Origin of the sequence: Arthrobacter stackebrandtii (assembly GCF_017876675.1) — a bacterium.
GTDB classification, from domain to species: Bacteria; Actinomycetota; Actinomycetes; order Actinomycetales; family Micrococcaceae; genus Specibacter; species Specibacter stackebrandtii.
Map to the genome: position 1 here is coordinate 114,492 of NZ_JAGIOI010000001.1, position 55,890 is coordinate 170,381.

Annotated in this window: 53 protein-coding genes and 2 tRNA genes; 16 read left to right on the forward strand and 39 right to left on the reverse strand. The window is 66.5% G+C overall.

Translation table 11 applies throughout. The features are described 5' to 3' along the window. Positions 1–77: 77 nt before the first annotated feature. The 3 genes from JOF48_RS19940 (at position 78) to JOF48_RS00540 (ending at position 5,407) form a co-directional block, all read left to right on the forward strand. Entirely contained in the window at positions 78–3,500 is a 3,423-nt protein-coding gene (locus JOF48_RS19940) for a DUF4439 domain-containing protein (RefSeq protein ID WP_209676298.1), read from the forward strand. A gap of 174 nt (positions 3,501–3,674) precedes the next feature. Continuing rightward, complete coding sequence (locus tag JOF48_RS00535; protein ID WP_209676301.1) at positions 3,675–4,406, forward strand: VIT1/CCC1 transporter family protein; 732 nt, start codon at positions 3,675–3,677, stop codon at positions 4,404–4,406. An 8-nt stretch (positions 4,407–4,414) separates the two neighbouring features. Then, positions 4,415–5,407: an aminoglycoside phosphotransferase family protein gene (locus tag JOF48_RS00540; RefSeq protein ID WP_209676304.1), complete on the forward strand. Its 993-nt coding sequence runs from the start codon at positions 4,415–4,417 to the stop codon at positions 5,405–5,407. On the opposite strand, the gene JOF48_RS00545 is transcribed toward JOF48_RS00540, so the two are convergent. Both JOF48_RS00545 and JOF48_RS00550 read right to left on the reverse strand, forming a co-directional pair. Next, positions 5,404–6,204, reverse strand: a complete 801-nt coding sequence (locus JOF48_RS00545; RefSeq protein WP_209676307.1) for a sulfite exporter TauE/SafE family protein — start codon at positions 6,202–6,204, stop codon at positions 5,404–5,406. The genes JOF48_RS00540 and JOF48_RS00545 overlap by 4 nt on opposite strands. 115 nt (positions 6,205–6,319) lie before the next feature. Continuing rightward, positions 6,320–8,113, reverse strand: a complete 1,794-nt coding sequence (locus tag JOF48_RS00550; RefSeq protein WP_209676310.1) for a proline--tRNA ligase — start codon at positions 8,111–8,113, stop codon at positions 6,320–6,322. A 425-nt stretch (positions 8,114–8,538) separates the two neighbouring features. Between JOF48_RS00550 and JOF48_RS00555 the strand changes: the two genes are divergently transcribed. Together JOF48_RS00555 and JOF48_RS00560 are read left to right on the forward strand one after the other, a co-directional pair. Further along, positions 8,539–9,369, forward strand: coding sequence for an ABC transporter ATP-binding protein (locus tag JOF48_RS00555; protein WP_209676314.1), 831 nt, complete (start codon positions 8,539–8,541; stop codon positions 9,367–9,369). Beyond that, positions 9,366–10,121: an ABC transporter permease gene (locus JOF48_RS00560; protein ID WP_245346343.1), complete on the forward strand. Its 756-nt coding sequence runs from the start codon at positions 9,366–9,368 to the stop codon at positions 10,119–10,121. The genes JOF48_RS00555 and JOF48_RS00560 overlap by 4 nt, the downstream gene beginning before the upstream one ends. A gap of 70 nt (positions 10,122–10,191) precedes the next feature. On the opposite strand, the gene JOF48_RS00565 is transcribed toward JOF48_RS00560, so the two are convergent. From JOF48_RS00565 to JOF48_RS00600, 8 genes are all read right to left on the reverse strand, one after another. After that, positions 10,192–10,743, reverse strand: coding sequence for a PadR family transcriptional regulator (locus JOF48_RS00565; RefSeq protein ID WP_209676317.1), 552 nt, complete (start codon positions 10,741–10,743; stop codon positions 10,192–10,194). Continuing rightward, positions 10,744–12,771 carry an NADPH-dependent 2,4-dienoyl-CoA reductase gene (locus tag JOF48_RS00570; RefSeq protein ID WP_209676320.1) on the reverse strand — a complete coding sequence of 676 codons (2,028 nt, stop codon included), beginning with the start codon at positions 12,769–12,771 and terminating at the stop codon, positions 10,744–10,746. A 99-nt stretch (positions 12,772–12,870) separates the two neighbouring features. After that, complete coding sequence (locus tag JOF48_RS00575; protein WP_209676323.1) at positions 12,871–13,764, reverse strand: GNAT family N-acetyltransferase; 894 nt, start codon at positions 13,762–13,764, stop codon at positions 12,871–12,873. Beyond that, complete coding sequence (ispG, locus tag JOF48_RS00580) at positions 13,721–14,887, reverse strand: flavodoxin-dependent (E)-4-hydroxy-3-methylbut-2-enyl-diphosphate synthase (RefSeq protein WP_209676325.1); 1,167 nt, start codon at positions 14,885–14,887, stop codon at positions 13,721–13,723. Before ispG ends, JOF48_RS00575 begins: the two co-directional genes overlap by 44 nt. Before the next feature lie 131 nt (positions 14,888–15,018). Next, positions 15,019–15,312: a YciI family protein gene (locus JOF48_RS00585; RefSeq protein ID WP_209676328.1), complete on the reverse strand. Its 294-nt coding sequence runs from the start codon at positions 15,310–15,312 to the stop codon at positions 15,019–15,021. A 9-nt stretch (positions 15,313–15,321) separates the two neighbouring features. Further along, a complete protein-coding gene (locus JOF48_RS00590) occupies positions 15,322–15,864 on the reverse strand; it encodes a hypothetical protein (RefSeq protein WP_209676331.1) in 543 nt (180 codons plus the stop codon). A gap of 104 nt (positions 15,865–15,968) precedes the next feature. Further along, positions 15,969–16,622: a MarR family transcriptional regulator gene (locus tag JOF48_RS00595; protein WP_209676334.1), complete on the reverse strand. Its 654-nt coding sequence runs from the start codon at positions 16,620–16,622 to the stop codon at positions 15,969–15,971. Between the two features lie 72 nt (positions 16,623–16,694). Then, positions 16,695–17,621 carry a S1C family serine protease gene (locus JOF48_RS00600; RefSeq protein WP_209676337.1) on the reverse strand — a complete coding sequence of 309 codons (927 nt, stop codon included), beginning with the start codon at positions 17,619–17,621 and terminating at the stop codon, positions 16,695–16,697. A gap of 283 nt (positions 17,622–17,904) precedes the next feature. Between JOF48_RS00600 and JOF48_RS00605 the strand changes: the two genes are divergently transcribed. After that, on the forward strand, positions 17,905–18,123 hold the full coding sequence (locus JOF48_RS00605; RefSeq protein WP_209676340.1) for a hypothetical protein: 219 nt from the start codon (positions 17,905–17,907) through the stop codon (positions 18,121–18,123). Then, on the forward strand, positions 18,123–18,356 hold the full coding sequence (locus tag JOF48_RS00610; protein WP_209676343.1) for an NAD(P)-binding domain-containing protein: 234 nt from the start codon (positions 18,123–18,125) through the stop codon (positions 18,354–18,356). Before JOF48_RS00605 ends, JOF48_RS00610 begins: the two co-directional genes overlap by 1 nt. Before the next feature lie 30 nt (positions 18,357–18,386). On the opposite strand, the gene JOF48_RS00615 is transcribed toward JOF48_RS00610, so the two are convergent. The 3 genes from JOF48_RS00615 to JOF48_RS00625 are packed head-to-tail and all read right to left on the reverse strand — an operon-like array spanning position 18,387 to position 21,575. Then, positions 18,387–19,718, reverse strand: a complete 1,332-nt coding sequence (locus JOF48_RS00615; RefSeq protein WP_209683962.1) for a M50 family metallopeptidase — start codon at positions 19,716–19,718, stop codon at positions 18,387–18,389. 54 nt (positions 19,719–19,772) lie between these two features. Next, entirely contained in the window at positions 19,773–20,987 is a 1,215-nt protein-coding gene (dxr, locus tag JOF48_RS00620) for a 1-deoxy-D-xylulose-5-phosphate reductoisomerase (RefSeq protein WP_209676345.1), read from the reverse strand. A 33-nt stretch (positions 20,988–21,020) separates the two neighbouring features. Continuing rightward, positions 21,021–21,575: a MarR family winged helix-turn-helix transcriptional regulator gene (locus JOF48_RS00625; RefSeq protein WP_245346344.1), complete on the reverse strand. Its 555-nt coding sequence runs from the start codon at positions 21,573–21,575 to the stop codon at positions 21,021–21,023. 128 nt (positions 21,576–21,703) lie between these two features. On the opposite strand from JOF48_RS00625, the gene JOF48_RS00630 reads away from it, so the two are divergent. Further along, positions 21,704–22,279 (forward strand): NADPH-dependent FMN reductase, encoded by a 576-nt coding sequence (locus tag JOF48_RS00630; protein WP_209676348.1) that lies wholly within the window; start codon positions 21,704–21,706, stop codon positions 22,277–22,279. Between the two features lie 374 nt (positions 22,280–22,653). On the opposite strand, the gene JOF48_RS00635 is transcribed toward JOF48_RS00630, so the two are convergent. From JOF48_RS00635 to JOF48_RS00665, 7 genes are read right to left on the reverse strand one after another with little or no spacing between them, the layout of a single operon-like run. Further along, positions 22,654–23,460 (reverse strand): HpcH/HpaI aldolase/citrate lyase family protein, encoded by an 807-nt coding sequence (locus tag JOF48_RS00635; protein WP_209676351.1) that lies wholly within the window; start codon positions 23,458–23,460, stop codon positions 22,654–22,656. Positions 23,461–23,511: 51 nt separating this feature from the next. Beyond that, the gene (locus JOF48_RS00640; protein ID WP_209676353.1) at positions 23,512–24,006 is read right to left on the reverse strand and encodes a MaoC family dehydratase; all 495 of its coding nucleotides are present in this window, start codon (positions 24,004–24,006) and stop codon (positions 23,512–23,514) included. Then, entirely contained in the window at positions 24,003–24,656 is a 654-nt protein-coding gene (locus JOF48_RS00645; protein WP_209676356.1) for a CoA transferase subunit B, read from the reverse strand. Before JOF48_RS00645 ends, JOF48_RS00640 begins: the two co-directional genes overlap by 4 nt. A 3-nt stretch (positions 24,657–24,659) precedes the next feature. Next, positions 24,660–25,457 (reverse strand): CoA transferase subunit A, encoded by a 798-nt coding sequence (locus tag JOF48_RS00650; RefSeq protein WP_209676359.1) that lies wholly within the window; start codon positions 25,455–25,457, stop codon positions 24,660–24,662. A gap of 19 nt (positions 25,458–25,476) precedes the next feature. Continuing rightward, the gene (locus JOF48_RS00655; protein ID WP_209683966.1) at positions 25,477–26,640 is read right to left on the reverse strand and encodes an acyl-CoA dehydrogenase family protein; all 1,164 of its coding nucleotides are present in this window, start codon (positions 26,638–26,640) and stop codon (positions 25,477–25,479) included. Positions 26,641–26,642: 2 nt separating this feature from the next. Further along, the gene (locus tag JOF48_RS00660; RefSeq protein ID WP_209676362.1) at positions 26,643–28,775 is read right to left on the reverse strand and encodes an acetyl/propionyl/methylcrotonyl-CoA carboxylase subunit alpha; all 2,133 of its coding nucleotides are present in this window, start codon (positions 28,773–28,775) and stop codon (positions 26,643–26,645) included. 7 nt (positions 28,776–28,782) lie between these two features. After that, positions 28,783–30,390, reverse strand: coding sequence for a carboxyl transferase domain-containing protein (locus tag JOF48_RS00665; RefSeq protein ID WP_209676364.1), 1,608 nt, complete (start codon positions 30,388–30,390; stop codon positions 28,783–28,785). Between the two features lie 124 nt (positions 30,391–30,514). Here JOF48_RS00665 and JOF48_RS00670 point away from each other — a divergent pair, with 124 nt between their 5' ends. After that, a complete protein-coding gene (locus tag JOF48_RS00670) occupies positions 30,515–31,216 on the forward strand; it encodes a TetR/AcrR family transcriptional regulator (protein ID WP_245346346.1) in 702 nt (233 codons plus the stop codon). A gap of 81 nt (positions 31,217–31,297) precedes the next feature. On the opposite strand, the gene JOF48_RS00675 is transcribed toward JOF48_RS00670, so the two are convergent. The 4 genes from JOF48_RS00675 to pdhA form a co-directional block, all read right to left on the reverse strand. Further along, a complete protein-coding gene (locus JOF48_RS00675) occupies positions 31,298–31,666 on the reverse strand; it encodes an SPW repeat protein (RefSeq protein WP_209676369.1) in 369 nt (122 codons plus the stop codon). A 117-nt stretch (positions 31,667–31,783) separates the two neighbouring features. Continuing rightward, positions 31,784–33,142 (reverse strand): dihydrolipoamide acetyltransferase family protein, encoded by a 1,359-nt coding sequence (locus tag JOF48_RS00680; RefSeq protein ID WP_209676381.1) that lies wholly within the window; start codon positions 33,140–33,142, stop codon positions 31,784–31,786. A gap of 1 nt (position 33,143) precedes the next feature. After that, complete coding sequence (locus JOF48_RS00685; RefSeq protein ID WP_209676384.1) at positions 33,144–34,154, reverse strand: alpha-ketoacid dehydrogenase subunit beta; 1,011 nt, start codon at positions 34,152–34,154, stop codon at positions 33,144–33,146. Further along, positions 34,151–35,293 carry a pyruvate dehydrogenase (acetyl-transferring) E1 component subunit alpha gene (gene pdhA, locus JOF48_RS00690; protein ID WP_209676387.1) on the reverse strand — a complete coding sequence of 381 codons (1,143 nt, stop codon included), beginning with the start codon at positions 35,291–35,293 and terminating at the stop codon, positions 34,151–34,153. The genes JOF48_RS00685 and pdhA overlap by 4 nt, the downstream gene beginning before the upstream one ends. A gap of 143 nt (positions 35,294–35,436) precedes the next feature. On the opposite strand from pdhA, the gene JOF48_RS00695 reads away from it, so the two are divergent. Further along, positions 35,437–35,907 carry an Lrp/AsnC family transcriptional regulator gene (locus JOF48_RS00695; RefSeq protein ID WP_209676389.1) on the forward strand — a complete coding sequence of 157 codons (471 nt, stop codon included), beginning with the start codon at positions 35,437–35,439 and terminating at the stop codon, positions 35,905–35,907. A 176-nt stretch (positions 35,908–36,083) separates the two neighbouring features. Here JOF48_RS00695 and JOF48_RS00700 read toward each other — a convergent pair whose 3' ends face one another. After that, complete coding sequence (locus tag JOF48_RS00700; RefSeq protein WP_209676392.1) at positions 36,084–37,736, reverse strand: solute symporter family protein; 1,653 nt, start codon at positions 37,734–37,736, stop codon at positions 36,084–36,086. 3 nt (positions 37,737–37,739) lie between these two features. Continuing rightward, a complete protein-coding gene (locus tag JOF48_RS00705) occupies positions 37,740–38,108 on the reverse strand; it encodes a DUF485 domain-containing protein (protein WP_209683968.1) in 369 nt (122 codons plus the stop codon). 203 nt (positions 38,109–38,311) lie between these two features. Here JOF48_RS00705 and JOF48_RS00710 point away from each other — a divergent pair, with 203 nt between their 5' ends. Genes JOF48_RS00710 through JOF48_RS00725 form a run of 4 tightly spaced genes read left to right on the forward strand, consistent with a single transcriptional unit; the run spans position 38,312 to position 42,181 of the window. After that, positions 38,312–39,529, forward strand: a complete 1,218-nt coding sequence (locus JOF48_RS00710) for a sensor histidine kinase (RefSeq protein WP_425353730.1) — start codon at positions 38,312–38,314, stop codon at positions 39,527–39,529. 47 nt (positions 39,530–39,576) lie between these two features. Continuing rightward, entirely contained in the window at positions 39,577–40,302 is a 726-nt protein-coding gene (locus JOF48_RS00715; protein ID WP_209676399.1) for a LytR/AlgR family response regulator transcription factor, read from the forward strand. Next, positions 40,299–40,691: a hypothetical protein gene (locus JOF48_RS00720; RefSeq protein WP_245346347.1), complete on the forward strand. Its 393-nt coding sequence runs from the start codon at positions 40,299–40,301 to the stop codon at positions 40,689–40,691. The genes JOF48_RS00715 and JOF48_RS00720 overlap by 4 nt, the downstream gene beginning before the upstream one ends. Next, positions 40,688–42,181, forward strand: a complete 1,494-nt coding sequence (locus JOF48_RS00725) for a sodium/solute symporter (RefSeq protein ID WP_209676402.1) — start codon at positions 40,688–40,690, stop codon at positions 42,179–42,181. The genes JOF48_RS00720 and JOF48_RS00725 overlap by 4 nt, the downstream gene beginning before the upstream one ends. Before the next feature lie 40 nt (positions 42,182–42,221). Here JOF48_RS00725 and JOF48_RS00730 read toward each other — a convergent pair whose 3' ends face one another. The 6 genes from JOF48_RS00730 to rpsB form a co-directional block, all read right to left on the reverse strand. Next, on the reverse strand, positions 42,222–42,815 hold the full coding sequence (locus JOF48_RS00730) for a DivIVA domain-containing protein (RefSeq protein WP_209676404.1): 594 nt from the start codon (positions 42,813–42,815) through the stop codon (positions 42,222–42,224). A gap of 64 nt (positions 42,816–42,879) precedes the next feature. Beyond that, a complete protein-coding gene (locus tag JOF48_RS20095) occupies positions 42,880–43,767 on the reverse strand; it encodes a phosphatidate cytidylyltransferase (protein WP_245346644.1) in 888 nt (295 codons plus the stop codon). Positions 43,768–44,414: 647 nt separating this feature from the next. Then, positions 44,415–44,972 (reverse strand): ribosome recycling factor, encoded by a 558-nt coding sequence (gene frr / locus JOF48_RS00740; RefSeq protein WP_209676407.1) that lies wholly within the window; start codon positions 44,970–44,972, stop codon positions 44,415–44,417. Between the two features lie 115 nt (positions 44,973–45,087). After that, positions 45,088–45,867 (reverse strand): UMP kinase, encoded by a 780-nt coding sequence (pyrH, locus tag JOF48_RS00745; protein ID WP_209676409.1) that lies wholly within the window; start codon positions 45,865–45,867, stop codon positions 45,088–45,090. A 189-nt stretch (positions 45,868–46,056) separates the two neighbouring features. Beyond that, complete coding sequence (gene tsf, locus JOF48_RS00750) at positions 46,057–46,884, reverse strand: translation elongation factor Ts (protein WP_209676411.1); 828 nt, start codon at positions 46,882–46,884, stop codon at positions 46,057–46,059. Positions 46,885–47,034: 150 nt separating this feature from the next. Next, positions 47,035–47,910: a 30S ribosomal protein S2 gene (gene rpsB / locus JOF48_RS00755; RefSeq protein WP_209676413.1), complete on the reverse strand. Its 876-nt coding sequence runs from the start codon at positions 47,908–47,910 to the stop codon at positions 47,035–47,037. A gap of 348 nt (positions 47,911–48,258) precedes the next feature. Between rpsB and JOF48_RS00760 the strand changes: the two genes are divergently transcribed. After that, positions 48,259–48,783, forward strand: a complete 525-nt coding sequence (locus JOF48_RS00760) for a M23 family metallopeptidase (protein WP_245346348.1) — start codon at positions 48,259–48,261, stop codon at positions 48,781–48,783. 38 nt (positions 48,784–48,821) lie between these two features. Here JOF48_RS00760 and JOF48_RS00765 read toward each other — a convergent pair whose 3' ends face one another. From JOF48_RS00765 to JOF48_RS00790, 6 genes are all read right to left on the reverse strand, one after another. Further along, positions 48,822–50,012: an acyl-CoA dehydrogenase family protein gene (locus JOF48_RS00765; protein WP_209676415.1), complete on the reverse strand. Its 1,191-nt coding sequence runs from the start codon at positions 50,010–50,012 to the stop codon at positions 48,822–48,824. A 232-nt stretch (positions 50,013–50,244) separates the two neighbouring features. Then, positions 50,245–50,318, reverse strand: a tRNA-Ile gene (locus JOF48_RS00770). Positions 50,319–50,389: 71 nt separating this feature from the next. After that, positions 50,390–51,595: a glycosyltransferase gene (locus JOF48_RS00775; RefSeq protein ID WP_342591116.1), complete on the reverse strand. Its 1,206-nt coding sequence runs from the start codon at positions 51,593–51,595 to the stop codon at positions 50,390–50,392. Between the two features lie 41 nt (positions 51,596–51,636). Then, on the reverse strand, positions 51,637–52,539 hold the full coding sequence (locus JOF48_RS00780) for a DMT family transporter (protein ID WP_209676419.1): 903 nt from the start codon (positions 52,537–52,539) through the stop codon (positions 51,637–51,639). Continuing rightward, entirely contained in the window at positions 52,536–53,147 is a 612-nt protein-coding gene (locus JOF48_RS00785) for a CDP-alcohol phosphatidyltransferase family protein (protein WP_245346350.1), read from the reverse strand. Before JOF48_RS00785 ends, JOF48_RS00780 begins: the two co-directional genes overlap by 4 nt. Before the next feature lie 87 nt (positions 53,148–53,234). Then, positions 53,235–54,086, reverse strand: coding sequence for a phage holin family protein (locus JOF48_RS00790; RefSeq protein ID WP_245346647.1), 852 nt, complete (start codon positions 54,084–54,086; stop codon positions 53,235–53,237). A 320-nt stretch (positions 54,087–54,406) separates the two neighbouring features. On the opposite strand from JOF48_RS00790, the gene JOF48_RS00795 reads away from it, so the two are divergent. Next, on the forward strand, positions 54,407–55,627 hold the full coding sequence (locus tag JOF48_RS00795; protein ID WP_209676425.1) for a multidrug effflux MFS transporter: 1,221 nt from the start codon (positions 54,407–54,409) through the stop codon (positions 55,625–55,627). A gap of 132 nt (positions 55,628–55,759) precedes the next feature. On the opposite strand, the gene JOF48_RS00800 is transcribed toward JOF48_RS00795, so the two are convergent. Further along, positions 55,760–55,832, reverse strand: a tRNA-Asn gene (locus JOF48_RS00800). Positions 55,833–55,890 lie beyond the last annotated feature (58 nt).

Below are 55,890 nucleotides of genomic sequence, written 5' to 3' on the forward strand. Positions count from 1 at the left end.
TGAGTATTACCGCATCTTGGGCCTATGCTAAGCCGCAGTGTGCGCTGGCAAGGGCACTCGTGAGAGTATCAACCCTTGTGACCAAACCACTGCCCGTGTCCGGGACCGACGATTCCCTCCCCGCCAAATCAACTGCCAGCACGCAGGAACCCTCCGCGCCGCCGCGCCGCAAGGCACCCCGCCGGGCAACCTCGCCTGCCGGCACACCTGTCAAGAAGGCTCCCCAGCCCCTGATTATGGTTGGTTCCACCCCCGCCGCCCCTGACACGGACGACGCCGGCTCCGCGCCGACGCTGGCACCTGCACCTTCCGCCGGGAATGGGACGGGCGAGACCCTCCCGCCGGCCAACTCTGCAGACGATGCCGCAACCGGGCCAGTAGATGCCGAAGCCGCTGCTGAGCCCGGTATTTTGCCCACTGACGCCGAAGCCGCACCTGGGGTGGAGGCGTCTTCGCCGGCCATGGATCCACAAGCTGATGAATCAGTGCCGGACAACCGGGAGGACACCGGCTCCAGCATTGCAGAAGAGACTACCGCCACGGGCGGGTCTGACACAATTTCAGTCCAGGAGGCTGCAACCGGCGTCCCCAGCTCCGCAGAAAATGACGGCACCCCGGACAACCACCCGGGGAGCGAAGCGCTGGCGGCGGAAGAACAGCCTGCCCTGATCGACAGCGCCGACGTACCCATGGCCAAGAGCGCACACGCTGCGGGAACCGCGCCGCAGAAGACCGGGCCCGTCGCGGACCCGGAAACCGCAGACGAAGCACCGGCGGCCGGGGAAATTTTCGCCGCGGCGGCTTCGGACAACGCCGAAGAAATCGTGTCCGCGTCCGTGGAAACTCCTGACACAATTTCAGCTCAGCCCTCCCCGCTTGCACGAGCCGAAGAAGAGACAGATTCCGCCGCGGCAGATTCTGAAGCCGAAGTGCCCGAGGAAGGCGAAGGGCCCACCGAGACGGAAGCCGCACCCGATGCCCCCGAGCCTGTGGACGTCCCTGAGGAAGTCCTGGCAGCCGTCGAACCTGACGCTGCGGACGTCCCCGAGCCCGTCGAACCGGCCCCTGTGGCAGAGGCTGCACAGCCCGCCGAGTCTGAAGTGCCCACCGACTCACCGGCGCCTGCTGAAGCGGCCCTGGATTCCGAGTCCGCCGAGACCGCCCAGCCTTTCGACACGGACAACGCCCCCGAAGCACTCGAGGCGGACAACGTCCCAGAAGATGACACGACTGCAGTCGAAGCTGAGCCGGCCGAGGATGCAAAGGCCGCCCAGCCCGACGACGACTTCGAAGGTGCCTCCTCATCCGACGATTCCGGCCCGGCCGAGCCCGCCGTTGTCATCGAAGCTGCCGAGCCGGCCGAAACAGACAACGTCCCCGACGCTCCCGAACCCGAAGACGCCCCGGCGGACGCCACATCGGCTATCGAACCCGAGCTTGCCAGCACCGCCGAGGCTGCCGACTCACTGGAGTCTGCCGGCGGACCACAGGAATTCGAATCGGCCGTTGCGGTACAGCCCTCAGACACGGGCAACGTCGCCGAAGCGTTCGAGCTTGAAGGTGTCTCCGAGGATGCCACGGCCGTTGTCGAAGCTGGGCTTGGCGACACCGCCGGGACGGTCGAGCTGGCCGACGCCGTCGAGGCTGCCGAGCCCGTCGCTGCCGCAGCTCTCCAGCCCGCGGACGTCCCTGGGCATGCCGCCCCGGCCGTCGACGCCGTGCGGGCCGATGACGCTGAAGCAGGGTACGGCGACGCTGCAGGTGACCACGAAGGCTTTGACCTGTCCGGCGACGCCTTTGACGATGAGCCTCCGTTTAACTTTGACCTGTTGACCAGGCCGGAACCGGAAGCGCCGGCCCCGGCACCCAACGACGCGGATGAAGCAGTCACAGGGGCAGCGGCTGCAAAGTTCGATGTTTCCGCTTTCCTGAAGCCGGATGCCGCCGATGCCGCCAGCCCGGACACCACCGCGGACGGTGTGGCTGGTGCCGTACGTGAATCTGACACCTTCGTCTGGCCCTCGCCTGACCTGGACACGGCCACCAACGCCCTCCCCATCTCCCCCGCCAAGGAGCCAGGTGACTGGGAAGATCCGGAGGCAGCAGCGCCAGCTCCAAAGACCGCCCAGTCAAACGTGGCCCGGGCCCTCGCCGCGTGGACGGCGGAGTCCGAGGCGGAATCTGCCGCGGAGCACACGGTAGATCCCGTGGAATCCGGCGGCGAGGCAGCCAAGTCCTCACGCCGCAGCCGGCGCAGGGCCCAGGGCAAGGAAAGCGCCGTCGCTGCTCCCGAAGAGGTCGACGCTGACATGCAGGACGTGGAACCGGAGGCAGTGGCAGACGAAGAGCCTGCCCCCGCCAAGAAGCAAAAGAAGGACAAAAAGGAAAAGCAGGAACGCGAGCCCCGCAAGAAGAAGCGGACACTGCTGATTCTTGCCGCAATCGTGGTTGTGGTCCTTGCCTTGGGCGCCGTCCTTTACACGATCAGCAACGACAACGCGGCGACCGAGCAAACCGAGAAGGACCGGCAGGCGGCATGGGCTGCTACCAACGCCCTGCTGGACCAGGTCAACGAGTTGAGTGCGGTCAGCCAGGATCCGGCAGTCATGGACCAGCTGTCGCAGACAGCCATTGACCTGTCAGCCCAGAGCAAGGCACTGGACGACGGCATGCCGAAGGGAACCTTCTCCGCCATATCGTCGGGGGCAACCTCTGCGGCACCAACCCTGTCACCGGCCACGCTTCCGGGTGTTGTGGCCGCCTTGCAAAAGAATGGTGATGCAATGCTCGGGGACGCCTACTACGCCAGCAAGGCCATGGGCCGCGTCTTTGCCTCCGCCGGGACGAGCCAGTTGATGCGCAGCCAGTCGCTGGCCGCGGCTGCCAACATCCAGCTGCCTGCCTCCGACATGCTGGCCGAAACCGCCGGTTTCCAGCTTGCGACCGGCCCCGAATGCAAGTCCACCAAGACCCCGCGCGAGGGCGTCACCCTGGACGGGGCACTGCGGGCTGCCGCAGAAGGCGAACAGAAAGCCATCTACGCCTACCAGGTGGCATCCGCCCACCTTGGCGGCGACGAGGGGCTGCGCGGACGGACGCTGACCGCCAAGCACCAGGACAAGCTGGTCGCGCTCAACGCCGAATTGGCCGCGCGCTGCCTGCCAACTGTGACGCTTATCCCGGCCTATGCGCTCAGTCCTGAATTCACCTCCGCGCCGGGCGCTGCCTTGGCCGGTCTGGAAAACGAGCTTGCAGCCACCTATGCCGACCTGGCAGCCCTGAGCGAGGCCATGCCTGCACCGGTTGTCGCAACCACGGCACCGGCCGAACCTGGCGCCACCTCCAATGGGGAGACCACCAGCCCGACACCCACCTCGAAGGCCGGCGTCACCTCAGAGCTGCGCGAAATCTCGGTGGCCTGGCTGCTGGACACCACCCGCACCCACGCCAGCTGGGGCGGGACCGTCGCAGCCCTGCCCGGCATCACGGCCGCGCAGTAGCCTTCCCGGTTGCCCGGCGAAAGCACCGCAGGGCAACCCGGAAGGGCAGCAGGACAAGGCAGTCCGCAACGGCATTCCGGCAGCCTGGCAGGGCCGGATTGAGGATAGCCAAACCTTCGCGAGGGCATCCTTTCCTTGCTGGCGGCACGCCGGGCGAGGTGGTCAGATGGAATCATGAAGCAATCACAAGATGTGGCACGGCCGCGCGAGCTGTCCCACACGGGAGAAATTGCACAGCGCCTGAACTGGCTGCGGGCAGGGGTCCTGGGCGCCAACGACGGCATTGTCTCCGTGGCCGCCGTCGTGGTTGGTGTTGCCGGGGCAACAAGCGGCACCGGCCCCCTCCTCACCGCCGGCATGTCTGCCCTGGTTGGCGGGGCCATTTCCATGGCCCTGGGCGAATACGTCTCCGTCAGCAGCCAAAGCGACAGCCAAAAGCACATGATCGCGGCCAAGCAGGCAGAACTTGAGAGTGCACCGCAGGAGAGCCTGGCGCGGCTGACACGGGTGTACGAAGAGAAGGGCCTCTCCCCCGCAACGGCGGCACAGGTTGCCTCCGAGCTGACAGGGCATGACGCGCTTGGCGCCCACCTCCAGGCCGAACTAAACCTTGACGAGGACGAGGTTGTCAGCCCCTGGCACGCCGCATTTGCCTCGGCCATCGCCTTCACGACCGGTGCCATACTTCCCCTGCTTGCCATTCTGCTGCCGCCGGACAGCATCCGCGTCCCCGTCACTTTCGTTGCGGTTCTGCTGGCACTGGCGGTGACCGGCTGGATCGGGGCAACCATTGGCGGAGGCTCGCGGCTGAAGGCTGCGGCCCGGGTGGTTGCGGGCGGCGCACTTGCACTCGTGGCCACGTTCCTGGTGGGCAGCCTGCTGGGCTCCAGCGGACTGATCGGCTGACCCGTCCCGTGACCCCACGCATTGAAGTTCCTGAAGCCCTGCGGCGCCGGCACCGCCAGAGCGCGGAGGGCCGGCACTGGCTCGGCAAGGTACCCGGCTATATTGACCAGGCCCTGGACCAGTGGGCGCTTCGCCTGGACCTGCCGCCCGGTGGCGGGCCGTGGCACGGGCATACGGGCGTTGTGGTGCCGGTGCTCACCGCCGACGGCCTGCCGGCCGCCCTGAAGGTGGCGTTTCCCCACGACGAGGCGCTGCTGGAACCGCTGGCGCTTGAGCTGTGGGGCGGTTCGGGTGCGGTGCGCCTGCTGGCCAGCGACGCCGTCATCGGGGCCATTCTGCTGGAACGGCTCGATGAACGGCGTTCCCTCCTGCAACTTCCCATGGAGGAGGCCATACCGGTCTGGGGCGCTGTGATGAAAGAGCTTCAGATCCACCCCGATGCCAGGGCCGAATGGCGGGAGCTGCCACACATCGCCGCCACGGCCGAACGGTACAGCGACGAACTGCCCCAGGCGTGGACGGAACTGGGCGAGCCTTTTCCCCGCTGGCTGCTGGAAGCCGCGCTGGAGGTCTGCCACACGCGCGGCGCCGTGGGCCGGCGCAGCAGCAACGACGTGCTGGTCCACACGGACCTGCACTATGAAAATGTGCTGGCCAGGCGCGACGGCGGATCCGGCTACCTTGCCATCGATCCGCAGGTCCAGGTGGGTGATGCTGAATTCGCGGTGGCCCCCTGCCTCTGGAACCGGATCCAGGACCTTCCGGCGCTGGACACCGAAGCTGCGCTGCGCCGTCGGGCATCCGCACTGTCACTGGCAGCCGGGCTCGATGAAGACCTTGCTGCTGCCTGGGCCGTGCTCCGCGAGGTGGAAAATGCGCTGGCCTACTTGTCGGAGTCCCTGACGCACGACGCCCAGCGTTCGCTGTGGGTGGCCAGCACCTTGGCCGGGCGGACCCTTCCCGGCCTGCCGTCCGCGCACGAATTGCACCGTCTGTACTAATTGCCGGAGATGTTCTCGTGCCACACGTCGATGCCCAGTTTGATGATGAGTGCCGTGACAACCACGAGGAACACGATCCGGATGAACCGGCTGCCCTGCTTCACGGCGGTCCGCGCACCAAGGTAGCCGCCGGCCATGTTGGCGCCGCCCAGGATCAGGCCCACGCCCCACAGCAGGGAGCCGTGCGGCAGGAAGAACATGAGGGCGCCGGCATTGGTGGCGAGGTTGACGATTTTCGCCTTGGCGCTGGCTTCGAGGAACGCGTAGCCCATCAGACTGACCATGGCGATCACCAGGAATGAGCCGGTGCCGGGTCCGATCAGGCCGTCGTAGAATCCGATCACACCGCCAATGCAGGCAGCCACCACATGGTGGGTGCGCCCCGCATGGCGCAGCGCCGTGTGCGCTCCCATGCCCGGCCGGAACGCTGTGAAGAGCAGCACCGCAACCAGGGCAGCCACGATGATGGGCTTGAACACCTCACCCGGCAGGCTGGCGGCCACCACGGCCCCGCCCACACTGCCCACCAGTGCGACGGCGGCCATGGGCAGCGCCGTGCGCATGTCCGGTTTCACGCGCCGGTAGTACGTCACCGAACTCGTGGCGGTGCCAAAGATGGAGCCCATCTTGTTCGTGGCCAGGGCCTGGACCGGGGAAATGCCGGGGATCATCAACATCACCGGCAGCTGGATCAGCCCGCCGCCGCCCACGACGGCGTCGATCCAGCCCGCGGCAAACCCCGCCACAATGACCAGCAGGATCGTGGCGGTGGTGATGTCTTCGAGTCCGGAGACCATGGCGTCCTATCCGTGGCGCCGGACCCAGCCGGCATCCCCTCGCGGGCAGTAAGATTATTCGCCCGTTTCTCGCTCCGGGGACGCCGGCATGCGCCGGCGTCCCCGGAGCCTGTGCCTACCGGTTGGCGAGAATGTACTTCACTGCGTCGGCAACTGCAATGTTCTCGGCAACACCGGTGGCCCGGTTCTTGATCTCGACGACGCCGTCAGCCAGTCCGCGGCCCACGGCCAGGATGGTCGGGACGCCGATGAGCTCGGCATCGCCGAACTTCACGCCGGGGGAAACCTTGGGGCGGTCGTCGTAGATGACCTCCAGGCCGGCAGTCTCCAGTTCGGCGGTCAGCTGTGCTGCCGTTGCGAAGATGTCCTCGCCGCGGCCCACGGCCACGACGTGCACGTCGGCGGGGGCCACATTGGCGGGCCAGATCAGCCCCTTGTCGTCGTGGTTGGATTCGGCCAGGGCGGCGACCGCGCGGGTGACGCCGATACCGTAGGAACCCATGGTGACCACGGCGAGCTTGCCGTTCTGGTCCAGGACCTTCAGGTCCAGGGCTTCGGCGTACTTGCGGCCCAACGCGAAGATGTGGCCCATTTCGATGCCGCGTGCCGCTTCCAGCGGTCCGGAGCCGTCCGGTGCGGGGTCTCCCTCGCGGACCTGGGCGGCCTCGATCGTGCCGTCCCAGGTGAAGTCGCGGCCTGCGACGAGGCCGAAGACGTGCTTGCCCTCTTCGTTGGCGCCGGTGATCCAGGTGGATCCGGAGACAACACGGGGGTCAACCAGGTACAGCAGTTTGGAGGCTGCTTCAGCACCGAGCACTGCGGCGTCCAGGGCCAGGCCGGGCCCAATGTAGCCCTTGACCAGCAGCGGGTTCTTCTTCAGGTCTGCCTCGTTGGCGGCCTCCACGCCGACTTCGCCGCCCACCTCAAGGTGCACGCCAATGTTGGCTTCGATGCGCTTGAGGTCCACGTCGCGGTCGCCCGGCAGGGCGACGATGACGATCTGGCGTTCGCCGGTGGGAAGGTCGATGGCCAGGACCACGTTCTTCAGGGTGTCCGCTGCCGTCCACTCGCCTTCGGCCCGCGGGGCCAGCTGGTTTGCGGCCGCAACGAGCGTGTCGATCGTCGGCGTCTCCGGGGTGTCGCGGACAACCGCTGCCGGTGCGTTGCTGAAGTCAATGTCGTCGGGCACCACGGTGGTGACGGCCTCAACGTTGGCTGCGTAGCCACCGGCGGAACGGACATAGGTGTCCTCGCCGATGGCCATGGGGTGCAGGAATTCTTCACTCTTGGACCCGCCCATGGCGCCGGCCGTGGCGGCCACCGGGACGACCTCAAGGCCGAGGCGCTCGAAGATGCGCAGGTACGCGCCGCGGTGGGCCATGTAGCTGGCGTCCAGGCCGGCGTCGTCGATGTCGAAGGAGTAGGAATCCTTCATGATGAACTCGCGCCCGCGCAGCAGCCCGGCGCGGGGGCGTGCCTCGTCGCGGTACTTGTTCTGGATCTGGTACAGGCTCAGCGGCAGGTCCTTGTACGAGGAGTACAGGTCCTTGACCAGCAGCGTGAACATTTCCTCGTGCGTGGGGGCCAGCAGGTAGTCTGCGCCCTTGCGGTCCTGGAGGCGGAAAATGCCGTCGCCGTATTCGAGCCAGCGGTTGGTGGCCTCGTAGGGTTCCTTGGGCAGCAGGGCCGGGAAGTGGACTTCCTGGGCGCCGATGGCGTCCATCTCTTCGCGGACAATGGCTTCAACCTTGCGCAGCACCCGCAGGCCCAGCGGCAGCCAGGTGTAGATGCCCGGGGCCGCGCGGCGGATGTAGCCGGCACGGAGCAGCAACTTGTGGCTGTCCACTTCAGCATCGACGGGATCTTCACGCAGGGTGCGGAGAAAGAGTGTGGAAAGGCGAAGTGCCACGCGGGATTTTCCATTTCTAGACGTTGGGTGCCGCCGCCATGGGTTTGGACGGCCAGGTACCAATCTACCGGTTCAAGCCGCGGCATGGCACACCGGCACCCGTGATCGGGCGCGCCAAGACTCCACGATGGCGAAGCCGCTGGCTGGGCCCCTGTCCCCGATGGGCCCCAAGGACAGACGCGCCAGTGCCGCCGGGGACGCGTCAAGGATCTCCCCCCAGGCTCCTGTCCTCGAAGTCCTTGTCGAGCGCCTTCTCCAAATCAACTGAAACTGCCATGGCCCGAGACCCTGTCGGCAATGCCTGTCTCCACTTCGGCGCGGATGGCGCACCCGGCCGGTGCGGCACGCGCGGCGGTGCTGGACAGTCCCCTGCCCCGGGTCTAGTTTGAAGGCAGAGCATCCGAACCGGCAGTCCAGGAGGCACCATGTCCCACCGAGCGGCCGCACCACCCTTTGCCCCCGTCCCGGCCGATCCTTCCGGCGCCAGCGGACCAATCAGTGTCAGTGTGGACGCATTGCGGGTGCGCCGCGGCAAGTCCACCGTCCTGGCCAACATCACGGCCAGCATCCCCAACGGGCGCATCACCGGCCTGCTGGGCCCCTCCGGCAGCGGCAAGACCACGCTCATGCGGGCCCTGGTGGGAGTGCAGAAGATCACGGCCGGAACCGTCACGGTGCTGGGCCGGCCCGCCGGGGACCCCCGCAACAGGCACGACGTCGGATATGTCACCCAGGCGCCGAGCGTCTACCGTGACCTCACTGTCCTGGACAACGTCCGGTACTTTGGTGCTGTCCACGGCGCGGGCAGGGACGACGCCCAGGCGGTGCTGGCCGCCGTCGGACTTGCAGGGCTGGCCAAGCGCAAGGCGTCGGACCTCTCAGGCGGGCAGTTCAGCCGGGTCTCGCTGGCATGCGCCCTGGTGGGCAAGCCGAAGCTGCTGGTGCTCGACGAACCCACAGTCGGGCTGGACCCCGTGCTGCGGGCGGACCTGTGGGAGCAGTTCCGCGGCATGGCGGAGGAGGGGACCACACTCATCATCTCCAGCCACGTCATGGAAGAGGCCGGGCACTGCGACACGCTGCTGTTGCTGCGCGACGGCATGCTTCTGGAGCAGCTGACCCCTGCACAGCTGCGCAAACGCGGCGAAACCGAGGACCTTGAGCTGGCGTTCCTGCGGCTGATCAAGGCTGCCGAATCGGCGGCGCCGGGCACCGGCGCGGGCACCGCCGCCACCGGCGGAAAGGCCGACTCATGAACGGCACGATGATGTGGGCCACCAGCACCCGCGTGCTGCGCCAGTTGAAGGGCGACCCACGCAGCATCGCCATGATCCTGGTGGTGCCGGCCGTGCTGCTGGCGCTGGTCTATTGGTTGTACCAGAACGAGACCCTTGCACCCGGGCAGCCGCGCACCTTTGACCGGGTGGGGCTCATGATGCTGGGCATTTTCCCGTTCGTCGTAATGTTCCTGGTCACCTCGATCACCATGCTGCGCGAACGCACCTCCGGAACGTTGGAGCGGCTGCTGACCACACCCATCCACAAGGCCGACCTCCTTTTTGGCTATGCGCTGGCCTTTTCCATCATGGCCGCCGCCCAGGCGCTGGTGGCAACGGGCACCGCGTACTGGATCTTCGGATTGGAGATTGCCGGGAACGCGGGCTGGGTCGTGTTGATTTCGGTGCTGACGGCGGTGTTGGGCGTGGCCCTGGGGCTGTTGTGTTCCGCCTTCGCCACCACGGAGTTCCAGGCCGTGCAATTCATGCCCGTGGTGGTTATCCCGCAGATCCTGCTCTGCGGGTTGTTTGTGGCGCGTGACCAGATGAACGGGGTGCTGGAGGCCGTTTCCAACGTGCTGCCTCTCAGCTACGCCGTGGACGGGCTGCAGGAGGTGGCCGCCCATGCAGACCCCACCTCCGCCCTTGTGGTTGATCTGGTGGTGGTTGCCGCATTTGTGGTGGCGGGCCTGCTGTTCTCCTCCCTGACGCTGCGCCGGCAGACGGCCTGAGCCCGCGGCCCGCGGCACTGCTGCGCCGGGGCCTACGGCGCCCGCGTCTCAGCCAGCCCTGCCCGGCCGTCTAGCCCTGCGGCCCGGCGCCGCGGGCCCCCAGCTCCGCCAGGGCGTCGTCGCACCAGGCCAGCCAGGCCTGCTCAAAGGCGACCCCTGCCAGCAGGACCGCCCGCTGCAGCTCATCCGGGCGGCTGCGTGCCGCCCCGGCGGGGAAGTCGGCGGCCTCGATGGCCAGGTAGCGGGCCAGCGTGGCCTCGTGCAGGCCTCGGTGGCGGCGCATTTCCACCGTCACGTCGACTGTTCCGAGCACGGCCGCCGCCCGCATCCGCACCAGAAGTTCGTCGCGGATGGGCCGCGGATCAGCCTCCCGGACGCACCATCCCTCCAGCTCGCTCCGGCCGGCCCCGAGCACCGTGAACAGGCGCTGCTGGCCCCGGGTGGTGGGCAGTTCCTGAGGCTCGACCAGGGCAGCGGCCTCCAGCTTGCCCAGTTCCCGGTAGATCTGTTGGTGGGTGGCCTGCCAAAAATGGCCCAGGGACTTATCGAAGCGCCGTGCGAGCTCGGCCCCCGTGCAGGGTTTTTCCAGTAGTGAGGTCAGGATGGCGTGGCTGAGCGACATCTAGATCCGTGCCGCCAGCCGGGTGCCCTGGTCGATGGCGCGCTTGGCGTCCAGCTCGGCCGCCACGTCAGCCCCGCCAATCAGGTGCACGACGGCGCCTCCGGCTTCGAGCCCCGCCTGCAGCTCCCGCCGCGGCTCCTGCCCGGTGCACAGGATGACGTTGTCCACGGCGACCACCGTGTCGGTGCCGTTGACGCCCAGGTGGAGTCCGTCGTCGTCAATCCGCCGGTACTCAACCCCCGGAACCATGGTGACACCCTTGGCCTTGAGGGCGTTGCGGTGGATCCAGCCGGTGGTCTTGCCAAGGCCGGCACCGACCTTGGTCTCCTTGCGCTGGAACAGGCTGACGCGACGGGCGGGGCGCTCGGGGGCGGGTGCGGTGATGCCGCCGGGGTGGGCGTAGTCCGGGTCGATGCCCCATTCACGGAAGAACTTTTCCGGCACCAGGGTGGCGCTGGACCCGGCGGCCGTCAGGTATTCGGCCACGTCAAAGCCGATGCCGCCGGCACCGAGGATGGCGACGCGGGCGCCCACTTCCTTTTTGTCGCGCAGTACGTCGAGGTAGCTGAGCACGCTGGGATGCCCGACGCCGGTGATCTCCGGCAGGCGCGGGGTGACGCCGGTGGCGAGGACTATTTGGTCATAGCCGCCCGCCAACAGGGCCTCCGCTGTGGCCGGCGTGTTGAGCCGCAGCTCGATGCCCAGCAGTTGGACCTGCCGGTTGAAGTAGCGGATGGTCTCGTGGAACTCCTCCTTGCCGGGGATCTGCTTGGCGATGTTGAACTGGCCGCCGATCTCCCCCGCCGATTCAAAGAGGGTGACCCGGTGTCCGCGCTGGGCTGCGGTGGTGGCGAACGCGAGTCCGGCCGGGCCCGCCCCTACCACGGCGAGACGCTGCACTCTCGCAGCCGGTTCAATGGCAATTTCGGTTTCGTGGCAGGCGCGCGGGTTCACCAGGCAGGAGGACGTCCTGCCCACGAACGTGTGGTCCAGGCAGGCCTGGTTGCAGCCGATGCAGCTGTTGATCTCATCGGCCCGGCCGTCCCGGGCCTTGCGCATGAAGAAGGCGTCGGCGAGGAATGGCCGGGCCATGGAGACCATGTCGGCGGTGCCGCCTGCCAGCAGCGACTCGGCCACATCCGGGGTGTTGATGCGGTTGGTGGCGATCAGCGGGATGCCCACCTGCCCCATGAGCTTCTTGGTGACCCACGCGTAGCCGGCGCGCGGCACCGAGGTGGCGATGGTGGGGATGCGGGCCTCATGCCAGCCGATCCCGGTGTTGATGATGGTGGCGCCGGCCTTTTCCACGGCGCGGGCCAGCTGGATGACTTCCTCGAGCGTGGAGCCGTCCTCCACCAGGTCAAGCATGGACAGGCGGTAGATGATGATGAAGTCCGCGCCCACGCGGTCGCGGGTGCGGCGGACAATCTCCACGGGGAAGCGCATGCGGTTTTCGTAGCTGCCGCCCCATTCGTCGTCGCGGCGGTTGGTGCGCCGGGCGATGAATTCATTGATGAGGTAGCCTTCGGAGCCCATGATTTCGACGCCGTCATAGCCCGCCTTTTGCGCCAGTGCCGCGGCGTTGGCGAAGTCCTCCACGGTTTGTTCCACCTCGGCGGTGTCCAGCGGGTGCGGGGTGAACGGGTTGATGGGCGCCTGGACGGCGCTGGGCGCCACAAGCCCCGGGTGGGCGGCGTAGCGGCCAAAGTGCAGCAGTTGCAGTGCGATCTTGCCGCCTTCTGCATGGACGGCGTCGGTGACTGGCCGGTGCTGCGCGGCTTCCGCCTCGGTGGTGAGCTTGGCGCCGCCCTTCATGGGCCGGCCGGCCTCGTTCGGCGAAATCCCGCCGGTGACCATGAGACCCACTCCGCCCCTGGCCCGCTCGGCGTAGAACGCGGCCATGCGTTCGAATCCGCCGGGCAGTTCCTCCAGTCCCACGTGCATGGATCCCATGAGGACCCGGTTGGGCAGCGTGGTGAAGCCAAGGTCAAGCGGTTCAAACAGGTGGGGGTATTGGACGGCGTTCATTAATGCACTCCTTTGCGCAACAAGTTGCATAATCGTAGCGCAGAAAGTGTGTCTCCGCCCACACGCAGGGCGGCTGCGGAAGTCGAACCGTGGGAAGGTTTAGAAAAGCACGGTGGCGAAGGTTCCCATCTGCTCGAAGCCGACACGTTCGTAGAGGGCCCGGGCGCGGGTGTTGTAGTCGTTGACGTACAGGCTGGTGACGGGAGCATGTAACTGCGCCAGCTTGACCACGCCCGCCATGTAGCCAGCACTCAGGCCCTGGCCACGGTAGCGGGGGTTCATCCACACGCCCTGGACCTGGGTTGCATGCTGGGTGACGGCGCCAAGGTCGGCCTTGAAGATGACCTCGCCGCGGGGTTCGTTGTGGCTGAAGGAATAGCCGTGGCTGATAAGCCAGGCCACCCTGCGGCGGTAGTTTGCCTCTCCGCCCAGGAATGGCGAATAGCCGACCTCTTCCTCGAACATGGCAGCGGCGGCCACAAGGATCTCACCGAATTGCCCGCTGTCGCTGACGCACAGGGCCGGGTCCGCGTCCACGAGCGGCTCCCCCGTGATGGCCAGGAGTGGCTGGTTGGCGCGGACTTCCTGGGCTGTGATGCCGGCATCCTTGAGCGTGGCGACCATGGACAGGGTGGCCTCTGCCGGGCCGAAAATTGAAGCGTGCGGCTGCCAGTGGGCGGCCATCCAGCGGGCAAAGGCCGCAGCCTGCTGCGCATCGGCTTCAACGGGAACCACGTTGGAGCCAACCCAGCAGGCAGCGGCGAGACGTGCGCCGTCGTCCTCAAAATAGCCGAGCATGTGGGCGCCGGGAATGGCCGGAACGGCGCTGCGGTGCTGGTTCACGAGCGAGTCCACGAAGACGTTGGAAACGCGGTCGCGCGCAACCAGGGACCGGAGCGCGTCCGTGTCGCTGTGGACAAGGACGCGCACCGGCTGGTGCCGGGTTTCCCTAGGAAACGCTAACCACGGGGCCACCCGTGAGAGTCGGTTCATCCCCGTCGGACTCCATCTCTTCGGCGATTCTCATGGCTTCTTCAATGAGTGTTTCAACAATCTGGTCCTCGGGGACGGTCTTGATGACCTCGCCCCTGACGAAGATTTGGCCCTTGCCGTTGCCGGACGCGACGCCAAGGTCGGCCTCGCGGGCCTCGCCCGGGCCGTTGACGACGCAGCCCATGACGGCCACGCGCAGTGGAACCTCCATGCCTTCCAGGCCTGCGGTGACTTCCTCCGCCAGCTTGTAGACATCGACCTGGGCGCGCCCACAGGACGGGCAGGACACGATTTCCAGCTTGCGCGGGCGCAGGTTCAGCGACTGCAGGATCTGGTTGCCCACCTTGATCTCCTCCACCGGCGGGGCGGAAAGTGAGACGCGGATGGTGTCGCCGATGCCCTTGGACAGCAGGGAGCCGAAGGCCACGGCGGACTTGATGGTGCCTTGGAATGCGGGGCCGGCCTCGGTGACGCCAAGGTGCAGTGGCCAGTCGCCCTGCTCCGCGAGCATCTCGTAGGCGGCGACCATGATCACGGGGTCGTTGTGCTTGACGGAGATCTTGAAGTCGTGGAAGCCGTGCTCCTCAAACAGCGAGGCTTCCCAGACGGCCGATTCCACCAGGGCTTCCGGCGTGGCCTTGCCGTACTTCTTCATGATGCCCGGCTCGAGCGAGCCGGCGTTGACACCAATGCGGATCGAGGTGCCGTGGTCCTTGGCGGCCCTGGCGATTTCCTTCACCTGGTCGTCAAACTTGCGGATGTTGCCCGGGTTTACCCGGACAGCGGCACAGCCGGCCTCGATGGCGGCGAAGACGTACTTCGGCTGGAAGTGGATGTCTGCGATCACCGGGATCTGCGACTTCTTTGCAATGATCGGCAGCGCTTCAGCATCGTCCTGGGAAGGACAGGCAACGCGGACAATGTCGCAGCCCGACGCCGTGAGCTCGGCGATCTGCTGCAGCGTGGCATTGATGTCGGTGGTCTGCGTGGTGGTCATGGATTGCACGCTGATGGGTGAATCCGAGCCAACACCGACGGGGCCGACCTTGATTTGCCGGGTCTTGCGACGGGGCGCAAGAACGGGTGGCGGCAATGGCGGCATGCCAAGACTGACGGAGGTCAAAATATGCTCCTTGAAGTTCAATAAACAAATACTGCGGGAGGTGGGCCGGTTTTTGGCCCCACCCTTTGGAATCTCGCACTATCCAACTCTGATTGTAGGCTCGTTCGGGTCCGTGCGCGGACCATTGAGGCCTATCCCACGAAGCGGCTGAGCTGCCCAATCACCGGATTCCAGCCTGAAATCTTCAGTCCCGTGACGCCGCCGCCAATGGTCATCGGGTCCTGTGCCACCAGCGCCTGCACTGCCGCTTCATCTGCAGCCCGGAATATCAGCAGAGCACCGGCACCGTCGGTGTAGGGCCCGGATGCCAGGAGGACCTCGGCCTCCGCCTGGGCGGCCAACCATTCGCGGTGCTTGGGGCGGTGTTCGGTGCGGGCATCTTCCGCTTCGGGACCATAGACATACTCAACAGCGAAAATAGACATGCATTCACCTTATAGCAGGAGCACTTTGGCCAGAACTGCAACGGCTGCCGACCACAGCATCGAGGCCAGCGTGCCGATGATGAACCGCTCGCTGGCCCCCGGGGATTCCTTCAGTTCCGGATACCTGCCCAGGCCCTTGATGGCCACGACGTAGGCAATCGCCACGGGCTGGCCCGCCAGAATGGCCAGCGCCACCGCCCCCCGCTCCAAAAATCCGATCAGCAGGCCCCCACGCAGCACCTCGCCGCCGGGACGGACACCCGCTGCCACGGCAGGTGCCTCGCCGGAATCGCCTGATGGCGGATCCGCCGCCGCGACGGTCCCGGCTGCGGCGTCCTGCCCGGCAGCCGGGACGGCCGTCTCCTGCATGGTTTCCCCGGCCGGCACCCCGGGTTCCCGGGAGGCGCCTTCCCCTGCGGCCGGCACCCCTGCCTCGGCAGCATCGACGGCGCGCACGCCGGAGGATCGGGCAAGCTTGAGAATTCCGGCCGTCACGGGCCAGCCGCCAACTACGGAAACAGCCATGGCCACGGCAATCCACAGCACGTCCATCCGCCACTCCTTTGCTGGGCTGCACTGTTTCAGTGGACAGGCACCCGGTTTGGGCCTCGGCTGTTCCGCCGGTTCAGGCCGGACTGCCGCTTCTGGAACTTAGACTAGCGTCCGCCGCCGACAATCTGGGACAGCAGCAGCTCCGCTGCCCGCCGGCCGTTTCGTTCCTCGTGCCGGCCGGACCTCCTGATGGCCCTGCTGACCGCCTGGGGGGTGATCCCCAATTGGGCGGCAATGTCCTTTTGTGCGGCGCCGGGCGCCGCGTCCAGTGCGTCCAGCACCCGCCATTCAGCCTCCGACCTGCTCCTGACGACATCTCCCACGAGGACAAGGACCGCCTCGGACGCGGCCGCCCAGACACCGGGGCCGCCGCCTGCACCGGCCTGCCCGCGGGCATCAGCAGAACCGGCGGCATCGCCTGTCCGCACCCGCAGCGGCACCCTGTCGCCGGCCTTTTTGGCCGCCTCAACGGCCTCCCGGGCGGCCACAAAGGCGCTGCCGGACGCCTCACGGGAACTTGCAGGCAGGGGCAGTTCGGCCAGGCCAACGCCCACGCCGACGTACCAGTCCTTCAGCCGGAGCACGCGCATGGCAGCTTCAACCACGGCACCGGGATCAACGAGCGCCGCCTGGACCTCGTCCCCCACCGAACGTTCGAAGGGCAGGACAGTGTCCACGCCAGCCAAGGCTGCGAGCAGTTCCGGCACCTTGTCGCCGTGGCGGCGGCTGCCCCGTTGGTCTATGGTCAGAACAAACATGAATCAACCATAATCATTTGACTGCAATGAATCAACCCTTTTTGCAGGATTCCTGCGCGGGCTGGTCCGGCGTCACTCGGCCATGGCCGCAGGCACGGCGACCACATCCACCATGGCGCCGTTGCGCAGCACCGTAACGGGCAACGGGACTCCGATGGCCTCGGCGAACAGCTGCTTCTGCAGGCTTTCCGCACTGGACACCGGCCGGCGCCCCACGGTCAGCACCAGGTCCCCCGGCTTCAGCCCCGCCAGCTGCGCCGGCGATCCTGGAATGACGTCCGCCACCCGCAATCCCTGCCGCTGGCCCGTGCGCAGAGCCAGTGTCTCGTTCAGGGCAACGGGGGAACTGACCAGCCCCAGATAGGCGCGCCGGACCCGGCCCTCGGCGATCAAGGCGGAAATGATCCGCCGGGTGGTGGCGTTGATGGGCACGGCCAGCCCCAGGCCGGCGCCCGCCACGGCGGTGTTGATGCCGACGACCCGGCCGCGGGAGTCTGCGAGCGCACCGCCGGAATTGCCTGGGTTGAGGGCTGCGTCGGTCTGGATGACGTCCTCGATGACCCTGCGGTTCCGGCCCAGGGCCGTGGGCAGGGACCGCCCAAGGCCGCTGACCACCCCGGCCGTCACTGAACCTGCAAGGCCAAGGGGGTTCCCCACGGCGATGACCAGCTGCCCCACCCGCAGGCCCTCCGCGTCCCCGAGCTGCGCCGGGGCGTGCATGTGGGACAGTCCCCGGATGACCGCCAGGTCGGACAGGGTGTCGGCTCCCCTGATCTCAATGTCCGTGCCCGTGCCGTCGGCAAAGGCCGCCCACCCGCCGCTGGCGCCGGCAACCACATGGGCGTTCGTGAGCATGTAGCCGTCCTCGGTAAACACGACGGCGGATCCGGCACCCAGGCGGACGCGCCCGTCGCGGCCGTTCCCCCGCACCTCGACTGCGGCCACGTGCGGTGCAACTTCTTCGGCAACCGAGACCACTGTGCGGGAGTAGGCGTCCATGGCTGCATCGGAGTCGACTGCTGCCGGGACAGGCCCTTCAAATTCGTTTCACCGCGCACCTCCTGGGGCGGTCGTGGCCGGACGCTGGGAACGCAGCCTGGCCACGAACGGGCCGCGTCATATCCAGGTACAACCCTGTTGGAGGTTCACATAGTCCCTCCGACGGTACGCCGAAGGTGAACCCGTCAAGCCATGCCGGCAGGCTCGCTCGGGACGGGAGGAAAAATGCCCGCCGGCCACTTCCCCGGCGGCCGATTTCGCCACTGCCCTGAACGATGCAGAGGTGGTCATCGACGCCATCCCGGGTGCGGCAGTGCTGGGAACGCTCAACGAGCTCGGTGCCTCTGCCCTCGCGGGCAAGGTGCTCATGGAGGTCGCCAATGACCTGAACAAGAATTTCGAGCTCGCCTTCCCGAATGCCAGCCTCGGGGCGGCCGTCCAGGAAGCCTTCCCCGACGCCCGTGTGGTCAAGACCCTCTCAACACAGTCCAGGCACCGTTGATGAACAACCCCGCGGGGCTGCCCTCACCCAGCACGGTGTTCCTGGCCGGCAACGACGCCGGGGCCAAGTCCACGATCTCCCAACTGCTGGCGGACCTCGGCTGGGATCCGGGATGGCAGGTGGACCTGGGAGGCATCGCCCAGGCGCGCGCCACCGAGCACTACATCTTTCTCTCCTTCGCGATGGCCCAAAGCCTCGGGACAACAAGCGTCAACATCGCAGTTGTCCGCTAACCCACCCCATGCGCCCGCGCCGGCGCTGCCTCAGCCGAAGAGGTTGACCGGCTTGACGATGTCGGCGTAAATCAGCAGCGCCCCCATGGCCATGAGCACCACGGCCGCCACATACGTCAGCGGCAGGAGCTTGGCGATGTCAAAGGGGCCCGGGTCCTTGCGCTTGAACAGCTTGGCCACCTGGCGCCGCGCGCCCTCATACAGCGCGCCCGCCACGTGCCCGCCGTCGAGCGGCAGCAGCGGGATCAGGTTGAAGACAAACAGGGCAAGGTTCACGCTGGCCAGCAGCCCCAGCAGGGTTGCCACGCGTGAGCTCATGGGCACCTGCTCCATGGCGGCCACTTCCCCGGCCACCCGGCCCACACCCACCACCGAGATGGGCCCGTTGGGGTCGCGCGGCTCGGAGCTGAAGGCGGCCTGGGCGATGCCCACGATCTTCTGCGGCAGCTGCAGGACGACGCCGCCAATCTGGGCCACACTGTCCCCCACGGCGGGCAGGACGGCCGACGCCGGTTCCCTCACCATTGCGCTGGTGGGCCCGACGCCGAGGAACCCTGCCTGGACCGTGACGGCGGTGCCGGAGGAGTCGACCTCGGCCATGCCGTTGGCGCCGATGACGGGCCGGGCGGTGAGCACCGGGGTGATGCTGGTGGTGACGGTCTTGCCGGCGCGTTCGTACACGAGCGGGACGTTCTTGCCGGCGGATGCGCGGACGTGGTCGGTGAAGGCCGCCCACTCGGTGACGGGCACGCCGTCGAACGAGACGAGTTTGTCACCGGGCTGCAGGCCTGCGGCAGCGGCGGGCGTGGGCATGCAGTTGGCCAGGTCCTTGGGGACGGGGGCGCCGTAGGCCACCTGGCAGGCGTTGACCTCGCCGAGGGTGGTGGTGGCCTGGGCGGTGCCGAAACCCATGAGGAGCACGGCCATGAGGACCACGCCGATGAGCAAGTTCATGGTGGGCCCGCCGAGCATGATGATGATCTTTTTCCAGACCGGAAGCTTGTAGAAGACCCGGTTGGCGTCCTCCGGCCCCACCTCCTCATGGGCGGCGCTGCGGGCCTCGGTAGCGAGGGTCTGGAACATGCCGGTGCTGGAGGGGCGGACGCTGCCGTCGCCGGGGTTGGGCGGGTACATGCCGATCATGGCCACGTAGCCGCCGGCCGGGATGGCCTTGATGCCGTATTCGGTTTCGCCCTTTTTCCGCGACCACATGGTGGGGCCGAAGCCGATCATGAACCGGGTGACGCGCACCTTGAACAGCTTGGCGGGCAGCAGGTGCCCCACCTCATGCAGCGCGATGGAGAGGGCGATGCCGACGGCGACAAACAGCACGCCGCCGATGAAAAGCAATACAGTCACAATTTACTTCCTGGGTTCAATGGTTCCCGGCCCGTCATTTCCCGGTCTGCTGGCGTTTCAGGCCTTGGCGGCGAGCAGCTCGTTGGCCCGTGCGCGTGCCCACACTTCAGCATCCAACACGCTTTGGAGCGTGAGCTGCGATTGAGGTGTGTGTTCGCTGAGAACCTGCGCAATGGTGTCCACAATGTCCAGGAAGCCGATCTTCCCGGCATGGAAGGCGTGGACAGCCTCCTCGTTGGCGGCGTTGTACACGGCAGGGCAGGTGCTCCCCCGCCGCGCCGCCTCCTTGGCAAGCTCGACGGCGGGGAAGGCCTGGTTGTCGAGCGGCTCGAACGTCCAGGTGGCTGCCTTGGTCCAGTCGCAGGGCACGGCCGCGCCGGGGACCCGCTCCGGCCAGCCGAGGCCCAGAGCGATCGGCAGTCGCATGTCCGGCGGGGACGCCTGGGCAATCGTGGACCCGTCCGTGAACTGGACCATTGAGTGGATCACGGACTGCGGATGCACCACGGCCTCGATCCGGTCCAGCGGAACGTCAAAGAGCAGGTGCGCCTCGATGACCTCCAGGCCCTTGTTCACGAGTGTTGCGGAGTTGGTGGTGACCATGGGGCCCATGTCCCAGGTGGGGTGCTTGAGCGCCTGTTCGGGCGTCACGTCCACCAGTTCCTCGCGGGTCCGGCCGCGGAACGGCCCGCCCGAGGCGGTAACGATCAGCTTGTCAACTTCGCCGGCGGAGCCGGAGCGCAGGGCCTGGGCCAGCGCGGAATGTTCGGAATCCACGGGCACGATCTGGCCCGGTGAGGCGGCTGCCTTGACGAGCGCACCGCCCACAATGAGCGATTCCTTGTTAGCCAGGGCCAGGATGGCAGTGGTGCCGAGCGCCGCAAGGGTGGGCGCCAGGCCGATGGATCCGGTGATGCCGTTGAGTACAACGTCGGCCGCATCCTCCGTGCCGGCACCCCACGCCGCGATGGCGGTGGAGGCATCGGGACCGGTGAGGATTTCCGGCGCGAAGCCGCCCAGGCCGGCCGAGGCGGCACGCGAGTCAATCAGCGAACGCAGGGCCCCGCCGTCGTGCGTGGAAATGCCCACGGCCAGCACACGGAGGGCAACAGCCTGCTCGGCCAGCAGCTCAAGGTTGCCTCCGCCGGCACTGAGGGCCGTGACGCTGAAGCGGGGTGTGCCGTCGGGAAGGGCTGCCTGGCCGACGACGTCGATTGCCTGGGTGCCGATGGAACCTGTTGAGCCGAGAATAATGATTTTGCGGTGCGCCATGGCAACCAGTATCCCGCATTTACGGGTGGTGCGTCACCAGAGGCCGCGTTCCTCGGCGGCTCGGCGAATGCTGGTGAGGGCCTCGAAAAGCTGGGCCTGCTGGTCGGGCTTGAGCGGGTCAAAGATGGTTTCGCGCACCATGGTGACGTGGCCGGGCGCGGCGCTGCGGATCTTCTCCCAGCCGGAATCGGTCAGGGATATGTCCTGGCCACGGCCGTCGGCGCTGGCGGTGCAGCGGTGCAGCAGGCCGCGGGACTCCATGCGCTTGAGCAGATGGGAGACGCGGGAGCGGTCCCAGCCAAGCTGCGCGGCGAGGTCGCCGGAGCGCATTTGCTCGCAGCCCGCTTCGGAGATGACCGCGAGGACGGCGTACTCCACGCCGGAGACGTCGGAGTCCTGGAGCAGCTGGCGGTCGATGGCGCGCGGCAGGCCCTTGGCGAATTCCCGCAGCTCCAGCCAGATGGCCTGCTCCTGGGCGCTGAGCCAGCGCGTTTCCCGCTGTTCAGGGCCCTGGCGCTGCCCTTCTTGCGGCTCCGGAACCGGACGGTCCGCCTGTCCCCCGTGCATGGCCACTTCTCGGCTGTCCATTGCCTTCCTCACATTTCCTGACATTAGTTGACACATCAAGTATGTCTGATCCATGATTGAAACATCAAGTTTTGATTGACACGTCACCTAATCACCGGGTGGCGGAGCCCCAGCCAAGGAGAAAACGCATGACCAAGATCGCCATTGTCACCGGATCCACCCGCCCCGGCCGCAACAACACCGGCGTGGCCGAGTGGGTTCTGGCCCAGGCCCAGCTGCGCGGCGACGCCGACTACGAGCTTGTGGACATTGCCGACTTCAACCTGCCCATCCTGGACGAGGCATACCCGGCCGCCTACCAGAACTACCAGAACGACCACACGAAGGCCTGGGCAGCCAAGATGAACGAGTTTGACGGCTACATCTTCATCACCGGCGAATACAACCACTCCGTGCAGCCGGCACTGGCGAATGCCATCTCCTACCTGAACGCCGAGTTCAGCAACAAGGCCGCCGGCATGGTCGGCTACGGCTCCGCCTACGGTGTCCGCGCCATGGAGCACCTGCGCGGCATCCTCTCCGAGCTGCAGGTGGCCCACGTCCAGAAGACCGGCATGTTCTCCCTGTTCACCGACTTTGAGAACTTCTCCGTTTTCAAGCCCACCGAAATGCAGGCTGCCTCGGTTGAGCCCATGTTCGACCAGCTCATCTCCTGGACCAACGCCATGAAGAACGTCCGCGAAGGCGCCCTCGTCAACGCATAGCCCAACCCTTCTTCCGACGCTGTCGCATCATTGGCTGGTTTTCCATGGACGCCAGCGCAGCAATGGTTGCTTCCTGACAGGCGCCAGCGCAGCAGCATGAAGAACAACGGCGGGTGTCCACCTCTCCAAGGAGAAGTGGACACCCGCCGTTTTGTTTTCCCGGTCTCCCGGTTCTGCGTGGCAGGAGCGGCACCGCCGATTCCGGACTGCGACAGGGTTGATCGGAAACCGGTCATTGGTGCGCCAGCGTCAAGGAAATAGCCGCCATTGCTGCGATGGGGTCGAAGAAAAGGGGCAGGAAGGCAGTGGAGCGTCCGGGTTGTTGCTTCTAGGGTTGTTGCTTTTGGGGTGGTGCTCCCGGGCGGCGGCTTGGGCTACCTGGCGCGGCGGAGGGTTTGCTCCGCGTGGAGGAGGATGGGGCCGTCGACCATCTGGCCCTTGAACGCAAACACTCCGGTGCCTGCGGCCTCTGCGGCAGCCAGCAGTTCCCGCGCCGACGCCACATCCTCGTCGGAAGGCCGGTAGGCGTCGCGGATGACGGCCACCTGGGAAGGGTGGATGCACGCCTTTGCACCAAAGCCGCTGGCCACGGCGTCCTCCGATTCCTCCGCCAGCCCGTCGAGGTCGGCAAAGTCGGCATAGATGGAATCGATCGCGACCTTCCCAAAGGCGCCGGCTGCCAGCAGCAGCTGCGAGCGCGCCTGCACGGCCACGGCACGGTAGGCCCCGGCGCGCGGACCGCCGGCGAAGCGGCTGGAGGTCCCGCCCAAGGAGGCCACGAGGTCCTCGGCCCCCCACATCAGCGCCACCACGTTGGGCAACGCGGCCAGCGCGGGCGCGGCAAGGATCCCGGCCGCGCTCTCGCACAGGACCACCACGTCATAGTCCGCGAGCGCCGCGACGGCAGCTGGATCGGATGCCTTGGCGACCATGACGGTCCGGTAGGGACTGCGGGCCACGGCCGCAAGGTCAAGCGCGGCATCCGGTGTGTCGAGGGCGTTGATGCGCACCATGGTGGTGGCCGGATCCATGCCGCTCGCGGCCATGTTCTCCCGCGCCCGCACCTTGGCATCTGGCGCGACGGCGTCCTCAAGGTCGATGATCACCGCGTCGGCACGTCCGGCCGCCTTGGCAAAGCGCTCGGGCCTGTCCGCCGGGGCAAACAGCAGTGCCGGGCCCATGGTGAAGTGCTGGTTCGCTGAAATGCCGTGCTCCTTGTTGTTGGTCGGCGGCTAGTCGTTTGGCTTGAGCCAGAAAAGCGCCGTACGGCTGGCTTTTCCAACCACGACGCCGGACTGGTTCCGTCCGGTGTGTTCCATCACCACGATCCCCTGCCCCGGCCGCGATGACGAGAGCCGCTTCTCGGTCACCACTGTCTCGGTATAGAGGGTATCGCCATGGAAGAGCGGATGTGGAAAGGAAATCTCGCTCATGCCCAGCTGGGCGACAATGGTTCCCTGCGTCAGCTGCGCCACTGACTGCCCCACCATGGTGGCGAGGGTGAACATGGAGTTCATGAGGCGCTGGCCAAACGGCTGCCCCTCGCTCCATGCCGCGTCCAGGTGCAGTGCCTGGGTGTTCATGGTCATTGTGGTGAACAGGACGTTATCCGTCTCCGTCATGGTGCGCCCGGGCCGGTGCTGGTACACCGTGCCGATCTCAAGCTCCTCATAGTAGAGCCCGCGCTGGGTCACCGTCCGGGGCACGGCCCCTGCATCCTCGCTCATACGTTGTCCAAATCGTGCATCTCGAGGTTCAGCGGGGCGCCTGTCGCGGCCACGATCTGCTCCACGCTCACGTCCGGGGCCAGTTCCTTCAGGACCAGCCCGTCCGGGGTGACCTCAATGACGGCCATGTCCGTGACGATCAGGTCCACGCAGCGCTTTCCGGTCAGGGGCAGCGTGCACTCCTTGAGGATCTTGGGCTCGCCGTACTTGTCTACGTGCTCCATCATGACGATGAGCTTCTTGGCCCCGAACACCAGGTCCATGGCGCCGCCCATGCCCTTGACCATCTTGCCCGGGATCATCCAGTTGGCAAGGTCGCCGTTTTCAGCCACCTGCATGGCGCCCAGCACGGCGACGTCCACATGCCCGCCGCGCACCATCCCAAACGAGGTGGCCGAGTCAAAGAACGCCGCCCCCTTGTTCACGGTGACGGTTTCCTTGCCGGCGTTGATCAGGTCCGGGTCCACGTCGGCGTCGAGCGGGTACGGCCCCGTGCCCAGGATGCCGTTCTCCGAGTGCAGCACCACCTCCACCCCCGCGGGGATGTAGTTGGGGATCAGCGTGGGCATGCCGATGCCCAGGTTGACGTACTGTCCGTTGTGCAGTTCGCGTGCCACCCGGGCGGCCAGTTCGTTGCGCGTGAGTGTCATTGCCTACGCCCCCTGTCCTGTTGTTGAAAGGTCCGACGGCGGCTCCGTCACCGTGCGCTTTTCGATGCGCTTCTCACTGCCCGGGGATCCGGCCGGGACATGCACCACGCGCTGGACGAAGATGCCGGGCACATGAATGTGTTCGGGGTCCAGCTCCCCGGGCTCCACGAGTTCCTCCACCTCGGCAATGGTGACCTTCCCCGCCATGGCGCACAGCGGGTTGAAGTTCATGGCCGTGGCATGGAAGACCAGGTTGCCGTGGCGGTCGCCCTTCCAGGCGTGCACCAGCGCAAAGTCCGGGGTGAGCGACTCCTCCAGCACAAACTCGGCGTCCCCAAAGGCGCGCACCTCCTTGGGCGGCGAGGCAATCTCAACCCCGCCCGCGCCGTCGTACTTGCGGGGCAGGCCGCCCTCGGAGACCTGGGTGCCCACACCGGCGGCGGTGTAGAAGGCGGGGATGCCCGCTCCCCCGGCGCGCAGCTTTTCGGCGAGGGTGCCCTGCGGGGTCAGCTCCACCTCGAGCTCCCCGGCCAGGAACTGGCGGGCGAATTCCCTGTTTTCCCCCACGTAGGAGGAGACGGTGCGGCGGATGCGGCCGTCGGCGAGGAGGATGCCCAGGCCCCAGTCGTCCACGCCGCAGTTGTTGGAGATGGTCTCAAGCTGTGAGGTTCCGGCGTCGTGCAGGGCCTGGATGAGGGCCACGGGGATGCCGCACAGGCCAAATCCGCCGACGGCGAGGGAGGCGCCGTCGTGGATGTCATGGATGGCGGCGGCGGGCGAGGCAACTACTTTGTTGATCATGGCGTGCCTTTCTTGGGCCTTACAGGCCCAGTTCGCGGGCGATGAGCATGAGCTGGACTTCCGTGGTGCCTTCCCCAATCTCCAGGATCTTCGAGTCGCGGTAGTGGCGGGCCACGGAAAATTCGTTGATGAAGCCGTAGCCGCCGAACACCTGTGTGGCGTCCCGGGCGTTGTCCATGGCCGCCTCGCTTGCGACCATCTTAGCGATGGCCGCTTCGGTCTTGAAGGGCTTGCCGGCGAGCATGCGGGCTGCGGCGTCGTAGTAGGCCAGGCGGGCCGTGTGGGTGCGGGCCTGCATGCGGGCAATCTTGAAGGAGATGCCCTGGTAGTGGCCTATGTTGTGGCCAAAGGCATGGCGTTCCTTGGCGTAGCGGACGGATTCGTCCACGCAGCCCTGGGCGGCGCCGACCGCGAGCGCGGCGATGGCGATGCGGCCCTCGTCCAGGATGGACAGGAAGTTCGCGTAGCCGCGGCCGCGCTCGCCCAGCAGGTTTTCCTCCGGCACACGGGCGCCGGCGAACGTCAGCGGGTGGGTGTCGGAGGCGTTCCAGCCCACCTTGTTGTAGGCTTTTTCCACCGTGAAGCCGGGCGTGCCGTTGGGCACGATGATGGTGGAGATTTCCTTCTTGAGGGAACCGTCCGGCCGCTCGGAGGTGCCGGTGACGGCCGTGGCGGTCACGAACCTGGTGATGTTGGTGCCTGAGTTGGTGATGAACTGCTTGGCACCGTCGATGACCCATTCGCCGTTCTCCAGCCGCGCCTTCGTGGCGGTGCCCCCGGCGTCGGAGCCGGCGTCGGGCTCGGTGAGGCCGAAGCCTGCGAGCGCCTTGCCGCTGGTCAGCTGCGGCAGCCACTGCTCTTTCTGCGCCTGTGTGCCGAAGCGGTGGATGGGCATGGCGCCGAGCGAGACCCCGGCCTCGAGCGTGATGGCCACGGACTGGTCCACCCGCCCCAGTTGCTCCAGGGCCAGCGCCAGGGCGAAGTAGTCCCCGCCCATGCCGCCGAACTCCTCCGGGAACGGCAGCCCGAACAGGCCCAGCTCCCCCATCTGCGCCACAACCTCGTAGGGAAAGCTGTGTTCCTCGTCGTGCTTGGCGGAGACCGGGGCCACCACGTTGTCGGCAAAGTCCCGGACCATGTCGCTCAGGGCCTGGTACTCGTCGTTGAGTTCAAAGTTTGGCACTGTCATTCCCCCTCAGGGATTGTTGTTGAATTGTCTTCGTCCGGCTCCACCGTGGCCACCACCTGGTCGGCCTTCACCAGCGCCCCCACGGCGACGCCGATGTGCACGGTCCCGGCCATGGTGGCCGTGATCTGGTGTTCCATCTTCATGGCCTCCACCGCCAGCAGCACGTCGCCGGCCGCAACCCTGTCCCCCGTTTTCGCGTTGACCACGGTGACGGTGCCCGGCATGGGGCTGCGCAGCTGCGGATCGGCCGCGGCGTCCTCGCGTTCCAGCCCGGCCAGCATGCGTGCGGTTGCCGCCTCGCGGTCGAGCCGTTCCAGCGCAACACTCCAGCCCCCGGATCCCAGGAACACTGTTTCGCCGAGCATGCCCACCCGGTAACCGCGTTCCTGGCCGTCCCACAGCAGTTCCCCTCCGGTGGTGCCGTTGAGGTCCAGTGCGGTCCGGCTCTCCTGGTCGCCGCCGATCCCATTGACGTGCACGACGCCGGGACCTTCCGTCCCGCTGTCGGCCTGCGGTCCGCTGACTGTCACCACGCCGGTGCGCCCGGGTGCTGCCCAGGCGCTGCGCCACGGCGCGGGATCGCCGAGCCGCCACCCGTCGAGGCGGCCCCACGAGGATGCAGCCGGCGCCTCGCCAGGTGCATTGGGTCTTGCGACATCGACCTTGCGGGCCGCGAGTGCCGCGGCGGCGTAGTCACCGGCGTCGACTGTGCGAAACGCCATGTCGGGGAGTTTGCGTTCGATCATGTTGGTGTCGAGGCGGCCGGCTTGCACGTCGGGGTCGGCCACGAGCAGGCGCAGGTATTCCACGTTGGTGGGAACGCCGAGGACAACGTAATCGGCAAGGGCGGCATCGAGCCTGTCGAGCGCCTCCCGGCGGTCAGTGCCCCAGGCGATGACCTTGGCCAGCATGGGGTCGTAGTTGGCAGTGATCTTCAGGCGGCGCGCCAGGGAGCTGTCAACGCGAACGCCAGGCCGCTGCGCGACGGACTCTTCCAGCACCACCACGGTGCCGGTGGCCGGCAGGAATCCCTCGGCGGGGCTTTCCGCGTAGACGCGCGCCTCAACGGCATGGCCCTCCAGGGTGACGTCCTGCTGGGTGAAGTCGATCTTTTCACCGGCGGCAATGCGCAGCTGCCACTCCACCAGGTCCAGGGACTTCCCGCGCACCCGCGCCACCATCTCGGTGACGGGGTGTTCCACCTGCAGGCGCGTGTTCATCTCCATGAAGAAGAACTCGTCCGGCGTATCGTCCGAGACGAGGAACTCCACCGTCCCGGCACCCGTGTAGTTCACGCTCGCTGCCGCGGCACAGGCGGCGGCGCCGATGCGTGCCCGCACCGCACCGCCGTCGTCCAGTCCTGACAGCAGGGGTGAGGGAGCCTCCTCGATGACTTTTTGGTGGCGGCGCTGCAGGGAGCATTCGCGCTCGCCCAGGTGGATGACATTGCCGAAGGTGTCGCCCAGGATCTGCACCTCGATGTGGCGGGGGTTGGCCACGAGGCGTTCCAGGAACAGGGTGTCGTCGCCAAAGGACGCTGCGGCCACGCGCCGGGCGGTGGCCAGGGTGGCGGGCAGCTCTTCGGCGGCGAAGACGCTGTGCATGCCCTTGCCGCCGCCGCCGGCCGAGGGCTTGATGAGCAGCGGGTAGCCGATGTCCGCGGCGGCCGCGATCAAGTCGGCGTCCGTGAGCCCCGGCTCGGAGATGCCTGGCACCACGGGGACGCCGGCCGCGGCCACGTGGTTCTTGGAGCGGATCTTGTCGCCCATGACATTCAGGGCCTCAATGTTGGGGCCGATGAACGTGATGCCCGCGGCCTCCAGCGCCTTGGCGAACTCAAGGTTTTCGGACAGAAAGCCGTACCCGGGGTGGACGGCCTGTGCATCGGATGCCCGGGCGGCGCCAATCACGGCCGCAATGTTCAGGTAGCTCTCCGCCGCGGCGGCGGGGCCGATGCACAGCGCCTGGTCGGCTTCGCGCACGTGGCGGGCTCCGGCGTCGGCCTCTGAATAGACGGCCACCGAGCGGATGCCCCGGGCACGCAGGGTGCGGATGACGCGGCAGGCGATCTCGCCGCGGTTGGCGACGAGGACGGTGTCAAAAAGTCGTGTGTCGGGAAGTTCAGTCATGGTGCGCTCACATCCTAAAGAGGCCGAAGGCGGTCTCGGGCAGCGGGGTTCTGGCGCACACGTCGAGGGCCAGGCCCAGGACGGTGCGGGTGTCCATGGGGTCGATCACGCCGTCGTCCCAGAGCCGGGCGGTGGAGTAGTAGGGGCTGCCCTGGTCCTCGTACTGGGCCAGGATGGGTGCCTTGAATTCGGCCTCGGCCTCGGCGGACCAGTCCTCGCCGCGGCGTTCGTGGGCGTCGCGCTTGACGGTGGCCAGCACGGAGGAGGCCTGGTTGCCGCCCATGACGGAGATCCGCGCGGCCGGCCACATCCACAGGAAGCGGGGCGAGTAGGCGCGCCCGCACATGGAGTAGTTGCCGGCGCCGAAGGAGCCGCCCACAATGACTGTCAGCTTGGGCACGCGCGCCGTGGCGACGGCCGTGACCATCTTGGCGCCGTGCTTGGCGATGCCGCCGTGCTCGTAGTCCTTGCCCACCATGAAGCCGTTGAGGTTCTGCAGGAAGACCAGCGGGATGCCGCGCTGGTCGCACAGCTCGATGAAGTGGGCGCCCTTGAGCGCGGATTCGCTGAACAGCACGCCGTTGTTGGCCACGATGCCCACGGGGTGCCCGTGCAGTGTGGCGAAGCCGGTGACCAGGGTGGTGCCGTAGTTTTTCTTGAATTCGTGGAACCTGCTGCCGTCCACGAGGCGGGCGATGATCTCGCGGATGTCGTAGGGCGTGTTGAGGTCGGTGGGCACGGCGCCGTACATTTCCGCGGGCTCGACGGCGGGTTCCCGGCTTTCCGAGACCGCCCACGCGGGTGCCGGGTTGGGCGGCAGCGTGGCGACAATGTCGCGGATAATGGACAGCGCGTGTTCGTCGCTCTCCGCCAGGTGGTCCACGACGCCGGAGATGGAGGCGTGGACGTCGCCGCCGCCGAGCTCCTCCGCCGTGACAATTTCGCCGATGGCGGCCTTCACCAGCGGCGGGCCGCCCAGGAAGATGGTGCCCTGATTGCGGACAATCACCGTTTCATCGCTCATGGCCGGCATGTAGGCGCCGCCCGCGGTGCAGGATCCCATGACGGCCGCGATCTGCGGGATCTTCCGGGCGGACATTTGCGCCTGGTTGAAGAAGATCCGGCCAAAGTGCTCCTTGTCCGGGAACACCTCGTCCTGCTTGGGCAGGAACGCCCCGCCCGAGTCCACCAGGTAAATGCACGGCAGCCGGTTTTCCAGCGCAATCTCCTGCGCCCTCAGGTGCTTCTTCACCGTCAGCGGGTAGTAGGTGCCGCCCTTGACCGTGGCGTCATTGCACACGACCATGACGTGGCGGCCGGCCACCACGCCGATGCCGGCGATGAGCCCGGCTCCGGGGGACGCGCCGTCGTACATTTCATGCGCGGCAAGCGGCGCCACCTCCAGGAAGGGGCTGCCCTCATCCAGCAGGTGGTTGACGCGGTCGCGGGGCAGCAGCTTGCCGCGGGCTGCGTGGCGCTGGCGGGACTTCTCCGGCCCGCCGAGCGACGTGGCGCGCAGGTGGCCGCGCAGCTCATCGACCAGGGCGCGCTGTGCGGCGTCGTTGCGCGCAAACGCCTCCCCGGCCGGGTCAACCCGGCTGTGCAGAGTCTCCATTGATCCCTCAGTTCCCTCGCCCGGCCGCGCCGGCTGAATGCATGCTAAGTTAATGACTACTAACTGAGATTCAGGCTAGCCTGTCAATTCTGTGATGTCCAGCACAGGCACGAAACGGGGAACCATGAGCACGCAACCGGCCAATGCCCGCACCGCGGCCAAGGCTGAGCGGCGCACGACGCTGCTGGCTTCCGCCGCGTCCCTGTTCGCCCAGCGCGGCTTCAACGGCGTCTCCATTGAGGACCTCGGCGCCGCCGCCGGGGTGAGCGGGCCTGCCGTCTACCGGCACTTCGACGGCAAGCAGGCGCTGCTCGGGGCCCTGCTTGTGGGCGTCAGTGAGGACCTGCTGGCCGGCGGGCGCCAGGTGCTGGCCAACGCGCCCGACGCCGCTTCCGCCCTGCGTGCGCTTGTCGCCTTCCACGTGGACTTCGCCCTGGTCAAGCCTGATGTCATCCGTGTGCAGGACAGGGACTTTGAGAGCCTGGGCGCCGCCGACAGCTCCGCCGTCAGGTCTTTGCAGCGCGCCTACGTGGAGCTCTGGGTTGACGTGCTGGGCCGGATGTTCCAGGAGCGCCCGGCGGCCGTGCGGCGAATGCAGGCCCATGCCGTGTTTGGGCTGATCAACTCCACCCCGCACAGCGTGCAGCTGCACGGACCGGAATCCACCGAACCGGCGGCGTCCGATGCCGGGGCGGCATCGGCTGCCGCCGCGGGCCCCGGCGCCGCTGCCGGGGGGAGACGGCCCGGACGCACCGGCATCCCGGACGACACCGCCCGTGCAGTACTTGAGTCCATGGCCTGGGCGGGACTGGCGACGGAGTTGTAGCCGCCCACAGCAGAAGCGCCGGGCTTGCCCGGCGCTTCTGCTGCCACATGTGAACTTTCACATGAGTCTGTGGAGTGGATTCTAGTGTGCCGCCACACCTCCGTGGTGCCCCTCTGCGTGCTCGTGCATGCTTGGCTGCAATGCCAGAACACCCGCAATCAGGGCCACTGCACCGGCGATCCAGGAAGTCCAGGTTGCTCCCGTGTGTGCCGTGTAGCCGGCAATCCACGGGGAGACAAACAACAGGGCGCCAAGGACCATCTGGACCCATTCAGCCACCGGCTGCCCGGGGCTCGACAGGTTCCATGCACCGGACGCGATGAGCAGGACGCCGCAACCAATCATCATGACCATCGAGCTGCCCTGCTGTGTTGTCCAAATGGTCGACAACGCGGCATAAAGCCCTGCGATCACGGCGACATAATCTTGCCAGCGATTCCACCTCTTCATTGATACCAACCTCCTTTGCAAGTTGGCTCCCAACGTGGGGGTCACTTCAAATATACGTCCGGTGCCAGCCAGTATCCAGAGGCCCGCGGTTGCGTTCCGGCCGCATTTTGCCGTGCCTTAGCCAAGCACCAGCGCCATGGCGGGATCGGCCACCACGGCGGCCACGTCGGCCAGGAAGCGCGAGCCGTGTTCGCCGTCCACCAGCCTGTGGTCAAACGACAGGCTCAGCGTCATCACATCCCGCAGCGCCACCTGCCCCTGGTGCTCCCACGGCATCTTCCGCACGGCGCCGAGGGCCAGGATTCCTGCCTCGCCCGGGTTCAGGATGGGCGTTCCGCCGTCGATGCCGAACACGCCGATGTTGGTGATGGAGAACGTCCCGCCGGCCAGGTCCGCCGGCTGCGTCTTGCCCGCCCGGGCAGTCTCGGCGAGCCCGCCCAGCGCCACCGCCAGTTCGCGCAGCCCCATCGCGTGCGCGTCCTTGATGTTGGGCACCAGCAGGCCGCGCGGTGTCGCCGCGGCAATCCCCAGGTTGAGGTAGTTGAACGTGAGAACCTCCTGCGCCGCCTCGTCCCAGTGCGAGTTCAGCTCCGGGTGCCGCGCCACGGCGAGCGCCACGGCCTTGGCGGCAAGCGTCAGCGGGGTGACCTTCACGCCGTCGAACTCCCGGCGCCGGCGCAGTTTGGCCAGGAACTCCATGCCCGCGGTGACGTCGACGGTCATGAACTCCGTGACGTGCGGGGCGGTGAATGCGCTGGCCACCATCGCCTGCGCCATGGCCTTCCGCACGCCCTTGATGGGTGTGCGCACCTCCCGCGGCCCCGTTTCCGTGGCCGACGGCGCAGCCGCCGCCGCAGTTTCGGCACCCTTGACATGGCCCCCGGCAAAGGAAACGACGTCCTCGCGGGTGATCAGCCCCCGCTCCCCCGAACCTGCCAGAAGTTCCAGCTCGATGCCCAGGTCCCGGGCAAGTTTGCGCACGGGAGGGGTGGACCGCGGCCGTTCGGCCTGCACGTGCGCTGCGGGCGCAGGTGCAGCGGGGGCAGGTGCCGTCGGTGAGGGCACTGCCGGAGCGGGCGCCCCGGCCATGGCGAACACGCGCTGCCTGCGCACCGGCGCCGCCGATGTTTCGGGATCGGCGCCGTAGCCGACCAGCGTGGGGATCCGCTTGGGGGCTTCATCGGCGGGGGCGGCGGCCGGGGTCCCTGACGGGGCCGGCGCGGGCGCTGCCCCTGAGTCGGCAACCTCGAAGGTGATGATGACTTCGCCGACGTCGACCGTGGTGCCGGGTTCGTGCGTGATGGAGGTGACGGTGCCTGCGTAGGGCGAGGGCAGTTCCACGACGGCCTTGGCGGTCTCTACCTCTCCGAGGACCTGGTTGAGCGTGACAACGTCGCCGACGGCGACCTGCCAGCTGACGATTTCGGATTCGGTCAGGCCCTCGCCAAGGTCGGGCAGCTTGAATTCAGCGAGCATGTCAGTCCTCCATGCCTGTTTGGGAGTTGGGCCGGCCCAGGGCGCGGTCGACGCCGTCGAGCATCCGGTCAAGGTCGGGAAGGTGGTGCTTCTCCAGCTTGGACGGCGGGTAGGGGATGTCGAAGCCGGTGACGCGGACGGGCGCGGACTCGAGGTAGTTGAAGCAGCGCTCGGTGATGGTGGCGGCGATTTCCGCACCCATGCCGAGGGTCTTGCCGGCTTCGTGGGTGACAACCAGGCGGCCGGTGCGCCGGACCGATTCCATAATGGGCGCATAGTCGACAGGCGAGAGCGAGCGCAGGTCGATCACCTCGATCGAGATGCCGTCGGCGCGGGCCGCCGAGGCCGCGTCGAGGGCCGTGCGGACGAGCGGCCCGTAGGCGACAAGGGTGACGTCGGTGCCCGGTTCCGCGACGAGTGCGGCACCCATGGGCGGGGCCGCGGAAAGTGGCGCATTGAGCTCAACGTCCCCCTTGGCGTGATAGCGGCGCTTGGGCTCAAAGTAGAGGACGGGGTCGTCGCTCGCGATGGCCTGGCGCAGCATGGTGTACGCGTCCTGCGGGTTGGAGGGGCTGATGACGCGCAGCCCGGAGGTGTGCACAAAGTAGGCCTCGGGCGACTCCGAGTGGTGTTCGGGGGAACCGATGCCGCCGCCGAAGGGAACCCTGATGGTCAGCGGCATCCGCACCTTGCCGTGGGTGCGGGCGTGCAGCTTGGCCACCTGGGAGACGATCTGGTCGAAGCCCGGGTAGATGAAACCGTCGAACTGAATTTCGCACACGGGCCGGAAGCCGCGGTAGGCCAGGCCCACGGCGGTGCCGATGATGGCGGACTCCGCCAGCGGCGTGTCAATGACCCGGTGCGAGCCGAAGTCCTTCATCAGCCCGTCGGTGACGCGGAAGACCCCGCCGAGCGTGCCGATGTCCTCGCCCATGAGGACCACCTTGGGGTCGTCTTCCATGGCCTGCCGGAGGCCCGCGTTAATGGCCTGTGTCAGGCTCAAGCTGCTCATGATGCGCTCCCTTGCACTTGCTGTCCGGCGCCGAGCTGCCCCTCGAAGGAGGCCAGGTAGCGCCGGTATTGTTCACGTTCCCGGTCCAGGACCGAATGGTCCTCGGCATAGATGTCGTCAAACACGGTCATGGGTTCCGGGTCCGGCATGTTGATGCAGGCGTCCCGAAGCTCGGCGGCCACAGCGTCAGCTTCCGCTTCAATCCCGGCCTGGGCAGCGTCGTCGAGCATGCCGGCGTTGGCGAGGTGGGTGCGCAGCCTGGACAGCGGGTCCTTGGCGGCCCACTCCTCCAGTTCGGTCACGCCGCGGTACCGGGTGGGGTCGTCGGCCGTGGTGTGCGGGCCCATGCGGTAGGTGACCGCCTCGATAAAGCTGGGCCCGCCGCCGGTGCGGGCGCGCCGTGCAGCCCAGCGGACTGCGGCCAGGACCGCGAGGACGTCGTTGCCGTCCACCTGCAGGCCGGGGATCCCGTATCCTTGCGCGCGGCCGGCGATCGGGACCGCCGACTGCAGGCCCACGGGCTCGGAGATGGCCCAGTGGTTGTTTTGGCAGAAGAAGATGACGGGGGCCTGGAAACTGGCCGCGAACACCATGGATTCGTGGACGTCGCCCTGGCTCGTGGCCCCGTCGCCAAGATAGGCGATGGCGAGCGTTTCCCTGCCCTCCATGGCGATGCCCATGGCGTAGCCCGTGGCGTGCAGCGTCTGGGAGCCAATGATGATCTGCGGGGTGGCCATGTTGAGCTGGTACGGGTCCCAGCCCGTGTTCATGTTGCCCCGCCAGGTGCCCATGATGCCGGGGAACTTTGCGCCGCGCAGATAGGCGACGCCGTTCTCGCGGTAGGTGGGGAAGATGAAGTCGTCCTGGTCCATGGCGTGGACGGAGCCGACCTGCGAGGCCTCCTGGCCAAGCATGGGCGGCCACAGGGCGAGCTGCCCCTGCCGCTGCAGTGCTGTCGCCTCAACGTCGATCCTGCGTACGACCACCATGTCCCGGTAAAGGGAGATGAGGGCGTCGCGGTCCACGTCCTGGACAAACGGGTCCAACAATTCGTCATGCACGCGGGTTCCGTCCGCGGTGATGAGCTGGTGCATTTTCATGGCGGCCTGGCCTGTGGGCTCGTGGCGCGTTTGAGTCATGATGTGTTCGCCTCCCGGTATTTTGGTGGGATGGTTCTTATGAATGTGACCCTACTCACGTGGCGCATCCGGTGCAACAACTTGGAAAAAAGTTGAGCAGGATGCGCTATTGGGCTCCAGTGAACCGTGCTAATCTGCGCACTATGCCTACTCTTGACGGTACCGACGCACGCATCCTCCTGGCCTTGGTCAAGGACCCCCGGCAGACCGTGGTTGCCATGGCCGAGTCGCTGGGCATTTCCCGCAACACGGTGCAGGCCAGGATGGCTGCGCTGGAGCGCAACCATGCGTTCCTGCCCTTTGACCACAGGATCAGCCCCGTGCCCCTCGGCTACCCGCTGACCGCGTTCATTTCCGTCCACGTGCAGCAGCAAAAACTCGCGGCACTGGCCACCCAGCTCTCCGAAATCCCGGAGGTGCTGGAGGCACACGGACTCAGCGGCCGGGCCGACCTCCTGGTGCGTGTGGTGTCCACCGGGGCGGAGGACCTGTTCCGCATCAACGGCAAGATCCTGGCCTGTGATGGCGTGGAACGGACGGAAACATCCCTCGCCATGAACGAGGTGGTGCCGTTTCGCATGTCGCCGCTGCTCAAGCGCGTTTTGGCGCCCTGACCCTGAATCCGGGGAAAGCCGGGAAAACGAACCACTGCTGCGATGGCGTCACGGCAAAACCAGCCAATGCTGCGATGGCGTCCGATGTGGGCGGGGTGGGCGGGGAAGCAAAAGGCCCCGCCCGCCGTCGAAAGTGACAGCGGGCGGGGCCCCTGGGTGAAATATTGTGCCTGCGGTTAGTGGTCCACAGCCTTTTCGGCGCCGATGCCGGTCAGGGAGCGGACTTCCATCTCGGCCTGGATGCGGGGATCCTCGGCGTTCTTGTCCAGCACCGTGCCCAGCCAGCCCAGGAAGAAGGCGAGCGGGATGGAGATGATGCCGGGGTTGGCCAGCGGGAACCAGGAGAAGTCGGCGCCGTGGATCATGGCCTTCTCGCTGCCGGAGACAACCGGCGAGAACGCGATCAGGATGATGGCCGCGGCGAGGCCGCCGTACATGCTCCACAGGGCGCCCTGGGTGGTGAACTTCTTCCAGAACAGCGAGTAGATGATGGTGGGCAGGTTCGCCGAGGCGGCAATGGCGAAGGCAAGTGCCACCAGGAAGGCGATGTTCTGGCCGTTGGCCAGGATGCCGCCGCCGATGGCGACCAGGCCGATGACAACCACGGTGCGCCGGGCAACCTTGACTTCCATCTCCGGCTTGGGCTCGCCCTTGACGATCACGTTGGAGTAGATGTCGTGGGCGAAGGACGCCGCGGCCGTGATGGTCAGGCCGGCAACCACGGCCAGGATGGTGGCGAAGGCGACGGCGGAGATGAAGCCGAGCAGCAGGGGCCCGCCAATCACGAACGCCAGCAGCGGGGCGGCAGCGTTGACACCGCCCGGGGCATCCAGGATGGCCTGCTTGCCGATCAGTGCGCCTGCACCGTAGCCGAGGACCAGGGTGAAGATGTAGAAGCCGCCGATGAGCCAGATGGCCCAGACCACCGACTTGCGGGCCTCCTTGGCCGTGGGCACGGTGTAGAAGCGCATCAGCACGTGCGGCAGGGCTGCCGTGCCAAGCACCAGGGCCAGGGCCAGGGAGATGAAGTCAAGCGGCGCCTTGCCGTAGGCTGCACCCGGGTTCAGCAGGGCCTCGCCCACGCCGCCTTCGTTGACGGAGGTCTGGACGGCTGCGTCCATGAGTGTGGAGAGGTTGAAGCCGTTCATGGCCAACACGATGATGGTCATGATGGCGGCGCCGATGATGAGCAGGAAGGCCTTGATGATCTGCACCCAGGTGGTGCCCTTCATGCCGCCGATCAGTACGTACACGATCATGAGGACGCCGACGACGGCGATCACGATGTTCTGGCCTACAACGTTGGAGCTGTCCAGGCCAAGCAGCAGGGACACAAGCCCGCCGGCACCGGCCATCTGGGCCAGCAGGTAGAAGAAGCAGACCACGAGGGTGGTGGTGGCCGCGGCGATGCGCACGGGGCGCTGCTTCAGGCGGAAGGCAAGCACGTCGGCCATGGTGAACTTGCCGGTGTTGCGCAGCAGCTCGGCCACGAGCAGCAGTGCCACCAGCCAGGCGACAAGGAAGCCGATGGAGTACAGGAAACCGTCGTAGCCGTTGATGGCGATGGCGCCGGTGATGCCCAGGAAGGACGCGGCGGAGAGGTAGTCGCCGGCGATGGCGGTGCCGTTCTGGCCGCCGGAGAAGGAACGGCCGGCCGCGTAATAGTCAGCGGCGGTGTTGTTGTTGCGGCTGGCGCGGAACACCACGATCATCGTCACGGCCACGAAGCCGACGAAGATCAGGATGTTGATCCAGGAGTTTTCCTTGGTCTGTTCCGCGAGGGACTTGGCCAGCGGGGCAACGGTTGAGAGAGCAGAAGGCAGGCTCATGGACTAGACCTCTTCCTTGGTCAGGTTGGCTGCGTCGATCTGCGCTTCCAGTCGCTGGCGAATCACTGTCGCCTGGGGATCGAGCTTGCGGTTGGCGTAGCTGACATACCAAGCGGTGATGCCGAAGGTGGTGACAAACTGCAGCAGGCCCATGATGAGGCCGATGTTGATGCTGCCCCACACCTTGATGGACATGAAGTCGTGCGCGTAGGCGGCGAGCAGCACGTACGCGAAGTACCACAGCAGGAAGCCGGCGGCTACAGGCAGGACAAAACTCCGGTGGGACTTCTTGAGCTTCTGGAACTCTTCCGAGTTCTGCTCCGCCACAAAGTCCACGGGACCGGCAGCGTTTTCGTGGGCAGAATTACCCATCATTCCTCCTTGGGGTGAATGTGATCCCTTTCACTATGGCGTGCTGCAGCTCACATTTTCGAGCCGTTTTGCGGGTCCCGCGCTGAACGGCATTGAAGCTGCGCTGAACGGCAGAAACCGTCGCCAGGTTGCGCAGGCGGGCCCGCGGCGGGGCCTGGGGCGGGGCAACTCCCGCTAGTCTGTACTCCATGCCCACTCCCCTGCTGAGCGATTCCACGCTCCTGCTGATCATCGCCATCGCAGCCGTTGTGGCGGCTGCCGCCGTCGTTGCCCTGGTGGGTTTCAGGCTCTCCCGCTCCTACCGTGAGCTGGGCACCGAGGCCGAGCATGCCACCTTCGCGGCCCTCCACTCGGCCGCGGCCGCGGGCGAACAGCTGCGCAACGGCCTGGAGCCTGCGGGCGCATTCAAGGCCAGCCGGCAGCTTCGCACGCTGCTGAACTGCGCCGCCTTCGCCATGACCGACGACGCCCGTCTCCTGGCCTGGGACGGCACCGGCGCCGCCGCCCGCGAACCTGAGTCCGGCGTCGTCATGGCCTTGGCGGCCAAGGCGCTCAGCAACGGCCGCACCCAGGTGGCCACCCTGGACCCGGAGATGCGCCGCTCGCTGGGGCTGCCGCTGGACGGGGACCTGAAGGCCGCCGTGATCTGCCCGTTGAAAGTGGATTCCCGGGCGGTGGGCACCGTGATCATCCTGTCCAAGGCGCCGACGGCGGGGCTCGTGCGGGCCACGAACGAGGTGGCGGCATGGGTGTCGGCGCAGCTGGAGCTGGCCGAGCTGAGCTCCTCGCGCACCCTGCTGGCGGAGGCGGAGGTGCGGGCGCTGCGGGCACAGATCAGCCCCCACTTCATCTACAACTCGCTCAACGCGATCGCCTCGTTCATCAACACCGACCCGCAGCGCGCCCGGGACCTGGTGGTGGAGTTCGCCGACTTCACCCGGTACTCCTTCCGCCGGCACGGGGACTTCACCACGCTGGCCGAGGAGCTGCGCTGCATCGACCGCTACCTGCTGCTGGAGAACGCCCGCTTCGGCGACCGGCTGCAGGTCAGCCTGCAGATTGCGCCCGAAGTGCTGAGCACAGTCATCCCGTTCCTGAGCTTGCAGCCGCTGGTGGAAAACGCCGTCCGGCACGGCCTGGAGGCCAAGGTGGGGAAGGGCCTGGTGCAGATCGGGGCCCGGGACTTGGGCGCCTTCACGGAGGTCACCATCGAGGACGACGGCGTGGGGATGGATCCGGAGCAGCTGCGGCTGGTGCTGGGCGGCCACCATGACGGGAGCCATGTGGGCCTGCGCAACGTCGATGCCCGGCTGCGGCAGGTGTACGGCGACGACCACGGGCTCACGATTGACACCGGCGTGGGCCACGGGATGCTGATCACCATGACCGTGCCCAAAAACCAGCCCGGGCACGACGCATAAGTAGCCGCCTTCGGCCCGCGGCACCCCCACCCCGTACCCTTGGATACATGATCAATGTGCTTGTCGCCGACGACGATCTTCCCGCCGTTGAGGAAATCGCGTTCCTCCTGGGCAGGGACCCGCGCATCGGCACCATCCACCGGGCCACCAGCGGCGCCGAGGCCCTGGAGCTGCTGTCGCGGCACACGGTTGAGGCGGCATTCCTTGACATCCACATGCCGGGCCTGAGCGGCCTGGAACTGGCGCAGGTCATTGGCCGCAGCCCCAACCCTCCCGTGGTGGTGTTTGTGACAGCCGACGACGACCGGGCACTCGAGGCGTTTGAGCTCGCCGCCGTCGACTACCTGCTCAAGCCCCTGCGCACCGAACGCCTCACCCGCACCGTGGACCGCGTGGTGGAGCTTGTGGCGCATCCGGCCGCCGCCGAGGAGGTCGAGATGATCACCGTGGACCAGGGCGGCACCAGCCGGATCATCCGCCTGGACGAGGTGAAGTTTGTGCAGGCCCAGGGCGACTATGCCAGGCTGCACACGGCCGAGGCCAGCTACTTGATCCGTGTCCCCCTCGCCGATCTTGAACAGCGCTGGGCGGACTCCGGTTTTGTGCGGATCCACCGCTCCTACCTGGTGTGCATGCAGTTTGTCTCATCCCTGAAGCTCAGTGCGGCCAAGCCCACAGTCTCGGTGGGCAGCGCCGTGCTCCCCGTCAGCCGCCGGCACGTGCCGGTCCTGCGCGAGCACCTGCAGGCCACCCGGGTCCGGCCGCTGCCGTGAGCACCAGCCCCGGCCGTCCCCCGGCGGAAGGGCGCGTGCGGGTCTCCGCACCGCGGGCCCAGGCGGCACACATCCCGCACCGCACCAGCGTCTCCGACGAGGTGGCGCAGCAGTCGGACGTGGGCGAGCTGATGGTCCGTTCCCTCATCCGCTCCCAGCTGCGCCTGGCCCTGGTGGTGGCGTCCGGCTTCATCGCCTCGCTGCTGCTGTGCTGGGCCCTGGTGCGCTGGATACCAACGGTCAGCGATGCAAACGTGCTGGGCATTCCCGTTCCGTGGCTCATCCTGGGGGTCGGCGTCTACCCGGTGATCGGCACCTGCGCCTGGCTGTATGTGAAGGCGGCAACGAAGAACGAAAACCAGTACCGCGACCTGGTGGATGAAAAATGAATCCGGCCATTGGCTACACGGCACTGATCCTGGTCTCCATCGCCACCACGGTGATCGGTTTCTACGGCCTGCGCATCTCCCGGACCACCAGCGACTTTTACGTGGCCTCGCGCACCGTGCGGCCCTGGTGGAACGCCTCGGCCATCGGCGGCGAATACCTGTCCGCGGCCAGCTTCCTGGGCATTGCCGGACTCATCACAATCTCCGGCATCGACGCCCTCTGGTTCCCGATCGGCTACACCGCCGGTTACCTCATGCTGCTGTTCTTTGTGGCGGCACCGCTGCGCCGCTCCGGCGCCTACACCATCCCCGACTTTGCCGAGGCCCGGCTGGACTCTGCCGCAGCCCGCGCGGTGACAAGCGTGCTGGTGGTTGTGGTGGGCTGGTTCTACATTGTCCCGCAGCTGCACGGCGCCGCACTCACCATCCGCATCACCACCGGCCTGCCTTCCTGGGTGGGCGCCGCCGTCGTGGTGGCCATTGTTGTGGTGACCGTGGTGACCGGTGGCATGCGTTCCATCACCTTCGTCCAGGCGTTCCAATACTGGCTCAAGCTCACCGCGCTGGCCGTGCCCGCCGTGTTCATCCTGCTCATGCTCTCCGGCAACCCTGGCGCCTCCGGCACCCCGCTGCCGCCGCCTGCCGAACTATTTCCGCCCGCCGGCCCGCTGACCGCCGATTCCACCTACCGCACGCTCTCGCTCATGGTGGCACTGTCGTTCGGGACGTTGGGCCTGCCGCACGTCCTGGTCCGCTTTTACACCAATCCCGACGGCGCAGCCGCCCGCCGCACAACCCTGATCGTGCTGGGGCTGCTGTCCATCTTTTACCTTTTCCCCACCATCTACGGGGTGCTGGGGCGCGTGTTCCTGCCCAACCTTGCGGGCAGCTACCCCGACGCCACCGTCCTGCTGCTGCCCGGGAAGCTCATTGGCGGGCTGGGCGGGGATGTCCTTTCCGCCTTGGTGGTGGCAGGGGCGTTTGCCGCATTCCTGTCCACCACGTCCGGGCTGGTGGTCTCGCTGGCGGGCGTCATCAGCCAAGACATGCTGGGCGGGAGCGTCAAGGGGTTCCGGATCGCGGCCCTGTTTGCCGCCGTCGTGCCGCTCGGAGTGGCGCTGATGACGGATTCGCTGGCCCTGGCCGGAAGTGTTGGCCTGGTGTTTGCCTTCACGGCCTCCACGATCTGCCCCCTGCTTCTACTGGGGATCTGGTGGCGCGGGCTCACCGATGCCGGTGCCGTGGCCGGGATGCTGACGGGGGCCGTGCTGTGCGGTACGGCAATCATGTGGGGTGCCCGGCTTGGCCCCAGTTCACTGTGGCGCGAGGTGTTGACACAGCCCGCGGCCTGGACGGTCCCGGCCGCGTTCCTGGTCACGATTGTGGTCTCCCGCGCCACGAAGCACCGGACCAGCGCAACCATGGGACGCTTCATGACCAAGCTGCACGTCCCGGAACGGCCGCTGGCAGTGAAGGATCCGCGCAGCTGACAGCCCGCAGCGGGGCAGGCAGCCTGCGGGCCCGGTGCCGCTACTTGCCCGGCAGCGGGTCGATGGCGGCCATCAGTTCAACCACCTTGTCGAGAAAGGCATCCACCTGGCTTTCCTCGTAGCCGTCGTATCCCTTGGCCGGGGCAAAGACGGCGCGGCGCACAACATCAACGCTCAGCTCTCCGTTGTCCTCGATGTAGACCAGCAGCTCACGGCACAGCATGTCGACGTCGTAGGTGTCGTAGCTTTGGGCGTTGCGCTTGCTGGGGCGGCGGAAGCGTTCACCGTCGGGCCTGTGCAACCGGGCACGCAGCACGGATGCCGTCTTGCCGATCTTCATCATCCACGCCTTTTCGCCCTTGGCGGCGATCAGCAGTTCCTTCTCGCGGAGCACGAACTCGTCCTCGATCCGGTCCATGGCGGCATCCACGGCCTGCGCACTGTAGCCGCCCTTGGCTGCATCGAAGGAGGCCGTACGCACGTCATGGCTCGTGATGGACCTGTCCTGGGTGTCGGCGTTCAGGAAATAGGCACGCGCCTGCTCCAGAAAGAGGTCGACCTGCTTGACGTTGTACCCAACTTCCTTGGGGCCAACCAGCTTGAACTTCGACCTGGTGCGGGTTCTTTGTTCCATAGTCACAGTCATTCCTTGGACGTTTCTCTTTGGGTTCCAGCGGTGCGGCACGGGTGCCCTGGCGCTAGAACCGGCCTAGTACGGTAAAGATCGCGTATGCCACGGGTGCGGCGAACAAAATTGAATCCAGCCTGTCCATGACGCCGCCGTGGCCGGGGAGCAGGTTGCTCATGTCCTTCACACCCAGCTCCCGCTTGACCATGGACTCGGCGAAGTCTCCGCCGGTGCCGGCAAACACCATGCCGACTGCAAGGGCCAGTCCCACCCACCAGGGCTGTTCCAGAATGAACACGGTGGCCAGGATGCCCACTGCGGCGGCCCCGGCCAGGGATCCGGCGAAGCCTTCCCACGACTTCTTGGGGCTGATCTTCGGCGCCATGGGGTGCTTGCCGAACAGGACGCCCACCAGATAGCCGAAGGTGTCGTTGGCAACCACCAGCAGCAGCATGATGATCACCTCCAGCACACCCGGGCTGATGTTCCCCAAGTCGAGTGTCAGGCCGGTGGTGGGCCCTTCCTCGCCGCGCAGCATCAGGAACACAAAGCTGAGCAGGAACGGAATCCACATGAGCGCGAACACCCCGGCGAGGATGCTCTTCACCGCGCCCGGCTCCGAATCCAGGGAACGCCACAGCACTGTCGCGGCCACACTGGCCACCAGTGCAAACAGCAGCCCCTCGGGACCGGCAAAGTAGGCGCACGCCGGCATCGCCAGCGCCCCCACCATGACGGGGGTCAGCGGGGTGGCGATGCCCTTGCCGGCAATGGCCCGGCTCACCTCCCACACGCCGACACCAACAAAAATCGTGGCCAGCCCAACAAAGCCCACCGGGTAGAACAGCAATGTGCCGATGACAAGCACCAGCAGCGTGAGGCCGACCCCGATCGCGGCCGGCAGGTCGCGCCCGGCCTTGGGCGTCCGGGGCACCTTGGCGGCTGCCTCCGCGGGCAGCGTGGACACTGCTCCCCCGGCGGGCGCAACCGGCGGCAGGCCGGTGACCGCGGCGGCGGAGACCGGGCCGGGCTCAGCGATGGAGCGCCTGTTCAGGCCCTTCCCGCGCACGACGGCGTCAGCCGCCTTGGCGCCCACCTCCGGTACCTCTTCGGCCGGCTTGGTCTCGGTGCTGCTTGCCGCTTCGGCAGGCTTGGTGCCAGGTGCCGCCTGCTCCGTCTTGGTGCCAGGTGCCGCTGCGTCCTGTGCGGCCACGGCAGCGTCCGCACCTGTGGCCTCAGCAGCCTTCGCACCAGTGGGCACGGCGGCAGGTCCCTTGGCCTCAGCGGCGGTGACAGCGCCAGCCGGCTTCGTGTCCGTTTCCGGCGACGCTTGCGCGTCGGCATTGCCGGCGCCGGCGGGGGCCACGTCGTCGGCGCCCGGCCCGGCCACAGTGTCGGCGGGCCCGGCACCCTGGTGCGTTTCGGCGTCGTGCTTCAGCGGGGTGTCAGGCTGGACCACCGGGATCATCCCGGTCCGCTCTGCATGGCGGCGCGCCTTGCGGGAGGAGAACTGGTAGCCGGTGGGAGGCAGGGCGTGCCCGGGCTCTGGATTAGGCGCGGCCGGCTCCTTGTCGGTTCCGGCCGGCGCGCTCTGGGGGTCCTTCATCAGACCTCGAGAAGCTCGACTTCCTTGCGCTTGAGCAGTTCATCGATGTTGTCCGTGTGGGACTTGGTCAGCGCGTCGAGTTCCTTCTCGGCGCGGCTGCCCTCGTCCTCGCCTGCGTCGCCGTCCTTGACCAGCTTGTCAAGCTGCTCCTTGGCCTTGCGGCGGATGTTGCGGACGGAGATCTTCGCATCCTCACCCTTGGTGCGCACGATCTTGACGTATTCCTTGCGGCGTTCCTGGGTCAGTTCCGGCATGATGATGCGGATGACGTTGCCGTCGTTGGACGGGTTGGCGCCAACCTCGGAGGAGCTCAGTGCGCGCTCGATGTCATGCAGGGCCGTCTTGTCGAACGGCGTGATGAGCAGGGTGCGGGCTTCGGGCACCGCGAAGGAGGCCAACTGCTGCAGCGGCGTGGGCGAACCGTAGTACTCGACCATGACCTTGTGGAACATGGCCGGGTTGGCGCGGCCCGTGCGGACAGCGGCGAATTCCTCTTTGGCAACCTCAATGGCCTTGTCCATCTTTTCCTCGGCCTCGAGCAAAGCTTCTTCGATCACGCGTCTCTCCCTCAATAAATAACTTTTCCGCGGCTGGGGGCCGCAGCAATTCTGAAACTATCCTACCGCGGACAGCCCGTTGCTGCGCCCATGCCGCACCTGTGGGCCGCGCCTGTTACGGGGTGACCAGCGTACCCAGGTCCTCGCCGAGAATTGCCCGGGCCACATTGCCTTCGCCTTCCATGCCAAAGACCAGCATGGTGACGTTGTTGTCCTTGCAGAGGCTGAAGGCTGTCTGGTCCATGACGCGGATGTCGCGGGCCATCGCCTCGTCGTAGCTGAGGTGGTCCAGCTTGACGGCGGTGGGGTCCTTCTTGGGGTCAGCCGTGTAGACGCCGTCCACGCCATTCTTGGCCATGAGCACGACGTCGGCATGGACTTCCAGCGCACGCTGGGCCGCGACGGTGTCGGTGGAGAAGTAGGGCAGGCCGGCGCCGGCGCCGAAGATGACCACGCGGCTCTTCTCGAGGTGGCGGATGGCGCGGCGGGGAATGTAGGCCTCGGCGACCTGGCCCATGGTGATGGCGCTCTGGACGCGGGTGTCCACGCCGGCCTGCTCCAGGAAGTCCTGCAGTGCCAGGCAGTTCATGACGGTGCCGAGCATGCCCATGTAGTCGGCGCGGGAGCGGTCCATGCCGGAGGCGGAGAGTTCGGCGCCGCGGAAGAAGTTGCCGCCGCCCACCACAATGGCCACTTCAACCTGGTCCACGGTGCTGGCGATCTGCTTGGCGATGTCACGGATGGTGTCCGGGTCCACGCCCAGCTTGCCGGCGCCGAAAACCTCGCCGGAGAGCTTCAGCAGCACGCGGCGGCGCTTGCCGGGAACCGCGGGGGCCTCGACCTCGGTTGCGGGACGCGGGGTGTTCGCTTCGGTCGGGGTGATGTTTGTGGTCATGATGCCTTCCATGGGGCCGTGGCCGGGCGCGCTGCTTCGCGCCGCGCCGGCCATCTGCGTGCCGTTGTGCTGGGTGCCTCTAAAATCTTAGCCGACGATGCGCGCGAAGAAGGGGCAACCGCCTTGGGCGGTCACCCCTTCTTCGTCACATCAGGCGCGTGCGCCTGTTGTTGCTGGTGCCTGTGGCGGCTATGCGCCCACGCGGAAGCGTGCGAAGGCAACCGGCTTGACGCCGGCTTCTTCCAGCACAGCGCCAACGCTCTTCTTGGCATCCTTGGCGAAGGACTGGTCAACCAGGACGATCTCCTTGAAGAAGCCGGTCAGGCGGCCTTCAACGATCTTGGTCATGGCTGCTTCGGGCTTGCCCTCTGCCTGTGCAGTTTCGGTGGCGATGCGGCGTTCGCTTTCAACGACGTCTGCAGCAACTTCGTCGCGGGTCAGGAACGTCGGGGACATGGCGGCGATGTGCACGGCTACGTCGTGTGCGACTTCCTGGTTGTCACCGTCGACGGCGAAGAGCACGCCAACCTGTGCGGGGAGGTCCTTGGACGTCTTGTGCAGGTAGGCGTCAACCGTGGCGCCTTCAACGCGGGCCAGGCGGCGGACGGCCACCTTTTCGCCCAGCAGAGCGCCGGCTTCGATGACAACCTCGGACATGGGCGTGCCGTCAACGTCAACGGCCAGCAGTGCCTCAACGTCGGCTGCGCCGGAGGAGACGGCCGTGGCCAGCACCTTGTTGGCGAAGTCGATGAAGGGGGCAGCCTTGGCAACGAAGTCGGTCTCGCAGTTGACCTCGACCATGACGCCAACACCGTTTTCAACGGTTGCGGCAACAAGGCCTTCAGCGGTGGAGCGGCCTTCACGCTTCGTGGCACCCTTGAGGCCCTTGATGCGGATGAGCTCCATGGCCTTGTCGGCGTCGCCGTTTGCCTCGTCGAGAGCCTTCTTGACGTCCATCATGCCAGCGCCAGTGCGCTCGCGCAGAGCCTTAATATCAGCGGCGGTGTAGTTCGCCATTTGAACCCCTCAGTGTAGATATTTGAGTATGTAAATCTGGTTAGGCCAGTTCTGGCAGGACCGCTGCGCCCTGTGGGCACAGCAATCCTGCCAGCATCTGGTTCCCTAAGGATGGTCCGGGCGGCGGGCCGCCCGGACCGGAAAAGTTCTTTACTTCTCGGTTGCAGCTTCGGCAGGTGCCTCAACAACAGCTTCGGCGGGTGCTTCAACAGCAGCCTCGGCCGGGGCTTCAACAGCAGCTTCTGCCGGAGCAGCAGCCTTGTCGCCTTCGAGGAGTTCGCGCTCCCACTCGGCGAGGGGCTCGGCCGGTGCTTCTGCGTTGCCGCTGGCCTTCTGGTTGCGGGCGATGAGGCCTTCTGCAACGGCGTCGGCGATCACGCGGGTCAGCAGTGCAACGGAGCGGATGGCGTCGTCGTTGCCCGGGATCGGGAAGTCAACTTCGTCCGGGTTGCAGTTGGAGTCCAGGATGGCCACAACGGGGATGTTCAGCTTGTGTGCCTCGTCGATGGCGAGGTGTTCCTTCGGGGTGTCAACAACCCAGATGACCGAGGGGGCCTTGGTCAGGTTGCGGATGCCGCCGAGGTTGGTCTGCAGCTTGGTGAGTTCACGCTTGAGGAGCAGGAGCTCCTTCTTGGTGTGGCCCGAGGAAGCAACGTCGTCGAAGTTGATTTCTTCGAGTTCCTTCATGCGCTGGATGCGCTTGGAAACAGTCTGGAAGTTGGTGAGCATGCCACCGAGCCAGCGCTGGTTGACGTAGGGCTGGCCCACGCGGGTTGCCTGCTCGGCAATTGCTTCCTGAGCCTGCTTCTTGGTGCCGACGAAGAGGACGGTGCCGCCGTGTGCAACGGTGGCCTTCACGAACTCGTACGCGCGGTCAATGAAGGACAGCGACTGCTGCAGGTCGATGATGTAGATGCCGTTGCGCTCGGTGAGGATGAAGCGCTTCATCTTCGGGTTCCAACGACGGGTCTGGTGTCCAAAGTGGACGCCGCTGTCAAGCAGCTGGCGCATTGTTACGACGGGCATGCCGACGCTCCTTTTGATAGTTTTACGGTTGTTCAGCCTTGGGTTTCCACGCGGTTTCCCGTGCGGAGCCCAGTGCTCCTGACACCCATCGTGCATTCCATGAACCGCCGAAAGGCGGACCGTATGGGCACAATCCATCAGCAGGATCCAAGATCATTCTCGAATACCTCATCAGGGTGGGGTGTGCGAAGTCAGTGCACAAACAGCACACTGCTCCCACCATGTTACTACAGCAGGGCCCCGCCGCTGGACCAGTTGATTCCCCCACAGGGGGTGCCGGATGTCGGATTGCCCACATTCGGCCGGCGTCCCCTTTTCCGCACCGCCCTCGCGGAGCAGGCTTGGACCATGCGCACCACAGCCACCGCCCGCCTCATGGCCCTGTTGTGCGCCGCGCTCTTCTTGTCCTTGATCATTGCTCCAAGCACGACGGCGGCAGTCCCCCTTCCTGCCTCACTCGCCTGGGGCTGGCCCCTGGCCGGGAAGCCCGCGGTCGCCAACGCCTTCGACCCGCCGGCCAAGCCGTGGCTGGCCGGGCACCGGGGCGTTGACCTGGCCGCCGAACAGGATGCCGCCGTGCTGGCGCCCTCCAGCGGTGTGGTGACCTTTTCCGGCGTCGTGGTCAACAGGGGCGTGCTGACCATTGCCGAGCCGGGCGGGCTGCGGATCAGCCTGGAGCCGGTGGTGTCGGAGCTGCGGGCCGGCGACGCCGTGGTGAAGGGGCAGCAGCTCGGCGTGCTGCAGGGGCCTACGCATTGCGACGGCGCCGGCGCCACCTGCCTGCATTGGGGCGTGCGGCGCGGGGAGGAGTACCTGGATCCACTGCAGTTCATCATGGACCTGCGCCCCTCGATACTCCTCCCCCTCAGCTGACGTGGCAGCCGCCCCGAAGCAGCCTGCCGGCCCCGCCGCTACACGATGGCTGAGATGCCGGTGATGGCCCGGCCGGTGACGAGCGTGTTGATCTCGTACGTGCCTTCGTAGGAGTAGATCGCCTCGGCGTCGGCGAAGATCTTGGCCATCTCGTAGTCGGTGACGATGCCGTTGCCACCCAGGAGGCTGCGGCCCATGGCAACGGTTTCGCGCATGCGGGCTGTGGTGAAGGCCTTGGCGAGGGCGGACTGCTCGTCCTTGGCCTGGCCGAGGTCTTCCAGCTGCGCGAGGCGCACCATCATGCCGGTGGAGGCAACGATGTTCCCGAGCATCTTCACGAGCTGGTCCTGGACCATCTGGAAGGAGGCGATCGGCCGGCCAAACTGATGGCGTTCCACGGCGTAGCGCCGCGCCACGTCGAAGGCGGCCAGCTGCTGGCCCACGGCCTGCCAGGCGACGGCAAGGCGGGTGACCTTCAGGACCTTGTTGGTGTCGCGGAAGCTGTTGCCGCCGGCCAGCTTGAAACTGTCCGGTATCACCACGTTTTCCAGCACGATGTCCGCGTTCTGGACGGTGCGCAGGGCCGTCTTGTTCTCAATCTTTGTGGCGCTGTAGCCGGGAAGTGCGGTGTCGACCATGAAGGCCTTGACCTGGTTGTCGGCCACGTCGCGGGCGTAGATGACCACCCAGTCAGAGAAGGTGGCGTTGCCGATCCAGCGCTTGGCGCCGTTGAGGATCCAATTCTCTCCGTCGCGCACCGCCGTGGTGCGCGTGCCGCCGGCAACGTCCGATCCGCCGAGCGGTTCGGTCAGGCCGAAGGCGCCGATCTTTTTCATGGCGTAGATGTCCGGCAGCCAGGCGGCCTTCTGCTCCTCGGAGGCCAGCGCCTCGATGGATCCGGTGAACAGGCCGTCGTGGACGCCCATGAACGTGGCCAGCGACGAATCGGCACGGGTGAACTCCGCATGCGCCAGTCCGGCGAACAGGCTCGAGTAGCCCTGGCGGTGGACCAGGCTCATGATGTCCAGTTCCGCGAGCTTGGGGATGATCTCCATGGGAAACTCTGCACGGTTCCAGCAGTCCACGGCGATCGGCTTGACCTCCTTGGCCAGGAAGTCGCGCAGCTCCTGCAGCTTTTCGCGCTCCTTCTCAGTGAGCAGCTGCTCGAACCCGTAGAAGTCGCCGTCTGCATACGGGAGGTTGTTGACATCGATTGCGGGCTTGGCCACGGGCATTCCTTTGCTTGAATTCGTCTTTGAACAGCCAACAGTTCGGCCCAACACCAAACATGTTACTGGTCAGTAACTTACCGCATGCGGCGGGTCGGAACAAAATGGTTCCCCACTTGCCACAATCTTCCCGGGCGCGACCTCGGCGGCGGGGTTTCAGTGCTGTCCGCGGGCGCAAAAAAGCCGCAGGCCGGCACCCCCTCGAAAGGGATGCCGGCCTGCGGCTTGATTGTAGGGCCACTCGGACTTGAACCGAGGACCTTAGGATTATGAGTCCCGCGCTCTAACCAGCTGAGCTATGGCCCCGTGCAGGGTGCCGTCCCGGCGGAAAATTGCCCTTCCGGAAAAGCACTCCCACAATACTAATGGTTGATTGCCTAAACTGCGTGATCCTCGTAGGTTCCGCCACGGTACAGGTCCTCGAAGGCGTCCAGCGTCTTGGCAAGGCCGTGCCGGGCCACCATGGAGTGGCTCGCGGCTCCCATGGCTGCCCGTTCATCTTCCGGCAGCGTCATGATGGCGGTGATCTTCGCGGCGAGGTCGTCGCTGTCATTGGGCTTGAACAGGTGGCCGTTGACGCCGTCCTCCACGAGATGAGGCAGGGCCATGGCGTTGGCCAGCACAACGGGTGTGGAGGCGCTCATGGCCTCGAGCGTGACGAGGGACTGCAGTTCAGCGGTGCCGGGCATGACGAAGAGGTCGGCCTTGAGGTAGACCTCGCGGAGTTCCTCGTCGCTGATGAGCCCGGTGAAGCTGACGCGCGAGGACAGGCCCAGCTTTTCGCTTTGCGCCTTCAACGCGTTCTTCACCTCACCGCCGCCGACGACGACCAGGTGCAGGTCGAGCTCGGCCGGGGTCTTGGCAATGGCGTCGATGAGGACGTCAATGTGCTTTTCCTCGGCCAGGCGGCCAACAAACGCCACGGTGGGGTGTTCGTTGCGCGGCGCGGTCTCGCCCTCGGCCAGTTCGTAGTTTCCGGAGTCGATGCCGTTGGACAGCGGCAGCACCTTGCGCAGGAATGCATGCTCGTGCATGGCCTTGGCGGCCAGCGGCGTGGGCGTGGTGACGACGTCGGCCCGGCTCATGACCTTGCCCATGTCGCGCCAGGAAACCCGGCCCACGATGTTCTTGAACCACTGGGGGAACGGAAGGAAGGGGTTCAGGTTTTCCGGCATGAAGTGGTTGGTGGCAATGATCCGGATGCCGCGGCGGGCGGCCTCGTACACCACGTGTTCGCCGATCATGTAGTGGCTTTGCACGTGCACGACATCGGGCTTGATGACGTCGAACAGTGCGGAGATGTCCTTCTTGATTTCCCACGGCAGGCAGATGCGGAAGTACTCGTGCGTGGGCACCGGCCGTGACCGGAGGCGGTGGACGGTTGCCTCGGGCCGCTGTTCGGTGAACATGGGCCCGCCGTCCTCACGCCCGGCCATGACGTGCACGTCATGGCCCCTGGCGCTCATGCCCGTCGCGAGCCGGAAGCAGAATTGGGCTGCCCCGTTGATGTGCGGCGGGTAGGTGTCGGCCGCGATCAAGATGGTGAGCGGTTTTTGGGCGCTTTCACCCGGGGTGGATGTCACAGATTTAGCTCCTGGTTGCTTGGCCCGGCCGTGTGGCAGGCTCATTGCTTTCGTAGTTCCTTTTTCGCCGATCTACGCCGTTTGACCACGTCAGGGTGGTGCCTTGACAGCATGATCACACCAACGATAGCAAGGATCGCCGCACCTGCCATGGAGATTGCAACGACAGGCGGGACGTAGTCGCTCAGCTCGCCGAGAATCGTGATTCCGATGGCGATTCCCACTATGGGATCTATCACGGTAAGGCCGGCGATGACCAGGTCGGGCGGACCGGTGGAGTATGCGCTCTGCACGAACCAGCTGCCCAGTCCCCCGGCCACGGCAATGGCGAAGATGGAGTACCACTGCACGTTCAGCAGGTATTGCTTGTTCGGGTCAAAGATCTGCTGGGAAATGATCCGGGTCAGCACGGCGACGAACCCAAACAGTGTCCCGGCGCCGACAATGTAGAAGAAGGACTTCAGCCGGCGCTTGAACATCACCAGAGCACCGCCGAAGAAGACCACCACAATGGCCAACAGCAGAACCACCGTCAGTTCCTCCTGCTGTGTCACGTGGGTGTTCTCGCTGACCACGTTGACGGCCATGAGCACGAAGAGGGCGCTGCCTGCCACACAGGCTGAGATGGAAACTATTGTGGCCCGGTTGAGCCTGATTCCCTGGTCGCGGGAATTGACGATGGTGGTGATGACCAGGGCGATGGCGCCGATGGGCTGGACAACGGTCAGGGTGCCCAGCGTGAGCGCAACGACGTTCAAGGCGGTGCCGATGCCCAGCAGCACCAGCCCCAGGACCCAGCGCGGGTTGGTCAGCAGCCGCAGGAAGCCCGAGCCGCCCAGTGCCAGCCCGCCCGTGTTGTTCTTGACCGCGCTTCCCTGGCGCTGGGCGCCGAACGCCAGGAAAAAGGCTCCCGCCACGGCGCACAGAACGGCAAGCCACATCATGGGAGTCCCGCCTTGCCGTTGGCCGGCAGGTGGAGGGCACGGTGCTTGGCCCGCACCCGGATGAAGTACTGGGTGAAGGCGATGACGTGCATGACCATGCCGGCGCCCAGGAACACCCAGGCCAGGACCTCTGTGAAGCCGGAATCCAGGGCCTTGGCCAGCAGCAGCATGGGCGTGCCGACCATGAGCGCGGCGGTGCGCGTCTTGCCGAGCAAGGTGACCTTGAGCCCTGCGTCGCCGCGGAAGAAGTACAGCGTGACCGCCAGAAGAACGACGTCGGGAATCAACAGCAGCAACAGCAGCCAAAGTGGGAGGAGGCCGGCAATCACCAGCGTGATGACGACGGCAACGAGTGCCACCCTGTCCGCGAGCGGGTCCATGATCCGCCCCAGCTGGGACGTCTGGTTCAGCTTGCGTGCCACGAAGCCGTCGATCCAGTCGGTGCAGCCCATCATGGCCAGCACGAACACGCCCCAGCCGTATTCGCCCTTGGCCAGGACCAGCCAGACGAACAGCGGCGTGCCCAGGAACCGGACGATGGTGATCACGTTGGGGATGGTGAAGATCGCATTGGAAGGCGCATCGTGGCCCTGGAATGTATCAGTCATGGCCATCACCTCCCCTTGTGGTTGCCGCTCCGGCCGGTTGTGCGGCGGACGGTGCCGTGCGATTCTGCCTGTCCAGGCTGGACAAGGTTATTTCCTTGCCAACTTTCGCAGCAGCACCGCACACACGGCAGCGGACACGGCCAGCACGGCCAGCGGTTTCCACCGTTCCCGGGCCACTTCCGCGGCCTGGCCGGCCAGTTCCCGGCCGTGCTCGACGGCGTCCCCCGCCACCGAAGTGGCCTTCTGGCGGGTCTTGGCCACGGCCGTGTCGATGAAGTATCCGGCCTGCTTCTTGATGTCAGCCTCCTGCACGATTTCCTCGCGCAGCTCCAGGAGGTGCGCGCGCCGTGCGTCGGTGCGCTTGAGCAGTTCCTCAGTGCTTGCCGTGGGCCCGTGCTCGGCTGCCTTGGCTGCCCGCTCGGCCTCTGCGGCGGCCTTCTCCGCGGCAGCCGCAGCAGCGCGGGCCTTCTTTTCCTCACGGCTCAGTTCCGGCACAACGAGGGTGGAGGGGTCAAAGTCGCGCCCCTGGCGGGCAATGCCCAGGTCATGGCGAATGCCGCGCCAGGCATGTTCCGGCACGATCGGCATGACCGCCTTGGACTTGCGCACCGCAATGAAGGCGCTGATGGCAATGACCAGTGCCAGGGCCGCGGACACCAGCAGGGCCGACAGCCACAGCGGCATGACCGTGGCCAGGCCGGCAATGGCGGCCACGGTCAGTGCGATGACGAGCAGGGCCAGGAAGACAACGGCGATTCCGGCGGCGATGGCGATGCCGCCCAGGCGGGACTTTTTGTCGGCAAGTTCGAGTTTGGCCAGTTCAACTTCGTCGGTGATCTGGCGCGGAACCAGGCGCACGGCCGTCCGCAGTGTCTCCAGCAGCGTGGAGCTGCCATCCGTCCGGGTTTCCTCCGCTGCGACATGCACGTCCGTTTGCATATCCGTCACTGGGACCGCCTTCATAGTGAGGGTCCGTGCCACCTGTTGGCCAAGGAATGCACGAACCCGAAATCTTTGCCACACCCGTCTGCGGGACATGGCCGTATGCTCAAAATTACCATCCATACGTACAGGCACGTGCTGCGCCAAGCCGTTGAATTGTTGCGGAATAGTCACGGTACCGGCCCCACGGGCCGTTCCTGTGAAGCGAAACACAAGTGCCGCCGTCGGGCACGGCTTGCGCATACCATAAACTCTGGGCACATCTTTAATGATTGTTTTTCACGACCACGCGCCACAACCCTTCGAGGATTCCTTACTTGACCACCACGACTCACCCCGGGGACGCCCTGTCGCGCCGGCAAAAACTCATCTACGTCCTGGTGCTGGGGCTGCTGACCGCCCTGGGCCCCTTCACCATTGACCTGTACCTGCCGGCCTTCCCCGTGATTGGCGAGGAACTCGGCGTCAGTGCCACCGCCGTGCAGCTGACCCTGACTGCCACCACCATCGGCTTCGCCGCCGGACAGCTTGTCGTGGGCCCGTTCAGCGACAAGTTCGGCCGGCGGATGCCGCTGATCCTCGCCACGGCGCTGCATGTTGGCGCGTCGGTGGGTGCGGCACTGTCCACCGACATCACCATGCTGGGCGTGTTCCGTGTCCTGCAGGGCATCGGCGCGGCCGGCGGCGGCGTGGTGGCCATGGCCATGGTGCGCGACCTCTTCGGCGGCTACCAGCTGGTGCGTATGCTCTCGCGCATGGCCCTGGTCAATGGCATGGCACCGATCTTGGCGCCGGTGATCGGCTCGCAGCTGCTGGGCATCATGGACTGGCCCGGCATCTTCTGGTTCCTGGCAGCCTACGGTGCGCTGGTGGTGGTGGCCACGTTCATGTTCATCGTGGAGACCCTGCCGCCGGCAAAGCGCAAGTCCGACGGCGTCAGTGTCGCCCAGCGCTACAAGGCGGTCTTCAGCGACAGGATCTTCGTCGGGACCCTGTTTGTGGGCGGTTTCAACTTTGCGGCCCTGTTCACCTACCTCTCCGCCTCCACCTTCCTGTTCCAGAACACGTACGGCTTCACGCCGCAGCAGTACGGCTACCTCTTTGCCGTCAACTCGCTCGGTGTGGTGGCCGGCGTGCAGATCGCCTCCCGGATCATGCGCCATACGGGCCCCCAGTGGGTCATTGCCGGGGCCACGGCCGCCCAGGTGCTTGCCGCCGCGGCGATGGTGGTGTGCGACCAGCTGGGCCTGGGTCTCTGGGGCGTGATGGTGCCGCTGTGGTTCTTCATCTGCGCCACCGGCTTCATGTTCCCGTCCGTGCAGGTCATGGGCCTGGCCCGCAACGGCAGCCAGGCCGGCACGGCAGCCTCCCTGTTGGGTGCAACGACGTTCGGCTTCGCCGGCATCATCACCCCCGTGGTGGGCTTCATCGGCGTCACGACGGCGACCCCCATGGCGCTGATTATGGGCAGCTGCATCCTTCTGGCCATGGCAGCCCTGTGGCTGATCGTGCGTCCGAGGACGGTGCCAGCCATCTAGCAGACAGTGGCTGCCGCGGTGCTCAGCGGCAGCCACTGCGTAAATCCCTCCAGGGATACCCGGCACCAAACAAAACAGCATGAAACAGAAGAAGGGCCCCGCACTGAGTGCGGGGCCCTTCTTCTTGAAAAGCTCCCCCACCTGGACTTGAACCAGGAACCTTTCGATTAACAGTCGAACGCTCTGCCAATTGAGCTATAGGGGAATGAAGCAAGCAATATCTTAGCAGGAACTTCCGGCGAAAATCAAAACCGATCATCCCT

Coding starts and splice junctions, on each gene's coding strand:
- JOF48_RS00535 (WP_209676301.1), top strand. CDS start 3,675: ATGAAGCAATCACAAGATGTGGCACGGCCGCGCGAGCTGTCCCACACG.
- JOF48_RS00545 (WP_209676307.1), bottom strand. CDS start 6,204: ATGGTCTCCGGACTCGAAGACATCACCACCGCCACGATCCTGCTGGTC.
- JOF48_RS00555 (WP_209676314.1), top strand. CDS start 8,539: ATGTCCCACCGAGCGGCCGCACCACCCTTTGCCCCCGTCCCGGCCGAT.
- JOF48_RS00560 (WP_245346343.1), top strand. CDS start 9,366: ATGAACGGCACGATGATGTGGGCCACCAGCACCCGCGTGCTGCGCCAG.
- JOF48_RS00565 (WP_209676317.1), bottom strand. CDS start 10,743: ATGTCGCTCAGCCACGCCATCCTGACCTCACTACTGGAAAAACCCTGC.
- JOF48_RS00570 (WP_209676320.1), bottom strand. CDS start 12,771: ATGAACGCCGTCCAATACCCCCACCTGTTTGAACCGCTTGACCTTGGC.
- JOF48_RS00575 (WP_209676323.1), bottom strand. CDS start 13,764: ATGAACCGACTCTCACGGGTGGCCCCGTGGTTAGCGTTTCCTAGGGAA.
- JOF48_RS00585 (WP_209676328.1), bottom strand. CDS start 15,312: ATGTCTATTTTCGCTGTTGAGTATGTCTATGGTCCCGAAGCGGAAGAT.
- JOF48_RS00590 (WP_209676331.1), bottom strand. CDS start 15,864: ATGGACGTGCTGTGGATTGCCGTGGCCATGGCTGTTTCCGTAGTTGGC.
- JOF48_RS00595 (WP_209676334.1), bottom strand. CDS start 16,622: ATGTTTGTTCTGACCATAGACCAACGGGGCAGCCGCCGCCACGGCGAC.
- JOF48_RS00600 (WP_209676337.1), bottom strand. CDS start 17,621: ATGGACGCCTACTCCCGCACAGTGGTCTCGGTTGCCGAAGAAGTTGCA.
- JOF48_RS00610 (WP_209676343.1), top strand. CDS start 18,123: ATGAACAACCCCGCGGGGCTGCCCTCACCCAGCACGGTGTTCCTGGCC.
- dxr (WP_209676345.1), bottom strand. CDS start 20,987: ATGGCGCACCGCAAAATCATTATTCTCGGCTCAACAGGTTCCATCGGC.
- JOF48_RS00625 (WP_245346344.1), bottom strand. CDS start 21,575: ATGGACAGCCGAGAAGTGGCCATGCACGGGGGACAGGCGGACCGTCCG.
- JOF48_RS00630 (WP_209676348.1), top strand. CDS start 21,704: ATGACCAAGATCGCCATTGTCACCGGATCCACCCGCCCCGGCCGCAAC.
- JOF48_RS00635 (WP_209676351.1), bottom strand. CDS start 23,460: ATGGGCCCGGCACTGCTGTTTGCCCCGGCGGACAGGCCCGAGCGCTTT.
- JOF48_RS00640 (WP_209676353.1), bottom strand. CDS start 24,006: ATGAGCGAGGATGCAGGGGCCGTGCCCCGGACGGTGACCCAGCGCGGG.
- JOF48_RS00645 (WP_209676356.1), bottom strand. CDS start 24,656: ATGACACTCACGCGCAACGAACTGGCCGCCCGGGTGGCACGCGAACTG.
- JOF48_RS00650 (WP_209676359.1), bottom strand. CDS start 25,457: ATGATCAACAAAGTAGTTGCCTCGCCCGCCGCCGCCATCCATGACATC.
- JOF48_RS00660 (WP_209676362.1), bottom strand. CDS start 28,775: ATGACTGAACTTCCCGACACACGACTTTTTGACACCGTCCTCGTCGCC.
- JOF48_RS00665 (WP_209676364.1), bottom strand. CDS start 30,390: ATGGAGACTCTGCACAGCCGGGTTGACCCGGCCGGGGAGGCGTTTGCG.
- JOF48_RS00670 (WP_245346346.1), top strand. CDS start 30,515: ATGAGCACGCAACCGGCCAATGCCCGCACCGCGGCCAAGGCTGAGCGG.
- JOF48_RS00675 (WP_209676369.1), bottom strand. CDS start 31,666: ATGAAGAGGTGGAATCGCTGGCAAGATTATGTCGCCGTGATCGCAGGG.
- JOF48_RS00680 (WP_209676381.1), bottom strand. CDS start 33,142: ATGCTCGCTGAATTCAAGCTGCCCGACCTTGGCGAGGGCCTGACCGAA.
- JOF48_RS00685 (WP_209676384.1), bottom strand. CDS start 34,154: ATGAGCAGCTTGAGCCTGACACAGGCCATTAACGCGGGCCTCCGGCAG.
- pdhA (WP_209676387.1), bottom strand. CDS start 35,293: ATGACTCAAACGCGCCACGAGCCCACAGGCCAGGCCGCCATGAAAATG.
- JOF48_RS00695 (WP_209676389.1), top strand. CDS start 35,437: ATGCCTACTCTTGACGGTACCGACGCACGCATCCTCCTGGCCTTGGTC.
- JOF48_RS00700 (WP_209676392.1), bottom strand. CDS start 37,736: ATGAGCCTGCCTTCTGCTCTCTCAACCGTTGCCCCGCTGGCCAAGTCC.
- JOF48_RS00705 (WP_209683968.1), bottom strand. CDS start 38,108: ATGGGTAATTCTGCCCACGAAAACGCTGCCGGTCCCGTGGACTTTGTG.
- JOF48_RS00715 (WP_209676399.1), top strand. CDS start 39,577: ATGATCAATGTGCTTGTCGCCGACGACGATCTTCCCGCCGTTGAGGAA.
- JOF48_RS00725 (WP_209676402.1), top strand. CDS start 40,688: ATGAATCCGGCCATTGGCTACACGGCACTGATCCTGGTCTCCATCGCC.
- JOF48_RS00730 (WP_209676404.1), bottom strand. CDS start 42,815: ATGGAACAAAGAACCCGCACCAGGTCGAAGTTCAAGCTGGTTGGCCCC.
- pyrH (WP_209676409.1), bottom strand. CDS start 45,867: ATGACCACAAACATCACCCCGACCGAAGCGAACACCCCGCGTCCCGCA.
- tsf (WP_209676411.1), bottom strand. CDS start 46,884: ATGGCGAACTACACCGCCGCTGATATTAAGGCTCTGCGCGAGCGCACT.
- rpsB (WP_209676413.1), bottom strand. CDS start 47,910: ATGCCCGTCGTAACAATGCGCCAGCTGCTTGACAGCGGCGTCCACTTT.
- JOF48_RS00760 (WP_245346348.1), top strand. CDS start 48,259: ATGCGCACCACAGCCACCGCCCGCCTCATGGCCCTGTTGTGCGCCGCG.
- JOF48_RS00780 (WP_209676419.1), bottom strand. CDS start 52,539: ATGATGTGGCTTGCCGTTCTGTGCGCCGTGGCGGGAGCCTTTTTCCTG.
- JOF48_RS00785 (WP_245346350.1), bottom strand. CDS start 53,147: ATGACTGATACATTCCAGGGCCACGATGCGCCTTCCAATGCGATCTTC.
- JOF48_RS00790 (WP_245346647.1), bottom strand. CDS start 54,086: ATGCAAACGGACGTGCATGTCGCAGCGGAGGAAACCCGGACGGATGGC.